Origin of the sequence: Streptomyces sp. NPDC096105 (assembly GCF_044763335.1) — a bacterium.
In the GTDB taxonomy this organism is placed as follows: Bacteria; Actinomycetota; Actinomycetes; order Streptomycetales; family Streptomycetaceae; genus Streptomyces.
In genome coordinates this window covers 1-55,312 of record NZ_JBIWGC010000021.1, presented here as the reverse complement: position 1 = coordinate 55,312, position 55,312 = coordinate 1, and the positions used below count along the sequence as shown (strand labels likewise).

Here is a 55,312-nt window from a genome sequence, read left to right as displayed (position 1 = left end):
CAGTGCGGTCATGGCGCTCCGGGCATCACCGGCCGCGAGGCGCACCAGGGCGTCCTCGGCCTCCGGCGTCACGGAGACCGCGCCGCCGAGACCGCGCTCGTCCTTCACCGCCCGGCGCAGCAGCTCACGGACGTCGTCCTCGTCCAGGGGATGAAGCTGCAGTACCAGCAGGCGGGAGAGGAGCGGGGACACCACCGAGAACGAGGGGTTCTCCGTGGTGGCCGCGACGAGCAGGACCAACCCGTCCTCGACGGCTCCGAGCAGCGCGTCCTGCTGGGTCCTGGAGAAGCGGTGCACCTCGTCGATGAACAGGACGGTCCGCCGGCCCTGTCCGTCGCGGCGACGGCGCGCCTGGTTCATCACGTCGCGCAGTTCCTTGACGCCGCTGGTCAGCGCCGAGAGGGCGACGAACCGGCGGGCGGCGACGGTGGCCATCAGGCGCGCCAGCGTGGTCTTCCCCGTGCCCGGCGGGCCGTACAGCAGCACCGATGCCGCCTCGCCGCCCTCGGCCAGCCGCCGCAGGGGAGCGCCGGGGCGCAGCAGGTGGGCCTGGCCGACGACCTCGGCGAGCGACCGCGGCCGCATCCGCACGGCGAGCGGGGCGCCGACCCGTGCGACCCCGGTCGACGCCTCCGGTGGGCCCGGCGGGGTGTGGTCCGCTTCCGGTAACGCGAAGAGACCGTCGTCGTCGGCCGTCATCCCGCCACCCGCCCCCGGTGGGACGCCGGACGGCCCCCCGCGCGCCGGGAGTCGACGGACGGTGCTCTGCTGGACATGGCGGTCCTTCCTCCGTGGATGGGTCATTCGGACGTCCCGGCGGCTACGCGAACAGCGTGCCCCGGGCGACGACGACGGCGGCCCCGGCCACTTGGACCGATTCGATCCGCTCCGGCGTCCCCGTCGCGCGAGCGCGCATCGTGGAAGAACGCCCCATCTCGACCCCCTGACGGATCTCGATCCACTCCCCGAAGGGGACAAGTCCGTACCGGGCCAAGTGTACTGCGATCGCCCCCGCGGCCGAGCCGGTGGCGGCGTCCTCCACCACCCCATAGGCGGGCGAGAACATGCGCAGTCGCCACTGTGTTCCGGAGCCCGCGAAGCAGTTGGCCGCCATGTCGGGCAGCCTGGCGAGGACGCGCTGGTCCGGCTCCAGCGCGGAGAGTGCCGGCACGCCGTCCAGACCGACGAACACGTGCCGGGGCCCGTTGTCGTACACCTCGACGGGCAAGGTGCTGCCGGTGCCCACCAGGTCGAGGGCGGTGAGGAGTTCGTCAGTGCGGTCGTAGGGTGCCCAGACCGGGAGCGGCTGCCACATCTCAGCCCCGACGGCGCGGCCGTCGTCGTCCCGCTCCAGTTCGAACGTGACGGTACCCCTGGCGGTCTCCATCCGGAGCTCTTCCGCCTCGTGCGACTCGCCGAGCACCACGGCCGTGCCGAGGGTCGGATGCCCGGCGAAGGGCAGCTCGTTGACGGGGGTGAAGATGCGGACCCGTACGTCGCCGTCGTTCTCCGGGGGGAGGACGAAGACGGTCTCCGACAGGTGCAGTTCCCGCGCGATCTGCTGCATGCGCTCGGGGGAGAGGCCGGAGGCGTCCGGGAAGACCGCGGTGGGGTTGCCTTCCAGCGGCACGTCGGTGAAGACGTCGGCCACCACGTACTCATACATGCCCATGAGTTCCCGTCCGGTTCAGTGTGTGTCGAAGAGGACCTGGTACTGGGCGACCGCTTTCTCGGTGGCCGCGCGTTCGTCGGGGGTCGGGTTGAACGGGTCCGCGGCCGGGGGCAGGGCACCGAACCTGAGCAGCGCGGCCATGAGGAGCATGCGCGCCTTGGTGGCCGTCAGGTTGTTGCCCGAGACGAACGCCGGGTCGGTGCGGTACGCCATGCCCCCGGTGGTGCCGCGGCCGGTGCGGACCACCGGCAGACCGGCGAAGACGGCAACGCTCAGCGCCGCGTTCTTCGTCGGGTCAGCCATCCCGAACGGTGACATGCCCTCGCACACGAAGCCGGAGAGCGGGAAGCGGGCGAGGTTGGCGTCGATCCGCGCGAGGATCTCGACCTCCTCCTCGGCGACGGGCGGGTTGTCGGTTCCGGTGCCCGTCGCCGCGTACCGGCTGTACTTGGTGATCGAGACGTGCGGCATGGCGGAGGGCACGAGCCCGTCGGCGTCCTTGATCCGGACCTCCACCGGGGTGACGCCGGCGTCCAGGCTCCCGGCGACGCCGGCCACCGTCTCGGGAAGCACCGTGAGGCGCAGCTCCGAGCAATGGGTGTGCCTGCGGGCGGGGAGGTAGGTGAGCTGCGGAGGACCGTAGCCCCCGAGGTCGGCGACGACTCCCCCGTGGCCTCCGGTGACCTCGTAACCGCCGGGCCGGGCGTCGACCTTGGTCACGTCCCTGGCCGAGTAGACGAGTTCGTCGACGATCACGCAGGCACCGACGCGGTTGCGGCCCCGTTCGTCCAGGGCGACGCCCGACGTGATGAACTTGACGCCGTCCACCACGTTGCGGTCGCCGTCCGCGCTCAGCGACTGGTGGCGGCGCTGCGCGGCGTGTCCGACGAGCGGCACCTCGGTGTCGATCAGGAGACCGAGCCAGTACAGGGTCTCGTCGACGGTCGGGCTTCCCTCCAGCCATTGCACGCCGGCGAACTCCCCGGTGGCGAGTACGGCCTGGACCTGATTGGTGGCCCGGGCCAGGTGCGCGAGGCCGGGCTCGCTCTGGAGGTGGTACGGGTAGTAGACGAAGAAGTCCTGCCCTAGACGCTCGGACGCGGCACCCGTGGTGTACCCGCCGGAGGGAGCCGCGCGGAAGAACTCGAAGTCGGCGACGGAGCCCAGTTCGACGGGGACACCGTGGTCGGCAAGGCCGAACCGCTCGATCTCCTCGTAGAGGCGCCGGGCGTCCGGGTAGAAGGTCTGGCGGGCCTCGGCCGGGGCCGCGCACGGCGCCGCCGAGGTCTCCTCCCAGGCCGAACCGTCCGCCTGTCTCGCCATGTAGGGCAGGGGGTAGAGGCCGTCGGCGGGGTCGAGTTCGACGACGTACACCGGCTTGGCGTCTGCGGACGGCCGTGCGGTGTGGAACGTGCCGTCCTCGTCGAGCCAGCCGTCGGGCGGGGCGTACAGGCCGGCGGCGTCCTGTTCGAGCGGGTGCGCGCTGAACGCCTCGACGTACAACGTCGCCGGGGCGGCGAGTCGCTGGGGCCGCAGGACGTCGGACCGGCCGGGCCGAAGCGGCAGGCCGTGGCGTGCGCGCGCCTTGTTCGACGTGACCAGGTCCGGGGTGTTCAGGATCGTCGCGGTCGGCCCGGCGAAGACCGCGATCCGGGGACGCGGTGCGCCGGCCGGGAGCATGTCGCCCATCACATCGGCCTCAGGTGTTCGACGGTGATGCCGTAGTCCTCGACGAGCCGCCGGGCGACCAGCGACCGGTGACACGCCTCGGGGTCGCGCTCGACGCAGAAGAGCGCCGCGGTCCCGCTGTCCGACAGGGCCGCCACGATCAGGTCGAGGTCGGCCGGGTCGAGGATCTCGGCGGTGTAGCGGCGGATGTACTCGGCGGCGAGCTCCCGGCGTGAGCGCTTGCCGACCCCTTGGCGGCTGTCCTCGGCGTACTGGAGCTGCCGCAGCTCGGTCGTCGGAGCGAGTTCCCGGCGGTGCTGGTAGGCGATCCCGGCCTCGGCGAGGGCCGCCTGGAGCCGCAGGGAGTTGGCCCAGGCGTAGTCGGGGCCGCGGACCCCACGCCGCTGTCGCACGTCGAGCAGCAGACGCACGTCGGCCTGCCGTAGTCGTTCGATGTAGGAATCGCCGTCGAAGCCGTAGACGCCGATCGTTGCCAACTTGAGCACGGGACTTCTCCTGTTCGCGCTGCCGCTCGTACTCCGCTCGAAGCTGCCGGCCCCACCGGGCCGCACCCGGTGCCGCTATGGGGTGCGCGGCGCGACGATCAGGGCGGTCGTCTCCATCGGCAGTTCCGCGGTGCTCTCGACGGACAGGCCTGCCCGCTCCAGCAGCCGCGTGATCCGGCCGAGGGTGCGGTGCTCGCCGCCCGTGGTCACCAGCAGGTGCAGGTCCCACAGCGCGGGAAGCACGGTGGGGTTCTCGTCCTCGACGAAGCGGTCGAGGATCAGCAGCCGGGACGAGGGGCCCGCCATCGCTCGGCGGCAGTGCTCGAAGACACCGACGACGTCCTCGTCGCCGTGGCCGGCCAGCACGCGGCACAGGATGTAGACGTCCCCGCCCTCCGGGACGCCCTCGAACATGTCACCGCCGACCACCTCGGCGCGGTCCGGGCCGACCGTGGCGGACAGGTGCTCGCGGGCCTTGGGCGTCATGTGGTCGCGGTCGAAGAGCGTGCCCGTGGCGTCCGGCGTGGCGGCGAGGATCGTGGCGAGCAGGTTCCCGCCGCCGCCGCCCACGTCCACGACCTTCTTGCCGGTGAAGTCGAAGACCCCGGGCACCTGGTGGAAGAACATGCTCGCGGCGTTCATGGTGAGCTGGAACCGCCGGGCGGTGGCCGCGTGATCGCCCAGGTAGTCGTAGAGCGGCTGGCCGTGGGCGACTTCGAAGCCGGAGCTCTCCGTGCTGATGGCGTGGTGGGCATGGCCCCAGGCGGAATAGAACTCCTCGCCGTACAGCAGGCACATGTCACGCAGCGACTGGGGGCCGTCGAGGAGCGCCGCGCTCACCCGGGTGCCGCGGTAACCCGTGGAGTCGCTGCCCTCGAAGACGCCCAGGGCCACGAGCAGGCGCATCAGACGGTGGACGCCTTGCTCGCTCGCGCCGGTGGCCTTGGCGAGTTCGGCGTCGTTGTCGCGGCCGGCCTCGACCTGGTCGGGCAGCCCGAGCTTGACCGCGGTGTAGAGCGCCTGCGCCCGCCACCCGCCGGTGATGATGTCGACCACGTCTCGGGTGGCCTGCACGTCGACTGTCATCGAGACCTCTCCGTCCCGGTCTGCTGGTCGGCCCACTCGGCCGCGGCTGCTGCACGGCAGGACACGGAGTCCCCGGTCACGACGGCTGCTTGATGTTGCACATCCAGGTGATCCCGAACCTGTCCACGAGCGTGCCGGCCTCGTCACCCCAGATCTGCTTCCTGAGGGGCAGGGTCACCGTGCCGCCCGCGGACAGCTTCTCGAAGTACTTCCGCAGGCGGGCGTCGTCGCCGCCGAGGTAGAGGGCGACGTTGGTGCCCGGGTCGAAGGGGACCCGCTCCGGGACGTCCCACGCCATCACCGTGAAGCCGTCGGCGGTGCTGAGCGTCGCGTGCATGATCTTGTCGGGATCGGGCATTTCGGCCGACCCGAAGTCGCCGTACGTGCCCAGTTCCAGCGTGCCGCCGAGGACCTGCTGGTAGAACTCCATGGCCTGACGGGCGTTGCCGTCGAAGGCGAGGTACGGGTTGAGCTGGGATGCCATGTGTTGCTGCCCTTGCTGTGTGTGCGGACGACGTGGTCGCGGAAACACGTTCCCTAGGTGGGGATTCCGCCGCGGTTGATCTTCGGCACCTCGATGCCCAGCGCGCGCAATTGCTGGAACGGGTTCATGAATTCGCGTTGCCGCTTGATCCTGCCGTCCTCGAGTTCGAACGCGTGGATGAAGTGGTTCCTGTAGTGGCCGGGCGGGTAGTCCGGGTAAAGGATCTGCCCCTCGCCGTCGCATTCGACCCAGAACCTGTTGGGGTCCTGCGTGTCGAAGATCTCGACGTTCTTCCACTCCCAGTCCGGGAACATACGCAGCGACCACTCGCCGTGGGCCTTGAGCTTCGCGTGTCCCCGGGAGACAACCGGTTCACCGGTGTCGCTGGTGTACAGGCCGGCGCTGCCGTCCTCCGTGAAGAGCAGGTAACGCGTCAGCCGGTTCTCGCCCTTGCGGGCCATGTAGTCCGCGACGACGGCCCGGTGCCGGGCGCGCAGGTCGAGGCCGGTGTCGCTCCCCTCCGGCCGGGCGTTTTCCGTTCCCATCTCGTCTCCCTCGCATCGTGATTCGGGTGCGGGCCGCCGCGGTGCGCGGTCGGCCGTCTGCGGCCGTCCCGGCGCGCAGGCGGCGGGTGGTGCGGGACCGTCCGGACCGGTGTCAGAGCCGCAGCTCGGGCCGGTAGACGTCCAGCCAGGTACTCAGGTCGAGCACGCGCTCCATGCCGTTGCGGACGTCGATCGGCATGGTGGCCGGGTCCTGCCGCGTCATGTTCTCCAGCCAGCCGCGGTCGACCAGGCCGAAGACCGGGTCGTCGGTGGTGAGGAGCTCCTTGGACTGCTGCAGCAGCGCACCGGCGTAGTGCGGGTCCAGCGTGGCCGGGTAGGGGGCCTTCACCCGCTCCAGCACCGACTTCGGCAGCAGGTCCGCAGTCGCGGCGCGCAACAGGCTCTTCTCCCGGCCGTCGAAGGTCTTCATCGACCACGGGGTGTTGTAGACGTACTCGACGAGGCGGTGGTCGCAGAAGGGAACCCGGACCTCCAGGCCGACGGCCATGCTGATGCGGTCCTTGCGCTCCAGGAGCATCCGCACGAAGCGCGTCAGATGCAGATAGCACAGCTCCCGCATGCGCATCTCGTGGTCGCTCTCGCCCTCGGCCCGCTCCACTTCGCCGAGCGCGTCGACGTACCGGTCCCTGATGTAGGCGGGCAGGTCGAGGGCGGCGGTGATGTCGGCGTTGAACCGGTCCGACACCTGGGCCCGGGCGCCGCTGACGAACACGGCCATCCAGGGGAAGGTCTGCGCGGCCTGGACCTCCGGCAGGTGGAACCACCGGTACCCGCCGAAGACCTCGTCGGCGGACTCGCCGGACAGGGCGACCGTCGACTGCTGCCGGATCGCCTTGAAGAGCAGGTACAGCGAGGCGTCCATGTCGCCGAGGCTGAGCGGGCTGTCCCGGGCGGTGATGACGGCCCGGCGCACGTCCGGGTCGGCGATCGAGGCATGGTCGAGCACGATGGACTCGTGCTGCGAGCCGACGTGCGCGGCCACCTCCCGGGCGTACGGGGCGTCCGTGGTGCCCCGCAGTTCGTCGGCGACGAAGTCGTCCTCCCGGCCGACGAAGTCCACCGCGAAGCTGCGGACCTTCTCGCCGGCCTCGCCGTGCTCGCCGGGCCGGCCCAGCTTGGCGGCGGCCAGCGCGGTGATGACGCTGGAGTCGAGGCCACCGGAGAGAAGGGTGCAGCGGGGGACGTCGGAGACCAGCTGACGGCTGACGATGTCCTCGAGCAGCTCCCGCACGGTGGCGACGGTGGTCTCCCGGTCGTCCGTGTGAGGCCGGGTGGACAGCGTCCAGTAGCGGTGCTCGCGCAGGCCCGAGCGGTCGACGGTGACCAGGCCGCCGGGGACCACCTCGTTCATCCCGCACCACACGGCGCTGCCCGGCGTCTGGGTGAAGCTGACCAGTTCCCGCAGCCCGGCGAGGTCGACGGCGCGGTCCGCGAGCGGGTTGGCGAGGATGGCCTTCGGCTCGGATCCGAACACCACGCCGTCGTCGGTGGCGTAGTAGTAGAGGGGCTTGACGCCCATCCGGTCGCGGATCATGACCAGTTTCTCGGCCCGCGAGTCCCAGACCGCGAAGGCGAACATGCCGTTGAGCCGTTCGGCGACCGCCTCACCCCACTCGACGTAGCCGTGCAGCACGACCTCGGTGTCACTGCGGGTTTCGAAGCGGTGGCCCCGGCGCAGCAGTTCGCTCCTGAGCTCGGTGAAGTTGTAGACCTCCCCGCTGTAGGTGATCGCCACCGGCCCGTCGTCGGTGGGCAGCACCATCGGCTGGGTCCCGCCTTCGATGTCGATGACCGCCAGCCTGCGGTGGCCGAGGACCGCGTGCCGGTCGAGCCAGGCGCCACCGGCGTCCGGGCCCCGGCAGGCCATGGTCTCCGTCATCGCGTCCAGTTGTGCGCGCTGCTGCGTCAGATCCCGGTCGAACGAGACCCAGCCCGTGATTCCACACATCGTCCTGTCCTTCTTCCTGTCGCGTTCTCGGTCCTCGAGCGAGGTCAGGGCTGGAGCCGGCTCGTGAGCCAGCCGGAGCCTTCGCGCTCGTAACGCAGCCTCTGGTGCAGCCGGTCCTCGGGTTCGGACTGCCAGAACTCGACCGATGCCGGCTCCAGCAGGTAGCCGACCCAGCGGTCCGGGCGGGGCAGCGCCGAACCGTCCCGGCCCAGCTCCCGGGCCTGCTCGCGCAGTGCCTCCTCGTCGAGCAGCGGTGCGCTCTGGTGCGCCGCCACCGACATCGGGTGCGTGCTGACGGGCCGGGCGTTCCAGAGGGCGTCGGACTCCTCGGCGGGCAGGGGGCGGGTCGGGCCGCTCACGCTCACCTGACGCCCGGCCTCGCGCCAGTAGAAGAGCCCCGACGCGTAGGGCGTGCCGGCCAGTTCCCGGCCCTTGCGGCTGTCGGAGTGGCTGGCGAACACGAGGCCCGTCTCCCGTATGTGGAGGACCTGGACGATCCGGTTGGAGACCTGGCCGCGGGGGCCGACGGTGGCCAGTGCCAGCGCGCCCGGCTGGAGGACGGTGTCCGCGACCGCGTTGTCGAACCAGGTCCGCAGCAGTGCCATCGGGTCCGCGGGCGGGGCGGTGAACTCGTCGGCGGTCATGGGGAGGTGCGGTGCGCTCACGACGACTTCCCGGTCCCTTCGAAGGCCAGGCCGCGTCCGGCGGGCCCGCCGGAGTGGATTCCTTCGACGAGGGCCTCGACGTCGGACAGCATCCGGACGGCCGGCGGGTATCCGATGAGCTCGGTGGCCCGGTTCGGGGGCATCGGCGCCTTCAGGTCGGCCTCCGAGTCCCACAGCATCACGGCGCCCCACCGGTTGGTCTCCCGGTCGGAGATCCAGAACTTCAACCGCATTCCGTGGACCTCCGTCCACGGCTCGACGCCCTCGTCGCGCAGGTACTCGCGCAAGGAGTCGATGGTCTGGCCGGACCCGGTGAGGTCCCACCAGGAGATGGTGGCTTTCATGCGTTCAGTACCTCCGCGGTGTCCATCAGCGGTGCGAGCAGCTCGGCCAGGACCCGCTCGCTGTCCTGGGTGAGCACGGATTCGAGGTGGAACTGCACCGAGCTGAAGTGCGGGCCGCGCAGGGCGTGTACCTCGTCCGTACCGAGGTCGCGGCAGACCGTCACCTCGCCGATGCCCGGACACTCCAGCCGGCCGGCCAGGGCACGGGCCGAGAAGGAGTTGTAGAAACCCACCCGTTCGCGCGAGCCGAACAGGTCGATCTCGCGCTGAGCGCCCTGGTTCGGAATGTCCCGGCGTCGCAGTTCGAGCCCGAGGCGCCGGCTGAGCAGCTGATGGCTCAGGCACACGGCCAGAAAGGGGACGCGGCGGGCCAGCAACTCCTCGATGGCGGAGGTGAGCCGGGCCATCCTGGGGTGGTCGGTCTCCCGCGGGTCGCCTGGTCCGGGGCCCATGACGACGAGGTCGTGCTCGTCGAAGCGGTGGGCCGCGTCGAAGCGGCTGAGTTCCACGGTCAGCCCGATGGAGCGCAGTTGGTGGGCGAGCATCTCGCTGAAGGTGTCCTCGGCGTCGACGATCAGCGCCCGGCGGCCGTCCAGTACCGGGTGGGGCCGTGTGCGCTGCTCCGCCTCGCTGAGCCAGAAGTTCGCGATCTTCTCGTTGCGCCTCACCAGGGCCTCCTGGATCAGCGGGTGCGCGTCGAGCCGCTCCTGTGCACCGAGGGCCGCGAGGACACCCGCCGCCTTGGTGCGGGTCTCGGCGACCTCGGCATCCGGGTCGGAGTGCCGGACGAGGGTGGCGCCCACGCCGACCCGTACGTGACCGGTGTCGTCGGCCCGCGAGGCCAGGATGTCGGCGGTGCGGATGAGGATGGCCGAGTCCAGGGTGGGCGCGCCGGCGGCGTCGCGGCCGATCAGTGCGGCGACCCCTCCGTAATATCCGCGGCCGCCGGGCTCGTAGCGGGCGATCACCCGGCAGGCGTTCTCGAGCGGACTGCCGGTCACGGTGGGGGCGAACATCGTCTCCCGTAGGATGTCGCGGGGGTCGAGGTCGCTGCGGCCCTCGATGGTGTACTCGGTGTGCGCGAGCCGGGACATCTCCCTCAGGTAGGGCCCCTTCACGCGGCCGCCGCCCCGGCAGACCCGGGCCATCATCTTGAGTTCCTCGTCGAGGACCATGTACAGCTCGTCGGTCTCCTTGCCGTCGGTGAGGAACTCCATCACCTCCGACAGGACCGGCCCGGTGGCCGGGTAGCGGTAGGTGCCGCTGATCGGGGTCATCGCGGCGACGCCGTCGCGCAGGCTGACGTGGCGTTCCGGGGTGGCACCGACGAAGGTACGGGTGCCGGTGTGCACGATGAACGTCCAGTAGGCGCCGCTCTCCCGGGCGAGCAGCCTGCGGAAGAGGGTGAGGGCGCTGCGCGTCGAGTAGCCGGCGATGCTGGTGACGAAGGAGCGTCTGATGACGAAGTTCGAGCCCTCCCCGGTGCCGATCTCGTTGTCGAGGACGGCACGGACGGTGTCCGCGTAGGCTTCGTCGTCGGTGTCGAAGCGTCCGTCGGCCAGGGTGATCGGCTCGTCCGGAAGCACCCTGAGCACCTCGGAGGCGCTGGTCGTTCCCTGGTGGGTGACCTCCATCGTGAGCAGCGGGGAGCCGTCGTCGACGGTGGCGAAGCCGCGTTCGGTGATCTGCCGGTGGGGCACCAGGACCAGCGTCTCGTGCCAGGCCTTCCCGGGCCGCCCGGCATTCCCGGCCGACGGGATGCCGGCGAGCCGGGCCGGGGTGTGGACCCGGCCCAGCAGGATCTCCACGCAGTCCGGGCTCACGGTCTCGGGGCGGTGCAGCAGGGCGAAGGCGCCCGGTTCGGGACCCAGTACGTGCTCGAGCAGGTGCGGGGCGTTCATCGGAGGACCTCCTCGGTGGTGGTGACCACCGAGCAGCGAGCGGCCGCGTAGTCGAGGGCCAGCCGGTGGTGGTCGGCGGAGAAATCACCGAGGGCGTCGGCGACCAGGAAGGGCTGAATGTCGTTGGTGAACGCCTCGAGGGCGGTCGCCAGCACGCCGACGTGGGCGTACACCCCGCAGACGATCAGCTGGTCGCAGCCCAGGGCGCGCAGCCGGGCCAGCAGGTCCGAGCGGAAGAAGGCGCTGTAGCGCCACTTGGTGAGCACCTGGTCCGCCGGCCCGGGCGTGAGCTCCGTGACGATCTGACGGTCGGCGGGGTCCACGCGCATGCCCGGACCCCAGAAGTCCTTGAGGAGTCCGCGTTCCTCGTCCGTCATGCCGCCGGGCTGCGCGGTGTAGAAGACGGGGACGTCGAGTGCGGCGCACCGCTCCCGCAGTCGTGCACAGTGGCGGACGAGCGGGTCTCGTACGGCCGGGGGGAACGGGGCGAGGAAGTACCGCTGCATGTCGTGGACGAGCAGGGCCGCGCGGGCCGGGTCGGGTGTCCACCGGGCCGTGCCGGGGGGCAGATCGGCCGCCGTGGGCAGTGGGTAGGCGGATATCGGTGCTATGCCCGGCACGGTTCTCCCTGGGATCGGTCCGTCATCGTCTGCGGCTGCCAGGCCGACACCACCGCCACGGCCTGGCGGGGGTTGAGCCGCGGGTCGCACAACGTCGTGTACGTGGCACCGACGCGGTCGGTGGCGTCCGGGACGTCGGCGCACTCGGTCACCGCATCGGGGGTGGTCTCCAGGTGGATCCCGCCCGGTGTTCCGCCGCCCGCGCGGACGGCCGCCTGGAAGGCGGTGACCTCGCGGACGACGGTGTCCACGACTCGGGTCTTGCGTCCCTCGGCGGTGGTCACGGTGTTGGCGTGCATCGGGTCGACCAGCCAGATCACGGGATGCCCCGCGGCGCGTACCGCCCTGACCAGCGGCGGCAGCAGATCCGCCGCCACGTCGGCGCCCATGCGGGCGATCAGGGTGAGCCGGCCCGGTGTCCTGCGGCTGTCGAGCCGCTCGCACAGGCCGAGCAGTTCCGTGGTGGTCATGCGGGGACCCACCTTGCAGGCCACGGGGTTCACCACGTCGGCCAGCAGGGCGACGTGGGCTCCGTCGAGCCGGCGGGTCCGTTCCCCGATCCACGGCCAGTGGGTGGAAGTGAGCGCGATCCGGCCGTCCCGGTCGGCTCGCAGCATCGGGATCTCGTAGTCGAGGAGCAGGGCCTCGTGACTGGTCCAGACGGCCGGGTCGACGCGATCCTGCGGCGTCGGGCAGAGGTGGGCGATGATCTGGCGTGCGGCATGGTAGCCGGCCAGCAGGCGCCGGGGGTCGGGGCGCCGGGCTTCTGGGTCCGGCTCGGGGCCGTTCACCATGTGCCCCCGGTAGACCGGGATCTCGACGCCGCCGGCCCACTCGGTAGGGGCCGACCGCGGCTTGGCGTACTGGCCCCCGATCCTGCCGACCTTGAGGACCGGCTGGTGGGTGATCGCGTTCATGACCCCGGCGAGTACGTCGAGGAGACCGGTCTTCCGCCGGACGTCACCCGCGGTGCATTCGGCGGTGTCCTCCGCGCAGTCGCCCGCCTGCACCACCTGGGCCTGCCCGGCGGCGACTCGGGCGAGCCGGCTTCGGAGTCTGCTGAGCGATGCGGTCTCCACCAGTGGAGGGAGGCCCGCCAGCTTGTCCCGGGTCCGCTCGACCTCCGCCGGGTCCTCCCATGGGGGTTGCTGCTGTGCGATGAGGGATGGTGAACAGTGGAGCGATGTGGTGTTCAATTCTGCTCCCCACTCTCCGACATGCCGGCACACCGTTTCGGCGCGGTGATGCGGCGACGCCCGGCCACCCATGACCAAAGACGCCCGGTCCCTGGGTGGCCGAACTCCCCGGAATTCCTCGATTTCGGCATGCCGGGGCGACGGAGTGACCCCCGGCGGAATTCGAGAGGGCGGCGCGCTACGCATGCGTGGGCACGCCGCCTTCACCGGTGAGTCGGCTTCCGGTGAATACGGAGAGGACTGTCGAGTGAGTCGGGTCAGTGGTGTGAGGTCGCCGGCGCAGCCGGGTCACCGTGGGGCGGGTACGGGTTGTCCTGTACGTACAACCAGGTGCCGTCCAGCTGCTCCTGGACGGTGTCGCAGAAATTGCCGGTGAAACTCTCTCGGGTTCCGTCCGCTGCGTCCTGCTCCAGGCTGTAGTCGCCCATGATGGCCGCCGTGCGCTGGCGCACCTTGTTGTCCAACCCACGCCATCCGCCCGCCACGACGGTCTGGCGGGGGTTCACGGTGAGTACCGGATTCGATTCGAACCAGTCGATGTAGAAGGCGCGGATCGCCGCGCGGCCCCGGATGACCGACCCGTCCCAGTCGACGATCGCCGCCTCGGGCTCGTGCAGCGCGATGATGCCGTCGATGTCCTTGGCCACGATGCGCTCGCCGAGGAGCTGCAGCAGCTGCTCGGGGGACGTGGCCACGGCTCGTGCCCCCGCCTTGGTCCTGGCCGCGGCGTTGGCGGAAGTCCCGGCGCCGGACGGAGCCTCGGCGGCCGACGGGCTCCCGGCGGTGGTGGACGCGGCGGCCACCGGCTCGGTCTGGATGATTCTGGGGCCGGCGATACTTCCGGCCGTCAGGACAATGGCCGCGGCCGCGATCGGAAGCGTGTGCTTGACCTTGCTCAATTCATCTCCCCCTACCGGAGACGGCAACAGGTCGGTACGACGCCGCTACGGCGCCGGGCCTTCCGGCCGGCCACCATGTGCCATCTCTCCCCCTGGATGACAGTCATACAACAGCCCGAAACTGGTTTCTGTCAATGCCTCAAAGAACGCGATCGGCACCACCGTGTCCCCCCTTCCCCCAGCAAGGAAAACGGAATTGCAATGTCACTGCAATGACCTGCACCCATGCGCGGACAACGGAATTCCGGCCGACAGCGGCCGCCGCATCGAAGGCTCCCCTGCGAGTGACCGGAACATTCCACTCCAGGAAGCGCCCACGGCCATATAAGATCGCGTTGACGCGGCGCCGGAACCCCCTGGACGACCGCCCACCGACGGACTCCGCCGCGAGTGACGCTCCCACGGGGCCAGGAAATCACCGAGCGTGGATGGGGCATGCCGCACAGTTCACCACAGAGTAAAGAAAACGGAAAGTGGAATTCCAGAAAAGGCCTTCGACTTGTTCAATGTAAAACACATTGGCCGACCGATGTGTTTCCAGCCGTCACATGACCGAAAACCGCCACACCACGTCGTGAACTCGCGTGCCCTTGCACGGAGCGCTCAGGAGGCCCGTGCGACCCCGGACAGCCGCCGTCGCCCCCATCGCCCCGCTCCCTCCTGTCGCCCTGGGCAGCCGTGTCGAGGTAACGTGGGCGCCCCGGCGCCCACCGCGGTTCCCGGCCGACTGCATCGCCGGCCGCGTCCTGTTCGACGCCGCCGCCCTCCCCCGCTCCCGGCTTCGCTCGAGCGGGGCCCCGTCGCGCCCTCGACGCCGGCCGCGCCGGCGGGGCGGCCTCGCTCGGCGACATCGTCGCCGAGCCACCCGTACGCCCGTGGACAGCCACCGAGGCTGTACCCGGCCGGCCCACTTGCAGCGTCACAAGTTCGAGGGCGGGCCGCGGGGACGTTCCGCTCCAGGCGGGCGCCCAGGGTGGTGGCGAAGTCCTCGACACGGGCCAGCTGGACACGCAGCTTCTCCACCTGCTCGGCTGCGGCCTGCTCGTAGCCCCGGACGCGGCCGAGCAGAGTTTCGCGCTCGTCGTCGAGGGACTCGGCGCTGTCGAGACGGTCGGTGGCGTCCAGGAGATCACGCATATGGTCGAGGGTGAAACCCAATGGCTTCATGCGGCGGATGACCATGAGCCGGGCGACGTCGGTCTCCGTGGAGAGGCGGAACCCACCCTGGGAGCGGGCGGAGGGGATGACCAGGCCGGTTTCCTCGTAGTGCCGGATGGTGCGCAGCGACAGCCCCGTCCGTGCGGCGACTTCGCCGATCCGCATGTGCTTGTCGTCCGCGCCCGTCTCCCGGCCCTTTCCGTCACGGCGGGCCTCGACCCGTGCGACCTCAACCAACCCCTACTCTAACGTTAGGGTAGAGTTCATGACGGCGACGGTGGCCAGCTGCCTCGCCACTGCTGTGCCGGGGCCGATGGCACCCCCGGCGCATCCGATCCGCGGGAGAGAGCGTGCGTGAGCCCATGACGCCGAGCGCCGCCGCCTGCCCGCCGTGGCCCTTCGCCTCTGATGGGAGCCGGCCGCGCTCCGCGCCAGGCCCCAGCTCCCCTCCTCCCCTTGACCTCCGACCCGCCCCGCGGGTCGTCCGCGGGGCGCCGTCCGGCCCCTGCGTGTCCTTCCCGCACGTCCCGGCCTCCCGACGGGGTGTGCCCGAGCACGACAGACACGCATCTCCTTGTCTTCTGCTGCTGTGACTCCCGCCGCGCGGCTGCGCGGCCTGCGCCCTGACTGGCTGAACGATCCGAAGGTCTGGCGCACCGAGGTACTGGCCGGCCTGGTCGTCGCCCTGGCCCTGATTCCCGAGGCGATCTGGTTCTCGATCATCGCCGGTGTCGACCCGGCGATCGGCCTGTTCGCCTCGTTCGCCATGGCCGTGGTCATCTCGATCGTCGGCGGCCGCCGCACGATGGTCTCTGCGGCCACCGGCGCCATCGCGCTGGTGATCGCACCTCTCAACCGTGAGCACGGCTTGGGTCACCTGATCGCCGCCGTGATCCTCGCCGGTGTCGTCCAGGTCGTGCTCGGCGCGCTCGGGGTGGCGAAGCTGATGCGGTTCGTTCCCCGCTCGGTGATGGTGCCGGGTCGGTGTCGGGCCACTCGGTCTCGCGGGCGAGCGAGGCGGATCCCCGAAGGGCCCCTCGTGCGCACGGGGCGTCAAACGGGCGTCACGCCCGAGGGCGACGTGCTGGTCGGTCGTTGCCGGGGAATTCATGACCCCTGCCGGTACAGCCGGCCGCTTGGCCTCCACGGCCCGGTGGCCGGACCGCCCGATGAGCGACGTGGTCAGTTGTCGGGTTTCTTCTTCGAGCGCCGAGGGGCGGCGGCCCGGGTGGGGCGAGCGCCGGCCTCGGCCTGCTGGGCGTACACCGCGTTCGTCACGAGCTCGCGCGCGTATGCGGCGTCCAGCCGGCCAGGGCGGAAGAGGATGCGGTACATGATCGGCGCCACGACACGGTCGATCAGCAGTTCCGTCTCGGGTACCGGCTCCCCCCGCTGCACCGCACGGGCCAGCATGACGTCGATCTGCTCTGCGGCATACGCCGAACACTGACCGGCATTGGTTCCGTCGGGGTCGCCGAGCAGGGCGTCCCGGATGTAGGCGCGTCCGGGCGGCGAGGCCATCTCGTCGAGGAACTGTTCCGCCCACGCGTCGAGATCGGCCCGCAGGCTCCCGAGATCGGCCGGATCCGTTTCCGGGCGCAGTCGTTCGACGGCCACGTCGGACAGGAGTTCCTGCAGGTCGCCCCAACGACGGTAGATCGTGGAGGGGGTCACGCCCGCCCGAGTGGCCACCATCGGGACCGTGAGCGCGTCGCGTCCCACCTCCTCCACGAGTTCACGTACCGCCGCATGGACGGACTCCTGTACGCGTGCGCTGCGCCCGCCGGGGCGGACCATGGGCCTGGGACTCATGCGATCCACCTTAATGCGATTTTGTTGCTTCTAGGCGGTGGCCGGCGTCGGCGACCTGCGGGGCTGCGCATCCGGGCGCCCGGGCACGGCGGACGCCCCTGCAGCGACGCGACCGCATGCCGGCCGGAACGTCCGCCTTGCCTCAGGCAGCGAGGGGAGCAAGCCGTCCCGCGCCGGCCACCGACTCCTCGTAGGCCCGGCCCACACGGAGCACCGTCGCGTCGCGGAAGGGGCGCGCCATCAGCTGCATACCGATCGGCAGTCCGGCGCGGTCGTGACCGACCGGCAGGGTGAGGGCCGGGACGCCGGTGATGTTGGCTGGGGCACAGAGGCGGACGTAGCTGTCCGACACGGACTCGGTCGTGCCGTCGGCCCACTCGACGGCTTCCTGCCCCGCCTCGGCGGCGGTCATCGGCACCGTCGGCGCGGCGAGGACGTCGATTCCGTCGAACATGCGAGCCCAGGCGTCCCGCATCATGGTGCGGGCCCGCTGGGCGCGGAGGTAGTCGCCCGCAGAGGTGAGCTCGCCGGCCTCCAGCAGGATGCGAACGTCCGCCGCGTACAGGTCGGGGGTGGCCCGCAGCGACCGCTCGTGGTAGGCGGTGGCCTCGGGGACCATCAGCCCCCACTGGACGGCCTGGATGTAACGCGCCATCGGGATCTCGACGTCGACGAGCTCCGCCCCCAGCTCCGCCAGCCGCTCGATCGCGCCGCGTACGGACTCCTCGACCTCGGGCGCGACCCGGTCGAAGTAGTGGTTCCGCGGTACGCCGACCTTCAGCCCTCGCAGGTCGCCTCCCGGGAAGCGGTCCAGCATCGGGCCGGACACGCTCGCCGGGTCGCGCGGGTCGTGGCCGGCGGTCGCCGACAGCACCAGCGCGACGTCCTGGACGGTGCGGGTGAGAGGGCCCACGTGGTCCAGGGACCAGGACAGCGAGGTCACACCTGTGCGTGGGACCAGGCCGTAGGTCGGCTTGAGGCCCACCACGCCGTTCAGGGCCGCGGGGACCCGGATGGAACCGCCCGTGTCCGTGCCCATGGCGAACGTCGCCCCGCCGGCGGCGACAGCCACCGCCGAGCCGCCGCTCGACCCGCCCGCGACCCGGCTGTGGTCCCAGGCGTTGTTCGTCTGCGGGGTGGTCAGGCCGTAGGCGAACTCGTGCGTGTGCGTCTTGCCCAGGAGGACGGCCCCGGCGGCGCCGAGCCGTTCGGCCACCCGGCTGTCGCGTTCCGCCACGTGCCCTGCCCGGACGTGCGAGCTCGCCGTGATGGGCATCCCCTCCGCGTCGATCAGATCCTTGAGCGCCATGGGGATCCCGTGCAGCGGCCCGCGCGGTCCGCTTCCGGAGATCTCCCGTTCGGCGCGGACCGCTGCGGCCAGGGCCGCGTCGGCGGTGACGGTGACGTAGGCGCCCAGTCGTCCTTCGACGGCGGCAATACGGGCGAGCACCGATTCGGTGAGTTCGACGGGGGACAGCTCCCGTGCGCGCACCGCACGGGAGGCTTCGGTCAGCGACAGCTCAAACGGTTGCATCGGCGCTCCCCTGTCCGGCTCGGTAGGAGGACGCGGGAGGGGTCTCGCCGAAATCGAGCTCGCGCAACGTGCTGATCACGGAGTGGATGTGGTTGGCCGTCATGGCCACTCCTTCGTGTCGGCCGTCCCCGAGGGGGAGCCCCGCCCGCAGCGCCCCTCGGGCTGCCTCTTGGGGGGTGAGTTCGCTGGTCATGGCTTCCTTCCGGATCTGTGCGGCGCGACGGGCCGGGGCAGGTACAGGACCTCCGGCCACCGCAAAAGCGAATCGTTTGCGTTAGTCGATCGTAGGGTCTACGGTGACTTAAAGCAAACCAATCGCTTTTAGCACGGGAAGGACTCTCATGCAGAGCGTCCCCGCGGACCTCGCGCCTCCCCGCACCTCCCCCTCCGGACGTCTGCCGTTCGCATTGCACGCCTCGATCCTGATCGCGCTGCTCGCCGCATCCAGCGCGCCGACCCCGCTGTACCCCCACTACCAGGCTCAGTGGCAGCTGTCGTCCCTCGACATCACCGTGGTCTTCAGCGCCTACGCCCTGGCGCTCCTGATCGCACTGCTGACGACCGGAACCCTTTCCGACCATGTCGGACGCCGCCCCGTGCTCCTGGGCGCGCTCGCGCTCCAGGTCGCCTCCATGGCACTGTTCGCGACGGCCGGCGGCCTGACCGCCCTGATCGGCGCCCGCGTGCTGCAGGGCATCGCGACCGGCGCGGCGACCAGCGCAGCTGGTGCGGCTCTCCTCGACCTGGAAGACCCCGCCCGGCCGGGCCGCCCCGCTCTGGCCAACAGCATCGCACCGGTGACGGGCATGGCGGCCGGCGTCCTGGCAGCCACCCTCATGGTGCGCTTCGCCCCCGCTCCGGCGATCACGGTGTACGCGGCCCTGATCGCCGTGTTCGCCGCGCAGGCCGTCGCCCTTGTCCGGGCGCCCGAGACCGTCCGCCGCCGTCCCGGAGCACTGCGCTCGACGCGGCCCCGCCTGGCACTGCCGTCGGCGGCCGCCCACGCTCTCCTGCTCAACGGCGCCGGCGTCGTCGCCGTCTGGGCGCTCGGCGGCTTCTACTCGTCCCTGGGACCGGGCTTCACACGGCTCGTCTCCCCCGGCGGACCCGAATACGCCGGCGGCATGGTCTTCTTCACGCTGACGGCCGTCGCCGCCCCGACGGTGTACTTCACGCGCAGGATGCGTGCCGACGTCTGCGCCCTTCTCGGGAGCTGCGCGGTGATTCCGGCGGCCGTCCTGACCCTGGGCGCCCTCCATCTCGCCGGCCCCGTACTCCTCTTCGCCGGGGCGGCGCTGGCCGGGTTCGGCTTCGGAGCCGTCTCCCAGGGTGCGCTGCGCGCGGTCGTCGACTCGGTCCCGGCCCGGGAGAAGGGCGGCACGCTCGCCTCCTATCACGTACTCAGCTACCTGGCGATGAGCCTGCCCGCCATCGGCGCCGGCGCCCTCACCGCCGGTTTCGGGCTGCGTGCGGCAGCACTGGCCCATGCCGGCTGCGTGGCCGTACTGGCGACCGTCGCAGTCGTGACGCTGACCGCGCCGCTGCGCAGTCGGCGCCGGACACCGTCCCCGGACGCCCGCTCCCGCCCGGCAACGAGCAACTGCACATCCGCCTCACCCGACACACCCGCTCCAGACGTCTCCGTCCTCGCGACCCATGAAAGGTAAGGAAAATCTCCGTGCTCACCTCATCGCAAACGACCAAGTCCACTACTCCTCCCGCCTCTTCCTGGACGGTGGGCGACCACACCGTACGACGCATCGACGAAGTGGTCCTGCCCGCCCAGACCGGTCCGTGGCTGCTGCCCGGGGCGACCACCGACCTCGTGGGCCGGACTCCCTGGCTGAGCCCCGAATTCGCCGACGGACAAGGCGTCCTGCGCCTGACGAGTCACAGCTTCGCCGTCGAGGCGGACGGCATGCGGGTGCTGGTGGACACCGGCATCGGAAACGGGAAGCGGCGCGCCAACCCCGCCTGGCACAACCTGGACAGCGACTACGAAGCACGGCTACGGGCGGCGGGCTTCGCGCCGGAGAGCGTCGACGTCGTGGTCCTGACCCACCTCCACGCCGACCACGTGGGGTGGAACACGCGTGCCGAGGGCGACGCCTGGGTGCCCACCTTCCCGAACGCGCGCTATCTCACCTCACGCACCGAGTGGGACTACTGGGCGGGTGTCGACATGGAGGAGGCGCGTCGGCAGATGTTCCGGGACTCGGTCCTCCCCGTCCGGGAAGCAGGTCTGTTCGACCTCATCGATGTCGCGGACGAGGGCACGGACATCGCGCCGGGCATCCGTCTGCTGCCCACCCCCGGCCACACACCGGGACAGGTAGCGGTGGAACTGAGCAGCCGTGGCGAGACCGCATTGGTCACCGGCGACAGCATCCACCACCCGGTCCAGATGGCGCATCCGGAGCTCTGCAGCTGTGTGGACGTCGCTCCCGAACTCGCGGCCAGGACCCGGAACCAGATGCTCGGCTCACTGGCCGGTACGTCGACTCTTCTGCTCGGGAGCCACTTCCCGCCGCCGACCGCCGGACACGTGCTGCGCGAGGACGGCGGGTACCGACTGGTCCCGGCTCCCTCAGGGGTCACGCCCATCGGCGGCTGAAGCGGACCGGAGCACCCGGGACGTCCCGCGCACCGAGTCGCACCGAGTCCGTGCGGGTGACGTCCCGGGCGTCCGCGACCGGGCGGCCCGGGAGCGGCCAGGAGACTCCTCCGGCATACGCTCCGTCGTCACCGACGGGGCCGGACGACGTTATGACCGGTCACCGGCCTGCGCCCTTTGCGTAAGCCGGCTGTCGGCCGTCCCTCGTGGGCGACGGTCACGCCGACGCGTCGCGAACGAGGGCGACCTGCCGGCCCCGCTCGCCCATCGCCGGCCGAGCGACGCGGCCCTGCTCCAGTCTCACGAATCGAGCGTCATTCACGCGTCACCCATGACGAACGCACGTCGCCGACATCATCCGTACGACCCCCGCCACACCCTGCAACCGCGGGTCAGACGTCCTTTGCGGCAGGTTCAAGGATCGCCGCGCACTCCACGGGGTGCGTCACCGAAAAGATGTCGGATAGGCCGGATTCCGAAGAACGGCAGGTCAGAGCCACCTCCTCGGCTCACCACCCTGCTTGCTGACGTCGAGAGCGTCAGACGGGCGCCACGAAGGGCCTCACCCTCTGCCGCGACGTACTCGCCCTCAGTCCCTCGTGGGGAGCGATCAGCGGCACTCCACGCGGCGGACGTGGGTTTGTGCAGCGTGGGGCCCTCTTGTCGAGCAGTGGGACGCGGTGACCCGGTCCCCGTACCCGCCCTTCGCGAGGTGGCCGTTGTGCGCCCATACCATGACCCGGGACGTCGGGTCGTCGTCCATGAGGCGGGCGACGGCGTCGGCCATGGCACGGTCGTGGACGGCGAAAGCGCTCCCCTCACCCGCGGACCGGTCGAGCGAGCGGGTCACGAGGCCGGCGGCGCGGACCAGGGGTCCGGGTCGCCGCGGACCACGTAACCCCGAATCTCCACGGCCGCGCCGGCCGGGCCGCCACCGGCACGACCGTCCGGGCCGACCGCGCGGCTACGACAGCACCACGTTCCGTGTATTGGTAGCCCAGCCTGGGCTCACGGCCGAGATCGCCCGCAAGGGCGTGCCGGCCCCGATCCAGGCCGGCACGCGCTGGGTGATCGAGCGCACCCACTCGCGGATGAACGACTACCGCAAGCTCCGGCGCCGCACCGAGAAGAGCGGCGAGGCCGTGGACTTCTCCCTTCGCCTCGCCGCCGCCCTCGTCACGCTCCGCATGCTCATCCGACGATCGACAAGCCGCTACCGCTCGGATGGCCGGCCCATCACCCGACGCCTCGAGTGACCCATTCGCCGGTCGGTCCAAGACGTGCAGCCGGGAGAGCGGGTTGCCCTGTCCGCACGAGCACGCCTGCGCCCAGGCGTCAGGTAAACGTCAACACCCCATGCGCAATACTTCGTCGCCCCTACCACATGTGACCAACGGAAGTCATCTCTCCGTTTCTCCGGTGTGGCTGGTTATGATCGGTACTTCACGTCGCGCCAAAGCCGAACCGGACTTCCCCCAGTCCTGAACCCAGGACTGCGTCTGGCCCCGGCGGTCGGGCCGTCCCCCCTGGTTTCCCGCTCTCCGAGGACTGATGTCTCCCATAGAACCCGAAGGCACACGAGGGCGGCCGGCGACTCGTCGGCGGCGTACTCCGCGCCTGCGTACGCTGCTCATTTGGCTGGCAATCGTCCCTATTCTGGCGATGGGTGTCCAAGTGGTCATGACCGCACAGCCGCTGGTACACCAGTCGAAGCAACTACGCGCCGATGTGGCAGTCGGTGAGCGGACCGATGTACCCCTGACCAGGCTGATGGTCGAACTGCAGGCTGAGCGGACGATGACCGCCACACGGTGGGCGAGCGGCTCCGTGTCCGAGAAGGAGCTGCGCGAGCAGCGCGCGGCCACGGACCGGGCCGCGGACGAGTTCCGCCGGGCGGCGGACGGAGCCCTGGCGGCGACCGGGCGCGAGGACGATCATTACGTCGCGGAGCTGAAGCAGGGCCTCGCGGATCTGGCTGCGTTCCGCGAGCGCGCGGACACCCGCAGCGGGGACGCGGATCGGACGATCGGCTACTACTCCGGCCTCGTCGACCGCATCATCCGGGTGTACCAGAACGAGTTCAGCCATGCGGAAGACGCCGAGCTCATCCAGGAGAGCGGCCTGGTCGTCACGGTGTTCACGGTGTCCGAGATGGTGGCGCGCGAGACCACCATCCTCGCCATGGCCGGGCCGTCCAGGCGCCTGAGCCCTTCCGGGTTCGCCGAATTCGTCAACTCCGTCGGATCCCAGCGGTACCAGTACGACGAGTGGGTCGCGCCGTATCTGACGGCCGAGGACAAAGCGGCCTACGACCAGGTCTTCGCCTCGGACGGCTGGAAGACGAAGATCCGTATCGAGGACGCGGTCATCTCCGACCACCAGAACACCGCGTCCGGCATCGAGCTGCCCAAGGAAGCTGACGCCTGGCAGGCCGCGTATGACGAGTTCGCGCCGCGCCTTGCCGCGCTCAACGCGAAACAGGGGCGAGCACTGCTCGTGCACGCCGACGCCAAGGCCACGCAGTTGGAGAACGAGGTCATCTGGCTGATCGTCGGAAACGGCGCAGCCGTCCTTGCCGTCGCGGCCGTCATCGTGCTCACCACGCGCTCCGTGCTCCGCCGCCTGCGCGGTCTGCACCAACGTACGGTGGCCATTGCCGAGGACACGCTGCCGGATGTCGTTGCCCGGCTCCAGCGCGGGCAGCCCGTCGACGACGACGCGCTGCCCGCGGTGAGCGGAGACCGGGACGAGGTCGGACGTATCAGCGACGCGTTCGCCCGGGTCGTCTCCGTATCCGTCGACGGGCATGCGCGGCTCGCGGCCGAGCGTCAGGGTTTCGGTATGTTCGCCGCGGGCATCGCCTCGCGCACCGGAAACCTGGTCAGCCGCCAGCTGGCCCTCACCGACGAACTGCAGGACGCCTTCGGGCACGACGAGGAGCTTCTCGCCCGGTTGATGCGATCCGACCAGTTGACGGTGGGTATGCGGCGGCAGATCGAGAACCTGCTCATCCTGGCAGGTGGGGAGATCCCCGATCCGCACACCGAGCCCATGCGCGTCGCCGACCTGCTGCGCGAAGCCGCCGCGGAGGTCGAGGACTTCCGGCGGATCGAGCGCCAGGCCCTGGACGAGATCAGCGTGGCACCGCGGGTGATCAGCGAGATCAGCCACCTCCTGGCAGAACTCCTGGACAACGCCACCCGGTTCTCCCCGCCGCAGTCGAAGGTGGCCATCCGTGCCGAACTGGTGACGGACGGACTGTTGGTCGAGATCGAGGACCGCGGGCCTCGGGTGACCGCCGCAACCTACGAGGAGATGAACGGGCGTCTGCACTCGGCCCCGCCGTATTCCGTCCTGGCGGAGAACGCGCACCGGCTCGGACTCTTCGTGGTCGGCCACATCGCCGAACAGCTCGGGGCCACAGTGACGCTGCGCCGCTCGGTGTACGGGGGGACGTCGGCCGTGGTGATCCTTCCCGAGGAACTCCTTGTGCCGACCGAACCGGTCCGGGCGGGAAAGGAAGCGCCGCGCGCGGCGGCGACGCCCGCCCCGGCACCGGGCCCGTTCGACGAACGCAAGCCCGAACTGGTCCTGCACGCGAGGACCGGGTCGGCCGGCCGTAGGACGCCGGAGCGCTCGCCCGAGCGGCCGGTGAAGAGCAGGACGCCGGTCCTTTCCGCGACACGGGACGGTGACGCGAAGCCGGCCCTCCCCGAGCGGGTCCCGCAGGCTCACATCGCCGAGCAGCTCCGCGCGCCACACGCACCGGAGACTGCCGTCGCTCAGGACGCGGCGACACCCGAAGAAGTGGCCGACGCCTGGGCGGACTACGAACGCGGGACTCAGACAGTGGAAGAAGAACTCCGACAGGATCAGCCATGACGACAACGAACGACATGATCTACAGCGTCCTGGACAACAACCTGAGCAGGATCGCCGGCATCCAGGGAGCCGTGCTCCTGTCCAACGACGGGATCAAGCTCAGCTCGTACCAGCTGGAACGGGACCAGGCGGAGCGCATAGCCGCCGCGTCCTCCGGCATCGCCTCCACGATGAAGGCGATATCCAGGGAGGTCGACGGCGGCCGGGTGATCCGCCAGCTGGTCGAGATGGACGACAGCTATCTCTGCATCGTCGGGTGCGGGGAGGGCAGCACGCTCATCGTGGTGACCTCCCGCAAGGCGCGGCTGGGGGAGCTGGGCGGTGAAGCCGTGCGCACCGCCCAGGCGCTCGGTGAGTGGCTGAGCACGCCTGAACGCGGCCAGGCGCAGCAGTCGTAATGGCGGACGAGCCCGGGCCGCGAGAGGGGGGCCACCGCCGGACGCGGCTGTACGCGCTGACCGATGGACGTACGACGGCTGCACACACCGTCCTCACCATGGACACCACGATCACGGCGGTGGCCGTCGCGGACGGCCACGACGGCCTGCCCAGCGAGTGGCAGGCCATCCTCGCGATGTGCTCGCCTCCGGGCGGCCTGGCGGTCGCCGAGATCGCGGCGCGCATGCACATCCGCCTCACTCCCATGACGCTTCTTCTCGGCGAACTCGCCGATCGGGGGCTGATCGAGCACCGGCCACCCCTGGAAGGGAACGAGACCACCAATGTCCACCTGCTCATGAGAATCAGGGACAACCTTGCCCGGATATGACACCCCTGCCCAGGAAGCGGCCCCCGTCAAGATCCTCATCGCTGGGGGATTCGGCGTCGGCAAGACGACCCTGGTCGAGACGGTCTCCGAGATCGAGCCGTTGCGCACCGAGGAGCGGCTGACGAGCGCGGGCGTCGGCGTCGACGACCTCGACGGCATCGAGTCCAAGGCGGCTACCACCGTCGCGATGGACTTCGGCCGCATCACCCTCACCGACGCACAGGTCGTGCTCTACCTGTTCGGCACACCTGGCCAGGAGCGCTTCTGGTTCATGTGGGACGACCTGCTGAACGGGGCACTCGGGGCGATCGTCCTTGTCGACACACGACGCCTCGACCGCAGTTTCCCGGCCGTCGACTTCTTCGAGAACCGAGGGCTTCCGTTCATGGTCGCCGCGAACTGTTTCCACGGCGAACAGCCCTACACCGCCGAGGAGATCAGGGCGGCGCTGCATCTGCGTGACCCGAACACACCCATCCACCTGCTCGATGCCCGCTCCCGTGACGACGCACGCGGTGCGCTGCTCTCGCTTCTGGACATGCTCATCGCCAAAGCCGAGGTCGCGGCGACCGGCTGACTTCGGCCTGACACGTGGCGGCGTGGAGGTTCACGGCCGCGACCGTGGACCCGGTCCGCGCCACCGCCGCGTCGGCCGTCGAGGAATGCCGGCCGGTACCAGCCACCGTCCTCGTACTCGAACCAGCCGTCGGGCCGTGACCCCAAACATGGGTCACGGCAAATTCCCCGGCCACAGGACGGTTCCGCTTGGCTTCGATGGTGCCACCGCAGGATCAGCGCTAACTGGTGGGAGGAGAAGGCCGGAGACAAGGTCCACGAACTCGGCCACGCATCACCCACGAGCAGATCAGCCTGCTGTAACCCACACCGACAACCGCCAGGCCCGCTGGGTGGCTACGCGGCCTTCGCCCTATGCCGCCAAACAGCATGCTCCAGTGCGCCCTTGTCATGCCCGATAAGTACGGCGCCTTCCTCATACACTGCGCGTACCTGGTCGTACGGGAGATCCGGAACACCGGCTTCCACGGCGAAGGCGCGCAGATGTACGTCAACGGCGACGTGCGAACGGCCAACGAGATTGCCGATGCAGCCGATGCTCTTCGGCCCCACTCCCTTCACCCTGCGCAGAGCGGCGCGATTGGCCTGATGATCGAGCCAGGTGTGAAGGTCCTCGCGGGTATCGACCTCATGGGCAGCGAGGAGGTCGGTGATGGCATGGGCCATGGTGACCTTCTGTGCGTGGTTGAACTTCATCGCCACGGCAAGGTCTCCCGTCACGAGCCGGCGCTGGAAGCCGCGGACTGTTCTTGCATCAGGCCAGCTCAATTACAGATGGAGGAGCCGCAGCCGGAGAGTCCCCTCGTACTTGCACCGGGGCTGAAAGCTGACGTCGCAGATGACAGCACCCATGTGGGTCCATCCGCCAGGCCGGGGAAACGGACCGTTGCCAAGTAGGTGTTGAACGTGGTCGGCGATCCGCTGGACAGGGCTGGATGCGTGCATGGGTCAATGATGGCGCTGTGGTCTGACAATTTGGTTGGGAAGTAGAACTCTCGAGTGGATGGAGCGGGGGTGCCGTTCCATCGGGCCCCCTCCATGACGGGCAGGCTGCCCATTTCGGCTACCGGGTCTCCGTCGAGACCGGGGCTGGACGGAAGACGCACTGAACCGTGTTGAACTCGATCGCCTCGGCGACGAAGGGGAACTTGTCGCCAACTGCAACGGTCGCAGGGACCTGCTTGCCGGTCAGGTACAGGTTACCGGTGTTGACGTCTTCGTACTCAAAGTTCGGACCGTCCGACGTCTGCGGTCCCTTGTCGCCCGGGCCGAGAAGGAAGTCGTAGCGCGTCTGGCCGTCCCCGTAGGACGCCATGTGCCTGATTCCGTCGAAGGCGACTGCCCGCCCCTCGTGCTTGGTTGCGAAGTTCATGTTCGCTTCGTCACACGGGTCCGCCTTCAACAACGCTGCGAACTCGAGATTGTTCTGCGCCGTGATCACCTCAGCGGCAGTCGGCTCGCCTGCGGGCGGCGCAACGGAAGGCTCGTCGCTGCTGGCCGTCGAACTGGCTGACGCGCCCTTCTCCCATCGGCACTGGCGTTGCGCTCGGCGACGGAGACGAGGATGCAGATGGAGGGCAGGGCCGTACAGTCCCAGCCCGTCAGCCTGTGTCATCGACATACAGACCGTGAAAGCTTCCGCCGGCCTCCCCATCCGGAGCCAGGAAAGCGACGCGGGCAAGACGGTCGTGGGGCCTTCGTGGCCCCGTCCCCGCTCTCCCGCCCTAGACGATCCTTCGGCTCACCCTTAGGTCCCCTCGACCACCAGCTTCGTCAACTGCGCCGGCAGACCGCCCTCGCCAGTCGTACGGTCCCGTCACCCGAACGTTAAATGACGGGGAACCAGGCCGACAGGCGCTTGGCAATGACCGGTACATCGACCTTGTCCTGCGCGACGTCCTCGACGAACGGGCCGGCAACGGAGACGGGGGGCGGGGCGGTACTGGCGCTGACGCCGTTGAACCGCAGGAAGACACGCATGCCGAGCCAGGCGGTGCGCTTGTTGCCATCGATCAGCGCGTGATTGCGGGCGACGGAGTGCAGCAGTGCCGCAGCCTTCTCGTGCAGCGTGGGATACAACTCGGCTCCGAACACGTTCGTCCGGGGCCTCTCGATCGCCGACACCAGAAGACCCATGTCACGCACGCTGTGCTCGGTACCGTTGACCGCGCGGGCGATGGCCAGGATCTCGTCGATCTGGATGTAGCGCACGTCCGTCACTTCAGGTAGTCCAGGATCTCCGCATCGCTGTCCATCAGCTCGGCCAAGACGTCATCGACCTTCAGCTCGGCCCGGTTCTGGGCGTCACGGATGGCCTCGATGGCAAGCTCCTGCTTGCTGCGACCCTCCCGACGAGCCCGCTCGGTGAGCTTCGCGTCAAGGTCGTCGGGGAGCCGGAGTGTCATCGCCATACACGCATGATACCAGGCCGGTATCAAAGCGGTGCGGTCGGCCCCGGCCGGCCGCTCGCACCGCCACTGCGGAAGTGCAGCAGAAGCTCAGCTTCGAGCGTCAAAAGTCTCCGAACGACCCTCTGAAGGCGTTGCCCATGCAAGCACCGCGCTCACAAATCCGCAGGTCAGCGAACTGACAAAGGTCGATCCGTCCGCTCGGACTGCTGCACGGGGGAAACAGGTCGAGCAACCGACCCGGACAACAAAAACGCAGGTCAGGACGCCTTGCCCGCAGGTTCGAGGATGGCCACACACTCCACATGCGACGTCATCGGGAACAGGTCGAACACCCGCAGCGTCCGCACCTTGTACCCCCCGTCCCGGAAGTACGCGAGGTCGCGGGCCAGGGCGGCCGGGTCGCAGGCCACGTAGGCGATGCGGCGGGCGCCCAGGGACGACAGGTGCTCGACCGTCCTGCGGCCGGCGCCCGCGCGGGGCGGGTCGAGGACGACGAGGTCGACCTCGGTGATGCCGGTGCGGGGCAGGACCGACTCGACCTTGCCCTGTTCGATCCGCACGCGCGGGAAGTCCGCGAGGTTGTGCCGGGCGTCCTCCACCGCGCGCTTGCCGGACTCGATGCCGAGCACCGCGCCCTGGTCGCCGACCCGGTCGGCCAGCGCGCCCGCGAACAGGCCGACGCCGCAGTACAGGTCGAGCGCCATGTCGCCCTTGCGGGGCAGCAGGCCCTGCATGACCGCGGTGACGAGGGTGTCGGCGGCCTTCGGGTGGACCTGCCAGAAACCGCCGTTGCCGACGCGGTGGGTGCGGCCGTCCGCGCGTTCGCGGACGAACGGGCGGCCGTGCACCCGGTGCACCTGCCCGTTGCGCTCGTCGATGCGCAACACCGAGACGGGGCGGTCCAGTTCGACCAGCGGGAGGCGGGCGCCGGGCTTCGGCGTCAGCACGACCTGGCGGTCCTGGGAGCCGGTCGCGGCGATCGCCTCGACCGAGTCCATGCCGGTCCAGTCCCGCTTCTCGATGCCCAGTTCGCTGACGCCCTCCGCGGCGATCAGGCAGCGGTCGATCGGCTCGACCTCGTGCGAGCGGTGCCGGCGCAGTCCCGCGCGGCCGTCCGCGGTCACCGCGTACTGCACGCGCGTGCGCCACGACGGGACCTGGCCCGCGGGGACCTTGTCACCCTCGGCGGGCACCACCGTGCCGTCCCAGCCGGCCTCCTCGGGCGTCAGCCCGGCCAGCCGCTGGAGCTGCTCGGCGACGACCTCGCCCTTGAGCCGCCGCTGGGCGCCCGGCTTGGCGTGCTGCCAGTCGCAGCCGCCGCAGCGGCCGGGGCCGGCGAACGGGCAGGGGGCGTCGATGCGGTCCTTGGAGGCGTCGAGCACCTCCACCGCGTCGGCGCGCAGGAACCGCGCGCCCTCCTCGCCCTCGGTGACACGGGCGACGACGCGCTCGCCGGGCAGGGCGTGCCGGACGAAGAGGACCTGCCCCCCGGAGGTGCGGGCGATGCAGTGGCCGCCGTGGGCGACGGGGCCGATCTCGACCTCGTACTCCTCCCCCACCAGTGATTTCCTCGGTTCTGCCTGCATGGCGGGGTGACTCCACAACATCGGGTACGGGCGGGCGGGCCGTGCGGCCCGGGACAACAGCCCACCAGTCTACGTGCGCGGCGAGGTGTCCTTCGCCCGCTCCGCGGGTCCCCTGCGCGCCGAGCCGGGCGCGGCCCAGTCCTGCCGCCTGCGGGCCCGCTGCTTGGCGGCCTCGGAGGACCGGAGCTGGTACGGCACCGAGGTGACCATGACGCCCGGCGTGAACAGCAGCCGGGCCTTCAGCCGCAGCGCGCTCTGGTTGTGCAGCAGCTGCTCGTACCAGTGGCCGACCACGTACTCCGGGATGATCACGGACACCACGTCCCGCGGCGACTGCGCGCGCAGGCTCTTGACGTACTCGATCACCGGACGGGTGACCTCCCGGTACGGGGAGTCGAGCACCTTCAGGGGGACGTCGATGCCGCGCCGCTCCCACTCCTCGCGCAGCGCCCTGGTCTCCTCGGCGTCCACGTTGACGCTGAGCGCCTCCAGGGTGTCGGAGCGCAGCAGCTTGGCGTAGGCCAGGGCGCGCAGGGTGGGGCGGTGCACCTTGGAGATCAGGACGACGGAGTGGACGCGGGACGGCCGTACGGTGTCCTCGCTCGGGGTGTCCGGCGCGGCGATCTCCTCGGCGACCCGGTCGTAGTGGCGGCGGATCGCCGTCATGGTCGCGTAGAAGATGCCCATGCCGAGCAGGGCGACCCAGGCGCCGTGGGTGAACTTGGTGAGCAGCACGACGACCAGCACCAGGCCGGTGAAGAAGGCGCCGAAGGCGTTGATCGCCCGGGAGCGGACCATGCGGCGGCGTGCGGCCGGGTCCCGCTCGGTGGCCAGCAGCCGGTTCCAGTGCCGGACCATGCCGGTCTGGCTGAGGGTGAAGGACATGAACACGCCGACGATGTACAGCTGGATCAGCCGGGTCGAGTCGGCGCCGTAGATCCACACCAGCAGCACGGCGGCGCCCGCGAGCAGCACGATGCCGTTGGAGAAGGCGAGGCGGTCGCCCCGGGTGTGCAGCTGGCGGGGCAGGTAGCGGTCCTGGGCGAGGATCGAGCCGAGCAGCGGGAAGCCGTTGTAGGCGGTGTTCGCGGCGAGGAACAGCACCAGCGCGGTGGCGGCGGCGAGCAGGACGAACAGCGCGCTGCCGTGTCCGAACACGGCCTCGGCGACCTGGGAGATCACCGGGTCCTGGACGTAGTCGGGGCCGAGCGGGACGCCGTTGTGCAGGAGGTCCTTGGCCGGGTTCTCGGCCATCCGTACGTCGGTGGCGGCGGCCAGCGCGATGATGCCGCAGAACATGGTGACGGCGAGCAGGCCCATCAGGGCGAGGGTGGTCGCCGCGTTGCGCGACTTGGGCTTGCGGAAGCCCGGTACGCCGTTGGAGATCGCCTCGACGCCGGTGAGCGCGGCGCAGCCGGAGGAGAAGGCGCGCAGCAGGAGGAAGACGAGGGCGAAGCCGGCCAGGCCGGGGTGCTCGGGTTTGATCTCGAAGTCGGCGGTCGGCGCGCGCATGTCGTCGCCGAGCACCACCCCGCGGAAGGCGCCCCACGCGATCATGAGGAAGACGCCGGTGACGAAGACGTAGGTGGGGATCGCGAAGAGGGTGCCCGACTCCCGGACCCCGCGCAGGTTCATCAGCGTCAGCAGCACGATCACGCCGACCGCGCAGGCCACCTTGTGCTCGACGACGAAGGGGACGGCCGAGCCGAGGTTCTCGATGCCGGAGGAGATCGACACGGCGACGGTGAGGACGTAGTCGACGAGCAGGGCGCTCCCGACGGTGAGGCCCGCCCGCGGGCCGAGATTGGTGGTGGCCACCTCGTAGTCGCCGCCGCCGCTGGGGTAGGCGTGCACGTTCTGCCGGTAGGAGGCGACCACGGTGAACATGAGCACGACGACCGCGACCGCGATCCAGGGGCTGAAGTGGTACGCCGACAGACCCGCGATGGAGAGGACCAGCAGCACCTCGCCGGGCGCGTACGCCACGGAGGAGAGCGGGTCGGAGGCGAAGACGGGGAGTGCGACGCGCTTCGGCAGGAGCGTCTCCCCCAGCCGGTCGCTGCGCAGTGCGCGCCCGATGAGGATGCGTTTGGGCACGTCGGTCAGTTTGGACACAAGTGTGGATCGTAGGCCGTCGTACGACGCGCGACACACCCGCCACCCCACTTCCATACGGCATCCATACGGCCGCTGCCCTCCGGGTGAAAAGGCGGGGCGTCGGGGCGGCGATGGGGCGGACAGGGGGAGTCCCATGCCTGTATGACCACATGTCCGGCCGTTGTCGCCACGCCTCGTGGAGGGTCCCATGCACACGACCGCAGAACTGATCGGCGCGGCGGCCGGCCTCGTCGTCCTCGGCGTCCTGGCGGTCGCCAGCGTGCGCAGCATCACGCGCCGGTAGGGGCCGGCCGCCTTGGGCTCGCCCGTCGCTCGGGCTTCCGTCGCCGACCGCACGCCGCCGTGCACCCCGTACCGCGGGTGCCGGCCGGCCTCCGCGTACCGTCGGTCACCGCGGGCAGGACGCCCCCGAGGGGCGTCGGGGTCCCCGGCCCCCGGCATGATGGTGGCCGGCGGCCCGCACACAGGCCGCGACGTGTTGCCTGGCGAGCCGAAAGAGAGACATGAGCACGAAGGTCATGAAGGTCGCACGGCCTGCAGGAAGCGCGGTGTAACGCGATGCATATTGTCATCATGGGCTGCGGAAGGGTCGGTTCCGCCCTGGCCCAGACCCTGGAGGAACAGGGGCACACGATCGCCGTGATCGACCAGGACCCCACCGCGTTCCGCCGGCTGGGCTCCTCGTTCGGCGGCCGCCGGGTCACCGGCGTCGGCTTCGACCAGGACACCCTGCGCGAGGCCGGCATCGAGGACGCCGGCGCCTTCGCCGCCGTGTCCAGCGGCGACAACTCCAACATCATCGCTGCCCGGGTGGCCCGCGAGATGTTCGGCATCGAGAACGTCGCCGCCCGTATCTACGACCCCCGCCGCGCGGAGGTCTACCAGCGCCTGGGCATCCCCACCGTCGCCACCGTCCGCTGGACGGCCGACCAGATGCTGCGCCGGCTGCTCCCCTCGGGCGCCGAGCCGCTCTGGCGCGACCCCACAGGCGGGGTCCAGCTCGCCGAGGTGCACACCTCCACGGCGTGGGTGGGGCACCGCGTCTCCCGGCTCCAGGACGAGACGGGTGTGCGGGTCGCGTTCCTCACCCGGCTCGGGGAGGCCATCCTGCCCAGCTCGCAGACGGTGTTGCAGGAGGGTGACCTGGTGCACGTGATGATGCGCACGGACGAGATCGACCGGGTCGAGGCGGCCTTCGCCAAGGGACCCGACGAGGAGGGCGGTCGCTGATGAGGGTCGCCATTGCCGGAGCCGGCGCGGTCGGCCGCTCGATCGCGGGCGAGCTGCTGGAGAACGGCCACGAGGTCCTGCTGATCGACAAGGCGCCGACCGCCATCTCGGTGGAGCGCGTCCCGCAGGCGGAGTGGCTGCTCGCCGACGCCTGCGAGATCACCTCCCTGGACGAGGCGGCGCTCCAGCGCTGCAACGTCGTCATCGCCGCGACCGGCGACGACAAGGTCAACCTGGTCGTCTCGCTGCTCGCCAAGACCGAGTACGGCGTGCCCCGCGTCGTCGCCCGCGTGAACAACCCCAAGAACGAGTGGCTGTTCAACGAGTCCTGGGGCGTGGACGTCGCCGTCTCCACCCCGCGTCTGATGTCGGCGCTGGTGGAGGAGGCGGTCAGCGTCGGCGACCTGGTCCGGCTGCTGCGCTTCAGCCACGGCGACGCCAACCTGGTGGAGCTGACCCTGCCGGAGGAGTCCGCGCTGGCCGGCACCCAGGTCGGGGACGTGGAATGGCCGCAGGACACCTCGCTGGTCACCATCATCCGCGGCACGCGGGTGCTGACCCCGACCCGCGAGGACTCCCTGGAGGCCGGCGACGAGCTGCTCTTCGTGGCCGCGCAGGCCCGCGAGGAGCAGCTGGAGGACCTGCTCTCGGTCCGCAAGGAGTCGTAGCGGTACGCGCGCACACGTGAGGGGCGCCCGGAGAACTCCGGGCGCCCCTCACACGTGCAGGAAGCTCAGGACCGGCGGCGGTGCCGGCCGGCCGGCGTCCCTTCGCTCTCCCCCGCGGCGGCCCGCCGCTCCTCCTCCGCGCGCTCCTCCGCCTCCATCTCGGCGAAGACGTCGATCGGCGGCGGGGCCTTCGCCAGGAACACCCAGGTCAGGTAGACGGCGAGCAGGAACGGCGGGATCTTCAGCGCCACCAGCACCCAGCCGAGCTGGGTGGTGTCCGCCCACCAGTACAGCGGGAAGAGGATCGCGCACTTGGCGAGCAGGATCAGGCCCCAGGCCCAGCTGGCCTTGGTGTACGCCTTCTTGCGGCCGGGGTTGCGGGTGCGCCAGGAGAGGTTCTCCTTGAACACCGGGCCCAGCATCAGTCCGATCAGCGGCACGCCCGCCATGGCCGTGACGATGTACGCCAGGGCCAGGCCCAGCGTGTACAGCATGCCCGGCAGGTAGAAGTCCTTGGCGTTGCCGGTCATCATCGCGAAGACCACGCCGAAGCCCACGCCGAAGACGCCGCTGAACGCGTGCTTCACGGTGTCCCTGCGGGCCAGCCGGACCACGACCATGACCAGTGCCACGCCGAGCGCCGCGAGCGCCGACATGTGCAGGTCCTTGTTGACCGTGTAGATGCTGACGAAGAGCAGCCCCGGCAGCACCGTCTCGACCATGCCCCGGACACCGCCGAACGCCTCGAACAGGGCGGCTTCCGTCACCGCCCGGGCGTCGTCCGCGGACGCGTCCGCGGAGGTCTCTTCGGTTGTCGGCTTGTCGAGCGACGTCACCGGCTACTCCCGTCCGAGGGGTCTCAGTTCGTATTTCGGATTGAACAGCACCCGGCGGCCGTGGCTCATGGCGATCCGGCCCGATGCGATCAGCTTGCGCCCCGGCTCTATCCCCACGATGGAGCGCCTGCCGAGCCACACCACGTCCAGCGCGGCGGAGCCGTCGAACAGTTCGGCCTCCAGGGCCGGAACTCCCGCGCGCGGCCGCAGCGTGACCGTGCGCAAGGTACCAGTAACCGTGACGATCTCGCGGTCCTGGCAGTCGCCTATCCGCGTGCACCCGGCCGTCGCTGCGTCCTCGCGCAGCTCCTCCGACTCCAGGTCCTCCTGCGAGGACGAGAGCCGGTCGAGCATGCGGCGGAACCGGCCTGCCGGCTTCTCGGACCGAGGAACAGCACTCATATCTGAAGCGTACCGGGGTGCGCCGACGGTCATGTACCCCCTGCTCCCCCGGCCCGGACGGCCCGCCCTCACTTCTCGAAGCGGTATCCCATGCCCGGCTCGGTGATGAGGTGTCTCGGCCGCGACGGGTCCGCCTCCAGCTTCCGGCGCAGCTGCGCCATGTACACGCGCAGGTAGTTGGTCTCCGTCCCGTACGACGGCCCCCACACCTCCCGCAGCAGCTGCTTCTGGCCCACCAGCCGGCCCCCGGCCCGCACCAGCGCCTCCAGCAGATGCCACTCGGTGGGCGTGAGCCGTACGTCCCCGCCGTCGCGGTGGACCTTCTTCGCGGCCAGGTCGACGGTGAACGTCTCCGTCTCCACGACGACCTCTCCCCCGTCGGCCGGTTCCGCGCGGCGTACGGCGGCACGCAGCCGGGCGAGCAGTTCGTCCATGCCGAAGGGCTTGGTGACGTAGTCGTCGGCCCCGGCGTCCAGCGCCTGGACCTTCTCGGCCGAGGCGTGCCGCGCGGACAGCACCAGGATCGGCACCCGGCTCCACTCACGCAGCCGCCGGATGACGTCGACGCCGTCCGTGTCGGGCAGGCCGAGGTCGAGGACGACGACGTCCGGGTGGCGCGCGGCGGCCGCGCGCAGGGCGCCGGCCCCGTCCTCGGCGGAGTCGACCTCGTACGCCCGGGCCCTGAGGTTGATCACCAGGGCCCGCACGATGGCCGGGTCGTCGTCGACCACCAGCACCCGGGTCATGAGGCTCGCCTTTCGTTCTCCGCGGCCACGGGACCGCGTGCGCGGTCGCCCGGCCGGTCCGCCGGCCGGGTTTCCGCCGCGTGCAGGGTGAGGGTCATGGTGAGGCCGCCGCCGGGGGTGTCGTCGGCGTCGAGGGTGCCGCCCATGGCCTCGGTGAAGCCGCGGGCGACCGCCAGGCCGAGCCCCACGCCGGTGCCGCGCGGGGCGTCGCCGTGCCGCTGGAACGGCTCGAAGATGCGGCCCTTGGCCTCGTCGGGGACGCCGGGGCCGCGGTCGACGACCCGCACCTCGACCCGGTCGGCGAGGGCGCTGGCGGCGACCAGCACCTTCTCCCCCGGCGGACTGTACTTCACCGCGTTCTCGATCACGTTGGCCATCGCCCGTTCCAGCAGTCCGGGGTCGGCGTCGACCATGGGCAGGGTCTCGGGGACGTCCAGGGCGACGCTGTCCTCGGGCACGCCGCCGAGGGCGCGCGGCACCACCTCGTCCAGGTCGGTGCCGCGCATCAGCGGTGTGACCGTGCCGGTGTGCAGGCGGGACATGTCGAGCAGGTTGCCCACGAGGTGGTCCAGACGGTCCGCGCCGTCCTCGATGCCCTCGAGCAGCTCGGCGCGGTCCTCGTCGGACCATTCGACGTCCTCGGAGCGCAGCGAGGAGACGGCCGCCTTGATCCCGGCCAGCGGGGTGCGCAGGTCGTGGCTGACGGCGGCGAGCAGCGCGGTGCGGATGCGGTTGCCCTCGGCGAGGGCGAGGGCGCGGTCGGCCTGTTCGCGCAGCCGGCGGCGGTCCAGGACGACGGCGGCCTGCGCGGCGAAGGCGGCCAGCACCCTGCGGTCCTCGGCGGGCGGTACCCGGCCGGTCAACGCCAGCGCCATGTGGTCCCCGACGGGCACCTCGACGTCGGCGTCCTCGGGCCGCCCGACCGGGCGGCCCCGGCCCGCCCGGCCCGCGCAGGTCCACGGCTCGACGTCCCCGGCGCGTTCCAGCAGCGCGGCGGACTCCATGCCGAAGGTCTCCCGGACCCGCTCCAGCAGGTCCTCCAGGCCGGTCTCGCCGCGCAGCACGTTGCCCGCGAGGAAGGAGAGGATCTCCGACTCGGCCCGCAGCCGGGCCGCCTGCTGGGTGCGCCGGGCCGCGAGGTCGACCACGGACGCCACCGACGTGCCGATCGCGACGAAGACGACGATGGCGACGATGTTCCGCGGGTCGGAGACGCTCCAGGTGTACAGGGGCGGGGTGTAGAGGTAGTTGAGCAGCAGGGAGCCCACGGCCGCCGAGGCGAGGGCCGGCCACAGCCCGCCGAGGAGCGCCGCGGCCACCGTCACCGCCAGGAACATCAGCATGTCGAGGGCGAGCCCCGGGTCGACGGCGCTGAGCAGCACCGCCAGGGCGGCGGGCCCGGCCGTGCCGGCCGCCCACCCCCAGGCGAGCCGCAGCCGGCCCAGCGGCGCACCCCGGGTGACGGGCAGCCCGCGGCCCCTGGCGGCCTCCTCGTGGGTGACGATGTGCACGTCCAGGTCGGGCCCGCAGTCGCGGGCGACGGTCGCGCCGACGCCGGGACCGAACACATACTGGCAGGTGCGGCGGCGGGAGGAGCCCAGCACGATCTGGGTGGCGTTGGCGCCGCGCGCGAAGTCGAGCAGGGCGGCGGGTATGTTGTCGCCGACGACGTGGTGGAAGCTGCCGCCGAGGTCCTCCACGAGGGCGCGCTGGGCGGCCAGTTCGCCGGGCGAGGCGGAGGTGAGGCCGTCGCTGCGGGATATGTACACGGCGAGCAGCTGCCCGCCCGCGCCCTTCTCCGCGAGCCGTGCGGCCCGGCGGATCAGGGTGCGGCCCTCGGGCCCGCCGGTCAGCCCGACCACGATCCGCTCGCGCGAGCCCCAGATCGCCGAGACGGCGTGCTCGCTGCGGTAGCGCTGGAGGTGGGCGTCGACCCGGTCGGCGACCCACAGCAGGGCGAGTTCGCGCAGGGCGGCGAGGTTGCCGGGGCGGAAGTAACTGGAGAGGGCCGCGTCGACCTGGTCGGGCTGGTGGATGTTGCCGTGCGCCATGCGGCGGCGCAGCGCCTCGGGCGTCATGTCGACCAGTTCGACCTGGTCGGCGCGGCGTACGACCTCGTCCGGCACGGTCGCCCGCTCCCGTACGCCGGTGATGGACTCCACGGTGTCGCCCAGCGACTCCAGGTGCTGGATGCCGACCGTGGACAGCACGTCGATGCCGGCGGCCAGCAGCTCCTCCACGTCCTGCCAGCGTTTGGCGTTGCGCGAGCCGGGCGCGTTGGTGTGGGCGAGCTCGTCGACCAGGGCGACCCGGGGGCGGCGGGCGAGGACGGCGTCGAGGTCCATCTCGGCCACGGTCACGCCGTCGTGCTCCAGCCGTCTGTGCGGGACGCGCTCCAGCCCGGTCAGCAGGGCCTCGGTGCGGGGCCTGCCGTGCGTCTCCACGAAGGCGACGACGCAGTCGGTGCCCCGTTCGACGCGGCGGTGCGCCTCGGCGAGCATCGCGTAGGTCTTCCCCACGCCCGGCGCCGCGCCGAGGTGAATGCGTAGCTTGCCGCGTCCCATGGCCCCATTGTCTTCCGGTCGTTCTCCCGGCGGAGTCGACCTTAGGCCGCCGTGCGCGGCGGCCGGGCGGCCGGAGGGGGTGCGAGGCGCGTCCTTGACGCAACCCTGACGCACGGCCGGGACGGCCGCCCGGTCAGCGCTCCCCCGTGGACCGGGCGCCGGTGTCGCTCCGCGCCGCCCGGCCCCTCGTGCCCGTCCGGCGTTCGGGGAGCGGGGTCCGGGGCGGCGCCCCGTGAAGCGCGTCGGCCCGCGGGGCCGGTCGCGGACGACCGGCCCCGCGGGCCGGGAAGACGACGCTCAGCGCACTTCGGTGATCTCGGGACCCCGCTGCAGCCGGCTCATGCCGCCCGCGAACCGGGACCCCTCCTCCTGCTGCACGTTCTCCGGCACCATCTGCGCGTCGTTCGGCAGCTTCAGGACGATCGGGTCGCGCGGGGCCATCGGGCCGTCCCCGCGCACCACCACCGTGTCCCGGAAGATCTGCTCCAGCAGTCCCGCCGCCTCCGGCTGCACCGCGCCCTGCCCGGAGATCACTCCGCGCAGGAACCAGCGGGGGCCGTCCACGCCGACGAACCGCACGACCTGGAAGCCGCCGGTGCCGTCCGGCAGCTGCACCGGCACCTGGGCGCGCAGCTCCCAGCCGAGCGGGCCCTCGACCTCGTCGATGATGCCGCCCTGCTGGGTGATGCCGGCCGCGATCTCCTCGCGGACCTCGCCCCAGATGCCCTCGCGCTTGGGCGCGGCGAAGGCCTGCAACTGGATGGCGCTGTCCCGCAGCACGACGGTGGCCGCGACGATCGCGTCGCCCGCGACCTCCACGCGCAGTTCCATGCCGTCCACACCGGGCACGAACAGACCGCCCAGGTCGACCCGGCCCTCGCCGGGCTCGCGGACCTCGGAGCTGTCCCAGGGCCCGTCGGGCCGGGGCGCGGGCTCGAGCCTCACGCGCCCGGTCTCCTCGTCCGCCTCCGCGTCGACACCGTCGACGACCTGCTCGGCCTCGCCGGCCGCACCGTCGGCGGCATCCCTCTTCTTGCGACGTCCGAACACGTCACTGTCCTTCCCGGTCGGATACGACCGAAGCGTATCGATTCCCACCCGCTGTACCGCCCTCGGCGGCCTGAACGCTTGTGCCGCTCTCGCCTTCCACCGCGGCATGGCCGCCGGTGGATCCGAAGCCCCCCTCGGCCCGGGCCGATCCGGGCAGCTCCGCGACCGACACGAAACGCACCCTCTCGACCTGCTGCACGACCAGTTGGGCAATCCGGTCGAACCGCTCGAACCGCACGGACTCGCGCGGGTCGAGATTCACCACGATCACCTTGATCTCCCCACGGTACCCGGCATCAATCGTCCCCGGGGCATTCACCAGGGCGACGCCGCAGCGGGCGGCAAGACCGGATCGCGGGTGCACGAAGGCCGCGTACCCCTCCGGGAGGGCGACAGACACCCCGGTGGGCAGGACGGCCCGCTCGCCCGGGGCCAGTTCACAGGCCTCGGTGGTGCGCAGATCGGCCCCCGCGTCGCCGGGGTGCTCGTACGCCGGAAGCGGTACGTCGGGGTCGACGCGCCGGATCAGCACCTCGAGTGCGCCGCGGCCGGGCCCGCTCACGGGTTCACCTCGAAGGCACGGGTCCGGCGGACCTGGTCGGGGTCCTCCATCGCGGCCCGGATCTCCTCCTGGCGGCCGTGGTCGATGAAGTGGTCCACCTTGACCTCGATGAACAGGGCGTCCGCGCGGACGGCGACCGGGCCGTCGGGGCCGCCGATGCGTCCGGTGGCGGTGCAGTAGATCTTCCGTCCCGCCACGGCGGTCACCTGCGCCTGGAGGTGCAGCACGGTGCCGACGGGCACGGGCCGGACGAAGTCGGTCTCCAGCCGGCCGGTGACCGCGATGGTGCGGAGCAGCCAGGTCAGCGAGCCGAGCGTCTCGTCGAGGGCGGTGGCCAGCACCCCGCCGTGGGCGAGTCCGGGGGCGCCCTGGTGTGCGGGCCGCACGGTGAACTCGGCGGTGATCGACACGCCTTCGCCGGCGCGCGCCTGGAGGTGCAGCCCGTGGGGCTGTTCGTCGCCACAGCCGAAGCACTGTCCGTAGTGCGCGCCCAGGAGCTCGCCCGGTGCGGGGGCGTCGGGGTGACGTACGGGCGGCAGGGCGCCGGCGGGGGGCTGAAGAGCTGCGGAATGACCACTCACAGCCGCAGACCTTACCCGCCCGCCGGGGGCGGCCGAGCACGCGTCCGCCCTGGCGCGGGGCCCCTGCGGGAAGCGTGCCAAGCTTGGTTCATGCAGCTCTCCGCCGCCCCGTACGAAGAACGCCTCACCGCTCCGCGCTCCTGGTGGCTCCTGTCCTCCCTGGCCGGGGTCTCCTTCGCGCTGATCATGCTGCCGTTCGGCACCCTGCCGATGCTGGCCGGGCTGGCCGGCGGCACCGCCGCGGCGGCGGTCGTGGTGAGCGCGTACGGCTCGGTGCGGATCCGGGTCGTGAACGGCCATCTGATCGCGGGCGAGGCGAAGATCCCGGTGTCGGCGCTCGGCGAGGCGGAGGTGCTGGACGCGGAGGAGGCGCGCGCCTGGCGGAGCCACAAGGCGGACCCGCGCGCGTTCATGCTGCTGCGCGCGTACGTCCCGGGTGCGCTGCGCGTGGACGTCACGGACCCGGAGGACCCCACTCCCTACGTCTTCCTGTCCACCCGTGAGCCCGAGCGGCTGGCGCAGGCGCTCCGGGCGGCGAAGGACGCGGCGGACGCTTCTTAGCGGACGCTTCTCAGGGCTCGCCTCCCCTACCGGGGGCCGTCGTCCTTCCGGGGGCGGTCGCCGCCCTGTCCCAGGGCGTGCTCGGGCAGGACGTCGTGGGGGCGTTCCAGCGCGGGGAGGGCGGGCAGCTCGTCCCAGGGCACCTGGATCTTGCGCAGGTCGTCGCGGACGCGGGCGGCGAGCTTCCTGGTGTCGCGCCGGTTCATCACGGCGCCCACGGCCGCACCCACGAGGAACGGCATCAGGTTCGGCAGATTGCGCACCGTGCGCTTCATGATCCGCTGGCGCAGTTCGCGCTTCATGCGGCTGTTCAGCGCGGCGCTCACGGTGGACGGCCTGGTCGCCTCGACGCCGCGTTCCTGGGACCAGGAGTCGAGGTAGACGGTGCTGCGACGGCCGAGGCCGCCGGCCGGCCGTACGCCGTAGACCTCGTGCAGTTCGGCGATGAGCTTCAGCTCGATCGCGGCGACGCCGGTGATCTCCGCGGCGAGCTCCGCCGGCATCGCGGGCGGTACGGGCATCATGGCCGCCGCTCCGACGCCGGCCCCGACCGTCGCGGTGGCCTTCGCGGCGCCCGCCACGAGCTTGTCGGCGAGCTCCTCGGGTCCGAGCCCGGGGAATTGCTCCCGCAGGGTCGCGAGGTCCCGTACGGGCACACGCGGGGCGATGTCGATGATCCGGTCGGCGAGGTGCGCCAGCCCCGCGCGGGCGCGGACGCCGCCCTTGCGGACGCCTTCCCGGGCCTTCTCCCGGACGACGGCGGTACGCCTGCGCGCCATGGGCGCGGTGACCTCCACGGACGCCGGGAGGTCACCCCGGCCGGACCGCGCTTCGAGCGAGGCCGCCCCGGAACCGGTCCAGCCTCGCTCGGAGTCACGCGTGTCGTGCTGCGGGCCCCCGGAGGGCCCTTGGTCCGCCTTCTTCGAGTTCTTCGAGAAGAAGCGGCGCTTCCGCGGTGGGGTCGAGCCAGTCACGGCCGACCCCGCCTCAGTCGCAGTCGCGGCAGATCGGCTGGCCGTTCTTCTCGCGGGCCAGCTGGCTGCGGTGGTGCACCAGGAAGCAGCTCATGCAGGTGAACTCGTCCTGCTGCTTGGGCAGGACCCGGACGGCCAGCTCCTCGTTCGAGAGGTCCGCACCGGGCAGTTCGAGGCCCTCGGCGGCCTCGAACTCGTCGACATCCACGGCCGAGGCCGACTTGTCGTTCCGCCGGGCCTTCAGCTCTTCGAGGCTGTCCGAGTCGACGTCGTCGTCGGTCTTGCGTGGAGTGTCGTAGTCGGTAGCCATGTCGCTCTCCCCCTCTGGGTGTATGCGGTGTCTCCAGCGCACGTAACGCGTGAGAGGCCGGACTTGTGCCCGACCTGAGGCGGAGATTTTGCCTCACATCAAGGTCTGTTACTCAATCGACACCCAACCGGACTCCTCACGAGTGATCGGCTTGGATGGCGATGGGGACCGTACACGGTCCCGATACCGCACTTCAAAGGCGCCTCACCGTGTACTTCCCGTGAAGGGGAGCCCTGAAAACCAGGACTTTTCCGACCTTCGGGCGGAGTTCATGATCACGGAGAGTAGAGGGCCGCGTCGACGCGCCTGTGATCGATCACACACGAATTCGATAAGGAGGCCACTCGAAAATTCCGCGCAGAGCGAACACGCGCCGGAGCCGGGGCATGATGTCAGATCGGCAGGGTGACGCGCATCACGAGCCCACCGCCCTCCCGCGGCTGTGCGTAGATGTGCCCGCCGTGCGCCCGGGCGACCGACCGCACGATGGACAGGCCGAGGCCCACGCCCTTGTCGCTGCCCGTCCGCTCGGTGCGCAGCCTGCGGAACGGCTCGAAGAGGTTCTCGATCTCGTACGCGGGCACCACCGGTCCCGTGTTGGACACCACGAGGACCGCCTGGCCGTGCTGGACGTCCGTGGTGACCTCCACCCAGCCGTCCTCCGGGACGTTGTACCGCACGGCGTTCTGCACCAGGTTCAGGGCGATCCGCTCCAGCAGCACGCCGTTGCCCCGGACCACGGCGGAACGGCGGTCGCCGCGGATCGTCACGTGCCGGGACTCCGCCTCGGAGGCGACCTGGTCGATGGCCTGCCCGGCCACCTCGGCGAGGTCGACGGGGCCCCGCTCCACGATCTGGTTGTCGCTGCGGGCGAGCAGCAGCAGGCCCTCCACGAGCTGCTCGCTGCGCTCGTTGGTGGCCAGCAGGGTCTTGCCGAGCTGCTGGAGCTCCACCGGCGCCTGCGGGTCGGAGAGGTGCACCTCGAGCAGCGTGCGGTTGATCGCCAGCGGGGTGCGCAGCTCGTGGGAGGCGTTCCCCACGAAGCGCTGCTGGGCGGTGAACGCGCGCTGGAGCCGCTCCAGCATGTCGTCGAAGGTGTCGGCCAGCTCCTTCAGCTCGTCGTCCGGGCCGTCCAGCTCGATCCGGCGGGACAGGTCCGAGCCCGCCACCGCGCGGGCGGTGCGGGTGATCCGGCCCAGCGGCGACAGCACGCGCCCGGCCATGGCGTAGCCGAAGGCGAAGGCGGTGACGGCGAGGCCGAGCAGCGCCAGCAGGGAGCGGCTGAGCAGGTTGTCCAGGGCGACCTGGCGCTGGTCGTCGATGCACTGGCTGATCGCGGCGTTGAACTCGGTCAGCGAGAGGTTGCCGTCGGCGACGCCCGGACAGTCGTTGCTGGAGACCTTCAGGCCGTCGAAGTCGACGATCTTGAACAGCGGCTGACTGCCGTTGCGCAGGGCCTGCGCGGCGAGCAGGTAGATGATCGACAGCAGCAGGATGCCGGCGATCAGGAACATGCCGCCGTACAGCAGCGTGAGCCGTATGCGGATGGTGGGACGCAGCCACGGTATGGGGGTGGGCGACCGGGGGTCCCAGGTGGGCTTGGGCGGCGCGGTGGGGGGCGCGGGTGTGGCGGCCATGGTCGGTGATCAGATCCGGTATCCGGAGCCGGGCACGGTCACGATGACCGGCGGCTCGCCCAGCTTGCGGCGCAGGGTCATGACGGTCACGCGGACCACGTTGGTGAACGGGTCGGTGTTCTCGTCCCAGGCCTTCTCCAGCAGCTGCTCCGCGGAGACCACGGCGCCCTCGCTGCGCATGAGGACCTCCAGCACGGCGAACTCCTTCGGCGCGAGCTGCACCTCCCTGCCGTCGCGGAAGACCTCGCGGCGGTTGGGGTCGAGCTTGATCCCGGCCCGCTCCAGGACGGGCGGCAGGGGCACGCTGGTCCGCCGGCCGAGCGCCCGCACGCGGGCGATGAGCTCGCTGAAGGCGAACGGCTTGGGCAGGTAGTCGTCGGCGCCGATCTCGAGTCCCTCGACGCGGTCGCTGACGTCGCCGGACGCCGTGAGCATCAGCACGCGCGTGGGCATGCCGAGCTCGACGATCCTGCGGCAGACGTCGTCGCCGTGCACGAGGGGGAGGTCGCGGTCGAGGACGACCACGTCGTAGTCGTTGACGCCGATGCGCTCCAGGGCAGCCGCACCGTCGTACACGACGTCGACGGCCATGGCCTCCCGGCGCAGTCCGGTGGCCACCGCATCGGCGAGCAGCTGCTCGTCCTCGACGACGAGTACGCGCACGTCGCTTGTCCTTCCTCATGACCCGCCCGGCGGCCGTGTGGGCGCGCACGCGGGCAGGGGTACGGGTGGGTGCTGTTGCCTCCATCCTGCACTTTTCGGCCGTAAGTCGGCTGTAAGGCGGCCGGGGAGGGGGTGGCCGGCGGCCCCGGGGCCGGGGAACACGCGGGCGAACGGGGCGGGAATACGAGAATTTCTCGCGGGGTCAGGTTTCCCCGGGAGGGAGCCTGGGGAGGACGGGTTTACATCCCGCGATCACACTCTGCTCGTACCGCACCACCATGCGGTGCACACGGTCCGCTTCCGCAGAGCGGGCGTGGATGTCCCGGTACCGTCGCCGCCCGGCCGAGCGGCGCCGGGCATCCGCCACGGACGTGATCGTCCCTCCCGACGGCACACCCCGTGCCACCGACCCACCGACCCAGGACGAGGGGGCGCAGCATGGACGCATTCACCGCAGGACTTCTGCAGCGCATAAAGGCGACCGAGTCCGACCTGTCGCGGGCCCGCGACGAGGGCGACGACTTCCTCGTCGAAGTGGAGCAGGGCGAGCTCGACGACCTGCGCCGCCTCGCCGCCGAGCACGGCGTGGAAGTCGGCGCGAACAGCGTCTGACCGGCGCACACGGAAACGCCCGGCGGACCCGGTGGATCACTCCACCGGGTCCGCCGCCGTTCACGCCGGCACGCCCGCCCCGGCCCGCGGTGAGCCGCACGGCTGTTCGGCGGCGGTCGGGCTGCCGGAGGCCGGGCCCGGCACCGATCGCCGAGGCGCACGGCGAGCCGCTCGCGGACACCCGCCTGTGCGCTCCCGGCACCGTGCGCGACGGCGTGGACGGACGGTGCTCACCGCCCGCTGCCGCCCGGCAGGACGGGCCGTCATCCGGCCCGGCCGGCGGCCACAGGCCGCCGTGCGCGCGGCCGCGCTCGGCCCTGGCTGCCGCCCCCGTCAGCCGGCGGCGGCAGCCGACCGCACCCTCAGTCGTGCCACGCCCCGAACTCCTCCAGCAGGTGGAGAAGAGGTCCGAGGACACCAGGGGAGGCCGCCACCGCGAGGTCACCCGACGGAGGGCTGTCGGGGTGGCGCCCGGCCGTGAGGGCGCCAGCCTCTCGGGCTATCAGGGCGCCCGCGGCCAGGTCCCACGGGTGCAGGCCCCGCTCGTAGTAGCCGTCGAGGCGCCCGGCCGCCACGTCGCACAGGTCGATCGCCGCCGAGCCGCCGCGTCGGATGTCCCGGACCAGCGGGATCAGCCGGCGGGCGACCTCGGCCTGGTGGTCGCGGACGTCGGCGACGTAGTTGAAACCGGTGGAGACCAGCGCCTGGTCCAGCGGCGGCGACGGCCGGCAGGCCAGGCGCCGCTCGCCCTCCCAGGCGCCCGTGGCCCACGCCCCGCCGCCCAGCACCGCGTGGTACGCCTCGCCGCGCATCGGGGCGAACACCGCGCCGGCCACGGTCACCCCGTCCTGCTCGGCCGCGACGGAGACGGCCCAGGTGGGCAGGCCGTACAGGTAGTTCACCGTGCCGTCGAGGGGATCGACGACCCAGCGGACGCCGCTGCTGCCGGCGGTGGAGGCTCCCTCCTCGCCGAGGACGCCGTCCTCCGGACGGCGCTCGGCGATCAGTCCGGTGATCAGCTTCTCCGCCGCGATGTCCATCTCGGTGACGACGTCGACCGCGCTGGACTTGGTGGCGGCGACCGCGAGGTCGGCCGGGCGGCCGTCGCGCAGCAGCTCACCCGCGCGCCGGGCGGCCTCCCGGGCCAGTTCCAGCAGTTCCGCGTGCAGGGGGTCGGTCACGGGGCTCCTCAGGCGTAGGGGCTGTCGGCGCCCGCGGCGGCGGGACGCGGGGCGCGCGCCGGGCAGCAGCCCACCGGGCACAGGTCGTGGCTGGGGCCGAGCGCGCCCAGGGCGCAGCGGGTGACGTCCCGCCCGCTCTCGGCGGCCGCGCGCTCCAGCACCAGCTCGCGGACGGCGGCGGCGAACCGCGGGTCGTCGCCGACGGTCGCCGAGCGGCGCACCGGCAGGCCCAGCTCGTCCGCCTTGGCCGTGGCCTCGGTGTCGAGGTCGTACAGGACCTCCATGTGGTCGGAGACGAAGCCGATGGGGGCCATCACCACGGCCGGGACGCCGGCGGCGTGCCGCTCCTCGAGGTGGTCGCAGATGTCGGGCTCCAGCCACGGGATGTGCGGGGCGCCGGAGCGGGACTGGTAGACGAGCTGCCAGGGGTGGTCCACACCGGTGCGTTCGCGGACGGCGTCGGCGATCAGCCGGGCCACGTCCAGGTGCTGCGCGACGTAGGCGCCGCCGTCGCCGTGGGCCTCGACGGGGCCGGAGGTGTCCGCGGCGGTCTCGGGGATGGAGTGGGTGCAGAAGGCGATGTGCGCCCCGTCCCGGACCTCCTCGGGGAGGTCGGCGAGGGACCGGACGACGCCGTCGACCATGGGCTCGACGAAGCCGGGGTGGTTGAAGTAGTGCCGCAGCTTGTCGATCTTCGGCAGCTCCAGCCCTTCCTTCTCCAGCGTGGCGAGCGCGTCCGCGAGGTTCTCGCGGTACTGGCGGCAGCCGGAGTAGGAGGCGTAGGCGCTGGTGGCGAGGACCAGGATGCGGCGGCGGCCGTCGCGGACCATGTCGCGGAGGGTGTCGGTGAGGTAGGGCGCCCAGTTGCGGTTGCCCCAGTAGACCGGCAGGTCCAGGCCGTGCTCGGCGAAGTCCTTGCGCAGCGCGTCCAGCAGGGCGCGGTTCTGGTCGTTGATGGGACTGACCCCGCCGAACAGGAAGTAGTGCTGTCCGACTTCCTTGAGGCGCTCCTTGGGGATGCCCCGCCCGCGCGTCACGTTCTCCAGGAACGGGACGACGTCGTCCGGGCCTTCCGGGCCGCCGAAGGAGAGCAGGAGCAGGGCGTCGTAGGGACTGGCATCGAACACGTCAGACATGTCTCGATCCTCCCACCCGGGGCCGACGGCCGGGACAGGGGCCGGGTGCGGCGGGAAGGTGTCGCGGATCACCGGCGCGAGCGGGTGACGCCGCCGGTAATCTGTATCGACTGCGATAGCACCTTACTGATCTTCCGGAGACCCCGTGCCCAGCCCCTACCGCGCCCTGTTCGCCGCCCCCGGCAGCAAGGCCTTCTCCGCCGCGGGGTTCCTCGGCCGGATGCCGCTGTCGATGATGGGCATCGGCGTGGTCACGATGATCTCCCAGGTGACCGGCCGGTACGGACTGGCGGGGGCCCTCTCGGCCACGATCGCGCTGTCCGCCGCGCTGGCGGGCCCTCAGGTGTCACGGCTGGTGGACCAGTACGGGCAGCGCCGGGTGCTGCGTCCGGCCACGCTGCTGTCGCTGTCCGCGGCGGCGGTGCTGCTGTTCGCCGTCCACTTCGGCTGGCCGGAGTGGGTGCTGTTCGCCGCGTGCGCCGGCATCGGCTGCGTGCCGAGCCTCGGCGCGATGGTCCGGGCGCGCTGGGCGGCGCTGTACCGGGGCACCCCGAGCCTGCACACCGCCTACTCGTTCGAGTCGGTGGTCGACGAGGTGTGCTTCATCGTCGGCCCGATCGTCTCCATCGGCCTGTCCACGGCGTGGTTCCCGGAGGCGGGCCCGCTGCTGGCGGCCTGCTTCCTGGCGGTGGGCGTCTTCTGGCTGACCGCGCAGCGCGCCACCGAGCCGGAGCCGCACCCCCGGGAGCGGAGGGGCGGAGGCACGGCGCTGCGTTCGCGGGGTCTTCAGGTGCTGGTGGCGACCTTCGTGGCGACGGGCACGATCTTCGGCGCGGTGGACGTGGTCACCGTGGCCTTCGCCGAGGAGGAGGGCCGGAAGGCCGCGGCCAGCGTCGTGCTCTCCGTGTACGCCCTGGGCTCCTGCGTGGCCGGCCTGGTGTTCGGCCTGCTGCACTTCGCGGGGGCGCCGGAACGCCGGTGGCTGCTGGGCGTTTGCGCCATGGGCGTGAGTATGATCCCACTCCTACTGGTCGGGAACTTGCCGTTTCTGGCCGTGGCGCTGTTCGTTGCGGGTCTGTCCATCGCTCCCACGATGATCACGACCATGTCCCTCATCGAAGAGCACGTACCACGCGCGCAGCTCACCGAGGGGATGACCTGGGTGAGCACCGGGCTCGCGGTCGGAGTCGCCCTCGGCTCCTCCGCGGGCGGCTGGGTGATCGACGCGGCCGGGGCGCGCGCCGGGTACGGGGTCCCGGCGGCCGCCGGGGCCGTCGCGGTCGCGGTCGGTTTCCTCGGGTACCGCCGGCTCCGGCCGGCGCCGGGTCGGGGAGGCTCCGTTGGGCAGCACGACGAGCACGAGGAACGGCACGTGGCGTAACTGGGGAGGCACCGTCTCCGTCCGGCCGGCCCGGGAGGTCACACCGGCGTCCGTCGACGAACTGGCCGCCGCCGTGCGCCGGGCCGCCGAGGACGGGCTGCCGGTGAAGGCGGTCGGAACCGGCCACTCCTTCACCTCCATAGCCGCCACCGACGGTCTGCTGGTACGCCCTCGGCTGCTGACGGGGATCCGGAGGATCGACCGCGAGGCGGGCACCGTCACGGTCGAGGCGGGCACTCCGCTGAAGCGGCTCAACGCGGCGCTCGCGCGTGAGGGTCTGTCCCTGACCAACATGGGCGACATCATGGAACAGACGGTCTCCGGGGCCGCCGGTACCGGCACCCACGGCACCGGCCGGGAGTCCGCCTCCATCGCCGCCCAGATCGAGGGCCTGGAACTGGTCACGGCCGACGGCTCGGTGCTCACCTGCTCACCGGAGGAGAACCCGGACGTCTTCGCCGCCGCGCGGATCGGTCTCGGCGCCCTCGGCATCGTCACCGCGATCACCTTCGCCGTGGAGCCGCTCTTCCTGCTCACCGCGCGCGAGGAGCCCATGCCGTTCGACCGGGTGTGCGCCGAGTTCGACGCGCTGCACGCCGAGAACGAGCACTTCGAGTTCTACTGGTTCCCGCACACCGGCAACACCAACACCAAGCGGAACAACCGCAGCGCGGGCCCCGAGCGCCCGGTGCCGCCGCTGCGCGGCTGGTTCGAGGACGAGTTCCTCTCCAACGGCGTCTTCCAGGTGGCCAACTGGGTGGGCCGCGCCGCCCCGGTGACGATTCCGGCCATCGCGCAGGTCTCCAGCCGGGCGCTGTCCGCGCGGACGTACACCGACATCCCCTACAAGGTGTTCACCTCCCCGCGCCGGGTGCGCTTCGTGGAGATGGAGTACGCCGTCCCGCGCGAGGCGCTCGTGGACACGCTGCGGGAACTGAAGGCGATGGTGGACCGGTCCCCGCTGCGGGTGAGCTTCCCGGTCGAGGTGCGCACCGCGCCGGCCGACGACATCACGCTGTCCACGGCGTCCGGCCGGGAGAGCGCGTACGTCGCGGTCCACATGTTCAAGGGGACGCCGTACCAGCGGTACTTCACCGCCGCCGAGCGCATCTTCACCGCGCACGAGGGACGACCCCATTGGGGGAAGATCCACACGCGTGACGCCGAGTACCTCTCGCGGGTGTATCCGCGTTTCGGCGAGTTCGTCGCGCTGCGGGACCGGCTGGACCCGGAACGGCTGTTCCGCAACGACCACCTGCGCCGGGTCCTGGGCGCGTAGACATTGCCTCCCTTTCCGGCGATTGCGTGAAGTTCCCCACGAATCCGCCACGTTCAGGGGCGGACGAGTGGGGCAACGACGGCCAAGTCCCGCCCCTTGCGCGAACTCGGACGGCGTGCCAATCCACGCACGTGGCCCAAATGGAGTACTGTTGCGAGCCCTGGGTCCGGACTCCCGTCAGGGTGCCCGGGTCCTCGGAGGACCGCCGGGAGGGGGCTAGGTGCACAGGGTGACGTTTTTGGTCACTTAGCGTTGCGAATAGGTAACCGTGCCATAACGGCGATCCTGGGCCCGCGCCCGACACGCCGGGCAACTCGGCAAGGTTGTGGCAGGCTGCACCCGGGCAGGCCACACTCGACTAGCGGAAGCAGCGACGCACGTGACGTCGGCAGGCACCACCCGGGAGGTCCCCATGCCCGAACTGCGTGTCGTGGCCGTCTCGAATGACGGCACACGGCTGGTGCTGAAGGCTGCGGACAGCACGGAGTACACGCTTCCGATCGACGAACGGCTCCGCGCCGCCGTGCGCGGCGACCGTCCCCGCCTCGGCCAGATCGAGATCGAGGTGGAGAGCCACCTCCGCCCCCGCGACATCCAGGCGCGTATAAGGGCGGGCGCGACCGCGGAAGAGGTCGCGCAGATGGCCGGCATCCCCGTGGACCGCGTCCGGCGCTTCGAGGGCCCCGTCCTCGCCGAGCGTGCCTTCATGGCCGAGCGCGCCCGCAAGACGCCGGTCCGCCGCCCCGGTGAGAACTCCGGCCCGCCGCTGGGCGAGGCCGTCCAGGAGCGGCTGCTGCTGCGCGGCGCGGAGAAGGACACCGTCCAGTGGGACTCCTGGCGCCGCGACGACGGCACCTGGGAGGTCCTGCTGGTCTACCGAGTCGCGGGCGAGCCGCACTCGGCGAGCTGGACGTACGACCCGCCCCGGCGGCTGGTCCAGGCCGTCGACGAGGAGGCCCGCTCGCTGATCGGCGAGTCCGACGACCTCGCCGCGCCCGAGCCGAGCTTCCCGTTCGTGCCGCGCATCGCCCGGCTGCCGCGTGACCGCCCGCTGGACCGGCCCGCCGACCGCGAGCGCCCCAGCCTGCCCGCACAGGCGTCCGAACCGGCCGAGGAGTCCACCGCGGCCACCGCCTCGGGCGAGCGCGACTCGCTGACCAGCCTGCTGGAGGCGGTGCCCAGCTTCCGGGGCGACCTGGTGGTGCCGGAGCGCACCGAACCGGCCGCCGAGGAGCCGGAGTCCGAGCCCGAGGTGGAGGAGCCGCCCGCGCCGGCCGCGTCCGCGGGCTCCGCGTACGCGGACGTGCTGATGCCCCGCTCCGTGGGCGGCCACCGGGACCGTCTCATCGGCTCGACCGACCGTCAGGCCGAGGCGGACGGCGTCCGTCCGGGCCGTCGCGCGGCGGTGCCGAGCTGGGACGAGATCGTCTTCGGCACGCGGCGCAAGAAGCAGGAGTAGGCAGGTCCCGGGGCTCCGCCCCGGACCCCGCTCCTCGAGCGCCGGAGGGGCTGAATTCAGTCCGTCCGGCGCTCGAGGACGAGGCCCGCCAGGGCCGACAGGGCTCCGCTACTGCGGATCCGGCCCCACCGCGACCGGTCGCGCCGGATCCGACGACCACTCCGACCAGGAGCCGACGTACAGCGCCGCCGGGATGCCCGCGACCTCCAGCGCCAGCACCTCGTGCGCGGCCGACACGCCCGAGCCGCAGTACACCCCGACCGGCGCGTCCGGCGTCACGCCCAGCTCGCCGAAACGGGCGCGCAGTTCGGCGGCGGGCCGGAAACGGCCGTCCGCCTCCACGGTGTCGGAGGCCGGTGCGGACAGCGCACCCGGGATGTGGCCGCCGACGGGGTCGATCGGCTCCACCTCGCCCCGGTACCGCTCCCCCGCACGGGCGTCCAGCAGCACCCCCGAACGGGCCAGCGCCGCCGCTCCGTCCGCGTCCAGCACCCCGCTCGCGCCCGGCTCCGGCACGAAGTCGCCCTCGGCCGGCTCCGGCGCCGCCGTCTCCAACGGGCCCTCCCAGACGGGTAGTCCGCCGTCCAGGACCCGCACGTCCGGGTGGCCCGTCCAGCGCAGCAGCCACCATGCGCGGGCCGCCGCCCAGCCGATGCCGCCGTCGTACGCCACCACGGGCGTCCCGGCCGACACGCCGGCGCGCCGCATCGCGGCGCCGAACACCTCGAGGTCCGGCAGCGGATGGCGTCCTCGCGGGCCCGGCGCGGACGCCAGTTCGCGGTCCAGGTCGACGAAGACGGCGCCGGGGATGTGGCCGGACGCGTACGCGGCCCGGCCGTCGAACGGCTCACCCTTCGCGGCGGCCGTGCTGAGCTGCCAGCGGACGTCGAGCAGGACCGGCGGGCGGTCCGACCGCAGCGCGTCGGCGAGTTCGGATGCGGAGATGATGGCGTTCATGGTCACCATCCTCGCGTACGGGGTGGCCGACTCGTCCCGGTACGGCTACTCTGCTCGGCCGGGCACATCCGGTCACCGGGCGTACGGTATCGGGCACATACGGTGTCGGCCGCGCTGCGGGAACGATCCGCCGCGCCGGCGCGGGAGGCCCCGCAGGGGCGAGCGGACACGGCCGACGTACGGGCGGCCGAGAAGAGAGTGACGATGACGGACGCACGGGGGAACGCCCGCCCGGACGGCGACGGGTCCGCCCGGCACGCACCCGGCACACCCTGCTGGGTGAGCCTGATGGTGCGCGGACTGGACGTGACCGAGCAGTTCTACGGGGCGCTGTTCGGCTGGGAGTTCCGGCCCGGCCCGCGCCCGCTGGGTCCGTACGTGCGTGCCGTGCTCGACGGGCACGCGGTGGCCGGGATCGGGGTGCTGCCGCCGGACCGCCGGCTGCCGGTGGCGTGGACGCCGTACTTCGCCTCCGACGACGTGGATCTGACGGCCGAGGTGGTGCGTTCGTGCGGCGGGACCGTCGGCGTGGGGCCGCTGGACGCCGACGACGCGGGGCGGCTGGCGCTCGCCTCGGACCCGTGCGGCGCGGTCTTCGGCATCTGGCAGGCGGCCGACGGGGCCGTCCCGGGCGTCAGGGGCCGGCCCGGCACCCCGGCGTGGAACGAGCTGACGACCTTCGAGACGACGAACGTGGCCAAGTTCTACGAGACGGTGTTCGGGTACGACGAGGAACCGGTCGTCTCGGCCGACCTGGACTACGTGACGCTGCGTCTGGACGGCCGCCCGGTGACCGGCGTCCACGGTCTGGGCAAGGCGCTGCCCCGGGACCGGGGACCGCACTGGACGACGTACTTCACGGTGGCGGACACCGACGACGCGGTGGACCAGGTGCTCCACCTCGGCGGCCAGGTGCTCGGCGAGCCGCGGGACACCGAGCACGGCCGGGTCGCCATGGTGGCGGACCCGGAGGGCGCGCGGTTCGCGCTGATGCGGAAGCCGGGTTGACGCGTCGCGTCCCCAGCGGGACCCGGTGGGCCGGGCGTCGAGGCGGTGACGGGACTGCACCGCGAGGGCGGCCGCCGTGAGGAGGGCGGACAGGAGCGTGAAGCCGAGCAGGACGGCCGTGTGCGCGCCGCCCGTCTGGGTGACCTCCTCGCCGGCCCGCGCGGCCGCGCAGCCGCCGGAGGCGAGGCCGCCGAGTACAGGCAGGGGCCGGCCGCGGCGCCCGCCGCCTCCGTCGCGGTCCCTACCCCGGTGTAGGCGCCGGGGCGTCCGGTCTCGTCGCCGTCGGCCGCGCGGACGGCGTCCGGGACCATGGGGAACGGGAGGAGCTGGAGGCCGGCGAAGCACACACCGAGGACGAGCGTGCACAGGACGGGGACCACGAGTCCGGCCGTCTCCCCCGCGGCGAGGCCGAGCGCCCGGCGGCGAAGAAGCCCTGGCACGGCAGCGGACAGCGCTGCTCGCCCCAGCTCCGGGAAAGCCGGAACCACAGGGGCGTGGTGAGGAGTGCGGGGGCGACGAACGCGGCCATGAGGACGGTGGTGAAGCCGGGGCGGTCCAGTTCGTGCCGGGCGTGGTACGGCAGTCCGGCGAGGACCAGGTGGGTCGTGGCGGAGACGAGGAGGCAGCAGGAGACCAGCACGCGGAAGGGGCGGTCGCGGCGCAGCACGTCGCGCGCCTGGGTGAGGGCGGGGCCGTGCCGCTCCGGAGCCTCCTCCTTCTTGGCGGGCCCCGGGGCCGCTGTTCGGCCGCCCGGCCGAACAGCGGAACGGCGCGCTGGCGGCCGTCCTGCCGTGGCGGCTGCGCCAGCGGATCTCGCAGACGATGCTGCGGCCGGCCACCCGAGGCACGGAGGGCCCGGCGCTGCCGCCGTCCCCCGAGGGCGTGCTCCAGGACCACCCGACGCTGAGCGACACGGTCCCCGCGCTGGTGCGGGCCGGGACGATCGGCGTACGGGCGGGCGTCGAACGCTTCGAGGGGCGCCGGGTGCGCTTCACCGACGGGCGGGAGGACGAGGTGGACCATGTGCTGTGGTGCACCGGGTACCGAGCGACCATGCCGTTCCTCGACCCGGCGCTGGTGCCGGATCCGGCCCGGCTGCCGCTGTACCGGCACGTGTTCCCGCTGGACGACGACGCCCTGTCCTTCGGCCTGACGCAGTCGACGGGGTCGGCGCTGCCGGTGGTGGAGGCGCAGAGCCGACTGCTCGCCGCGCACCTGACCGGGCGGCTGCGCAGGCGCCGCGGGACCGGATGCTGACGTCGGTCACGGCGGAACTGCACGCGGCGCGGGAACGCTGGGGCGACAAGCGGCCGCACATGCGGATCGACGTGGACCAGTACCTGCGCCAGGTGGCGCGGGACCTGGAGGGCGTGCGGAAGGTGACGCCGCTCGCCGGGCGGGGGGTGCCTCTATGTCTTTCGTCAAGGCGCCCCTGTCGGGGTTGGGGTGATTTGGTCTTGCTGGGGTCATGCGGCGAGTTCGACGTTCGCGGGCGTGCGG

The 55,312-nt window shown here is 71.6% G+C and carries 54 protein-coding genes and 3 pseudogenes (1 of these 57 cut by a window edge); 17 read left to right on the top strand and 40 right to left on the bottom strand.

Annotated features, from left to right (window positions below):
• From ACIQ8B_RS26675 to ACIQ8B_RS26605, 15 genes and pseudogenes are all read right to left on the bottom strand, one after another.
• A protein-coding gene (locus ACIQ8B_RS26675) for a replication-associated recombination protein A (protein ID WP_403550221.1) crosses the window boundary here: on the bottom strand, nt 1–699 show its 5' portion. 678 nt of this gene lie to the left of the window's left edge; the window shows 699 of its 1,377 coding nt (coding positions 1–699); the start codon lies at nt 697–699; the stop codon falls past the left edge of the window.
• A 121-nt stretch (nt 700–820) separates the two neighbouring features.
• Complete coding sequence (locus tag ACIQ8B_RS26670; RefSeq protein ID WP_403550219.1) at nt 821–1,672, bottom strand: PhzF family phenazine biosynthesis protein; 852 nt, start codon at nt 1,670–1,672, stop codon at nt 821–823.
• Nucleotides 1,673–1,687: 15 nt separating this feature from the next.
• Complete coding sequence (locus tag ACIQ8B_RS26665; protein WP_403550217.1) at nt 1,688–3,361, bottom strand: asparaginase domain-containing protein; 1,674 nt, start codon at nt 3,359–3,361, stop codon at nt 1,688–1,690.
• Entirely contained in the window at nt 3,361–3,846 is a 486-nt protein-coding gene (locus tag ACIQ8B_RS26660) for a DUF488 family protein (RefSeq protein ID WP_403550215.1), read from the bottom strand. The genes ACIQ8B_RS26665 and ACIQ8B_RS26660 overlap by 1 nt, the downstream gene beginning before the upstream one ends.
• 75 nt (nt 3,847–3,921) lie before the next feature.
• Nucleotides 3,922–4,932, bottom strand: a complete 1,011-nt coding sequence (locus ACIQ8B_RS26655; RefSeq protein WP_403550213.1) for a methyltransferase — start codon at nt 4,930–4,932, stop codon at nt 3,922–3,924.
• Nucleotides 4,933–5,008: 76 nt separating this feature from the next.
• Complete coding sequence (locus ACIQ8B_RS26650) at nt 5,009–5,416, bottom strand: VOC family protein (RefSeq protein ID WP_403550211.1); 408 nt, start codon at nt 5,414–5,416, stop codon at nt 5,009–5,011.
• A gap of 53 nt (nt 5,417–5,469) precedes the next feature.
• A complete protein-coding gene (locus ACIQ8B_RS26645) occupies nt 5,470–5,961 on the bottom strand; it encodes a PhzA/PhzB family protein (protein ID WP_403550209.1) in 492 nt (163 codons plus the stop codon).
• Between the two features lie 112 nt (nt 5,962–6,073).
• Entirely contained in the window at nt 6,074–7,930 is a 1,857-nt protein-coding gene (gene asnB, locus ACIQ8B_RS26640) for an asparagine synthase (glutamine-hydrolyzing) (RefSeq protein ID WP_403550207.1), read from the bottom strand.
• A 44-nt stretch (nt 7,931–7,974) separates the two neighbouring features.
• Nucleotides 7,975–8,595: a phenazine biosynthesis FMN-dependent oxidase PhzG gene (gene phzG, locus ACIQ8B_RS26635; protein WP_403550205.1), complete on the bottom strand. Its 621-nt coding sequence runs from the start codon at nt 8,593–8,595 to the stop codon at nt 7,975–7,977.
• On the bottom strand, nt 8,592–8,939 hold the full coding sequence (locus tag ACIQ8B_RS26630) for a hypothetical protein (protein WP_403550202.1): 348 nt from the start codon (nt 8,937–8,939) through the stop codon (nt 8,592–8,594). Before ACIQ8B_RS26630 ends, phzG begins: the two co-directional genes overlap by 4 nt.
• Complete coding sequence (locus ACIQ8B_RS26625) at nt 8,936–10,840, bottom strand: anthranilate synthase family protein (RefSeq protein WP_403550200.1); 1,905 nt, start codon at nt 10,838–10,840, stop codon at nt 8,936–8,938. Before ACIQ8B_RS26625 ends, ACIQ8B_RS26630 begins: the two co-directional genes overlap by 4 nt.
• On the bottom strand, nt 10,837–11,460 hold the full coding sequence (locus tag ACIQ8B_RS26620) for an isochorismatase family protein (protein ID WP_403550198.1): 624 nt from the start codon (nt 11,458–11,460) through the stop codon (nt 10,837–10,839). Before ACIQ8B_RS26620 ends, ACIQ8B_RS26625 begins: the two co-directional genes overlap by 4 nt.
• Nucleotides 11,448–12,656, bottom strand: coding sequence for a 3-deoxy-7-phosphoheptulonate synthase (locus ACIQ8B_RS26615; protein WP_403550196.1), 1,209 nt, complete (start codon nt 12,654–12,656; stop codon nt 11,448–11,450). Before ACIQ8B_RS26615 ends, ACIQ8B_RS26620 begins: the two co-directional genes overlap by 13 nt.
• 257 nt (nt 12,657–12,913) lie before the next feature.
• Nucleotides 12,914–13,555 (bottom strand): YybH family protein, encoded by a 642-nt coding sequence (locus ACIQ8B_RS26610; RefSeq protein ID WP_403550194.1) that lies wholly within the window; start codon nt 13,553–13,555, stop codon nt 12,914–12,916.
• A 936-nt stretch (nt 13,556–14,491) separates the two neighbouring features.
• Nucleotides 14,492–14,878, bottom strand: a pseudogene (locus ACIQ8B_RS26605) (MerR family transcriptional regulator); the annotation flags it as partial.
• 409 nt (nt 14,879–15,287) lie between these two features.
• On the opposite strand from ACIQ8B_RS26605, the pseudogene ACIQ8B_RS26600 reads away from it, so the two are divergent.
• A pseudogene (locus ACIQ8B_RS26600) lies at nt 15,288–15,689 on the top strand (SulP family inorganic anion transporter); the annotation flags it as partial.
• Between the two features lie 206 nt (nt 15,690–15,895).
• Here ACIQ8B_RS26600 and ACIQ8B_RS26595 read toward each other — a convergent pair.
• From ACIQ8B_RS26595 to ACIQ8B_RS26585, 3 genes are all read right to left on the bottom strand, one after another.
• Nucleotides 15,896–16,510: a TetR/AcrR family transcriptional regulator gene (locus ACIQ8B_RS26595; protein ID WP_290004106.1), complete on the bottom strand. Its 615-nt coding sequence runs from the start codon at nt 16,508–16,510 to the stop codon at nt 15,896–15,898.
• A 157-nt stretch (nt 16,511–16,667) separates the two neighbouring features.
• Nucleotides 16,668–18,059, bottom strand: coding sequence for an amidase (locus ACIQ8B_RS26590; RefSeq protein WP_403550192.1), 1,392 nt, complete (start codon nt 18,057–18,059; stop codon nt 16,668–16,670).
• The gene (locus ACIQ8B_RS26585) at nt 18,046–18,252 is read right to left on the bottom strand and encodes a hypothetical protein (RefSeq protein ID WP_403550190.1); all 207 of its coding nucleotides are present in this window, start codon (nt 18,250–18,252) and stop codon (nt 18,046–18,048) included. Before ACIQ8B_RS26585 ends, ACIQ8B_RS26590 begins: the two co-directional genes overlap by 14 nt.
• A 148-nt stretch (nt 18,253–18,400) precedes the next feature.
• Between ACIQ8B_RS26585 and ACIQ8B_RS26580 the strand changes: the two genes are divergently transcribed.
• Both ACIQ8B_RS26580 and ACIQ8B_RS26575 read left to right on the top strand, forming a co-directional pair.
• Nucleotides 18,401–19,726: an MFS transporter gene (locus ACIQ8B_RS26580; RefSeq protein WP_403550188.1), complete on the top strand. Its 1,326-nt coding sequence runs from the start codon at nt 18,401–18,403 to the stop codon at nt 19,724–19,726.
• 68 nt (nt 19,727–19,794) lie between these two features.
• Nucleotides 19,795–20,673 (top strand): MBL fold metallo-hydrolase, encoded by an 879-nt coding sequence (locus ACIQ8B_RS26575; protein WP_403550186.1) that lies wholly within the window; start codon nt 19,795–19,797, stop codon nt 20,671–20,673.
• 610 nt (nt 20,674–21,283) lie between these two features.
• On the opposite strand, the gene ACIQ8B_RS26570 is transcribed toward ACIQ8B_RS26575, so the two are convergent.
• Complete coding sequence (locus tag ACIQ8B_RS26570; protein WP_403550184.1) at nt 21,284–21,523, bottom strand: erythromycin esterase family protein; 240 nt, start codon at nt 21,521–21,523, stop codon at nt 21,284–21,286.
• A gap of 109 nt (nt 21,524–21,632) precedes the next feature.
• On the opposite strand from ACIQ8B_RS26570, the pseudogene ACIQ8B_RS26565 reads away from it, so the two are divergent.
• The 5 genes and pseudogenes from ACIQ8B_RS26565 to ACIQ8B_RS26545 form a co-directional block, all read left to right on the top strand.
• Nucleotides 21,633–21,929, top strand: a pseudogene (locus ACIQ8B_RS26565) (transposase); the annotation flags it as partial.
• Nucleotides 21,930–22,443: 514 nt separating this feature from the next.
• On the top strand, nt 22,444–24,555 hold the full coding sequence (locus tag ACIQ8B_RS26560) for a nitrate- and nitrite sensing domain-containing protein (RefSeq protein ID WP_403550182.1): 2,112 nt from the start codon (nt 22,444–22,446) through the stop codon (nt 24,553–24,555).
• A complete protein-coding gene (locus ACIQ8B_RS26555; protein WP_403550180.1) occupies nt 24,552–24,953 on the top strand; it encodes a roadblock/LC7 domain-containing protein in 402 nt (133 codons plus the stop codon). Before ACIQ8B_RS26560 ends, ACIQ8B_RS26555 begins: the two co-directional genes overlap by 4 nt.
• Nucleotides 24,953–25,324 (top strand): DUF742 domain-containing protein, encoded by a 372-nt coding sequence (locus ACIQ8B_RS26550; RefSeq protein WP_290004119.1) that lies wholly within the window; start codon nt 24,953–24,955, stop codon nt 25,322–25,324. Before ACIQ8B_RS26555 ends, ACIQ8B_RS26550 begins: the two co-directional genes overlap by 1 nt.
• On the top strand, nt 25,311–25,901 hold the full coding sequence (locus ACIQ8B_RS26545) for an ATP/GTP-binding protein (protein WP_290004120.1): 591 nt from the start codon (nt 25,311–25,313) through the stop codon (nt 25,899–25,901). The genes ACIQ8B_RS26550 and ACIQ8B_RS26545 overlap by 14 nt, the downstream gene beginning before the upstream one ends.
• Nucleotides 25,902–26,236: 335 nt before the next feature.
• Here the strand turns inward: ACIQ8B_RS26545 and ACIQ8B_RS26540 are convergent, their stop codons facing one another.
• From ACIQ8B_RS26540 to ACIQ8B_RS26515, 6 genes are all read right to left on the bottom strand, one after another.
• The gene (locus ACIQ8B_RS26540) at nt 26,237–26,602 is read right to left on the bottom strand and encodes a hypothetical protein (protein WP_403550178.1); all 366 of its coding nucleotides are present in this window, start codon (nt 26,600–26,602) and stop codon (nt 26,237–26,239) included.
• 361 nt (nt 26,603–26,963) lie between these two features.
• The gene (locus ACIQ8B_RS26535; RefSeq protein WP_403550176.1) at nt 26,964–27,515 is read right to left on the bottom strand and encodes a DUF4839 domain-containing protein; all 552 of its coding nucleotides are present in this window, start codon (nt 27,513–27,515) and stop codon (nt 26,964–26,966) included.
• A gap of 212 nt (nt 27,516–27,727) precedes the next feature.
• Nucleotides 27,728–28,120 carry a type II toxin-antitoxin system death-on-curing family toxin gene (locus tag ACIQ8B_RS26530; protein ID WP_403550174.1) on the bottom strand — a complete coding sequence of 131 codons (393 nt, stop codon included), beginning with the start codon at nt 28,118–28,120 and terminating at the stop codon, nt 27,728–27,730.
• A complete protein-coding gene (locus tag ACIQ8B_RS26525) occupies nt 28,117–28,311 on the bottom strand; it encodes a ribbon-helix-helix protein, CopG family (RefSeq protein WP_037672007.1) in 195 nt (64 codons plus the stop codon). Before ACIQ8B_RS26525 ends, ACIQ8B_RS26530 begins: the two co-directional genes overlap by 4 nt.
• Nucleotides 28,312–28,568: 257 nt before the next feature.
• Nucleotides 28,569–29,897, bottom strand: a complete 1,329-nt coding sequence (locus ACIQ8B_RS26520) for a class I SAM-dependent RNA methyltransferase (RefSeq protein WP_403550172.1) — start codon at nt 29,895–29,897, stop codon at nt 28,569–28,571.
• 69 nt (nt 29,898–29,966) lie between these two features.
• A complete protein-coding gene (locus ACIQ8B_RS26515) occupies nt 29,967–32,012 on the bottom strand; it encodes an APC family permease (RefSeq protein ID WP_403550170.1) in 2,046 nt (681 codons plus the stop codon).
• A 561-nt stretch (nt 32,013–32,573) separates the two neighbouring features.
• Between ACIQ8B_RS26515 and ACIQ8B_RS26510 the strand changes: the two genes are divergently transcribed.
• Together ACIQ8B_RS26510 and ACIQ8B_RS26505 are read left to right on the top strand one after the other, a co-directional pair.
• Nucleotides 32,574–33,245 carry a TrkA family potassium uptake protein gene (locus ACIQ8B_RS26510; RefSeq protein ID WP_106412058.1) on the top strand — a complete coding sequence of 224 codons (672 nt, stop codon included), beginning with the start codon at nt 32,574–32,576 and terminating at the stop codon, nt 33,243–33,245.
• Nucleotides 33,245–33,913, top strand: a complete 669-nt coding sequence (locus ACIQ8B_RS26505) for a TrkA family potassium uptake protein (RefSeq protein ID WP_037930094.1) — start codon at nt 33,245–33,247, stop codon at nt 33,911–33,913. The genes ACIQ8B_RS26510 and ACIQ8B_RS26505 overlap by 1 nt, the downstream gene beginning before the upstream one ends.
• A gap of 65 nt (nt 33,914–33,978) precedes the next feature.
• Here the strand turns inward: ACIQ8B_RS26505 and ACIQ8B_RS26500 are convergent, their stop codons facing one another.
• The 7 genes from ACIQ8B_RS26500 to ACIQ8B_RS26470 form a co-directional block, all read right to left on the bottom strand.
• On the bottom strand, nt 33,979–34,749 hold the full coding sequence (locus ACIQ8B_RS26500) for a DUF3159 domain-containing protein (RefSeq protein ID WP_290004134.1): 771 nt from the start codon (nt 34,747–34,749) through the stop codon (nt 33,979–33,981).
• Between the two features lie 3 nt (nt 34,750–34,752).
• On the bottom strand, nt 34,753–35,151 hold the full coding sequence (locus tag ACIQ8B_RS26495) for an OB-fold nucleic acid binding domain-containing protein (protein WP_106416217.1): 399 nt from the start codon (nt 35,149–35,151) through the stop codon (nt 34,753–34,755).
• A gap of 68 nt (nt 35,152–35,219) precedes the next feature.
• Complete coding sequence (locus ACIQ8B_RS26490; protein WP_106412060.1) at nt 35,220–35,897, bottom strand: response regulator; 678 nt, start codon at nt 35,895–35,897, stop codon at nt 35,220–35,222.
• A complete protein-coding gene (locus ACIQ8B_RS26485; protein ID WP_403550166.1) occupies nt 35,894–38,461 on the bottom strand; it encodes an ATP-binding protein in 2,568 nt (855 codons plus the stop codon). Before ACIQ8B_RS26485 ends, ACIQ8B_RS26490 begins: the two co-directional genes overlap by 4 nt.
• Nucleotides 38,462–38,758: 297 nt before the next feature.
• Complete coding sequence (locus tag ACIQ8B_RS26480; RefSeq protein WP_106412062.1) at nt 38,759–39,511, bottom strand: DUF3710 domain-containing protein; 753 nt, start codon at nt 39,509–39,511, stop codon at nt 38,759–38,761.
• Between the two features lies 1 nt (nt 39,512).
• Nucleotides 39,513–40,073 carry a dUTP diphosphatase gene (gene dut / locus ACIQ8B_RS26475; protein ID WP_106412063.1) on the bottom strand — a complete coding sequence of 187 codons (561 nt, stop codon included), beginning with the start codon at nt 40,071–40,073 and terminating at the stop codon, nt 39,513–39,515.
• The gene (locus tag ACIQ8B_RS26470; protein ID WP_403550164.1) at nt 40,070–40,654 is read right to left on the bottom strand and encodes a PaaI family thioesterase; all 585 of its coding nucleotides are present in this window, start codon (nt 40,652–40,654) and stop codon (nt 40,070–40,072) included. Before ACIQ8B_RS26470 ends, dut begins: the two co-directional genes overlap by 4 nt.
• Before the next feature lie 90 nt (nt 40,655–40,744).
• On the opposite strand from ACIQ8B_RS26470, the gene ACIQ8B_RS26465 reads away from it, so the two are divergent.
• Nucleotides 40,745–41,215, top strand: a complete 471-nt coding sequence (locus ACIQ8B_RS26465) for a DUF3093 domain-containing protein (RefSeq protein WP_106412065.1) — start codon at nt 40,745–40,747, stop codon at nt 41,213–41,215.
• A gap of 26 nt (nt 41,216–41,241) precedes the next feature.
• Here the strand turns inward: ACIQ8B_RS26465 and ACIQ8B_RS26460 are convergent, their stop codons facing one another.
• The 4 genes from ACIQ8B_RS26460 to ACIQ8B_RS26445 form a co-directional block, all read right to left on the bottom strand.
• On the bottom strand, nt 41,242–42,189 hold the full coding sequence (locus tag ACIQ8B_RS26460; RefSeq protein WP_403550161.1) for a hypothetical protein: 948 nt from the start codon (nt 42,187–42,189) through the stop codon (nt 41,242–41,244).
• A gap of 13 nt (nt 42,190–42,202) precedes the next feature.
• Nucleotides 42,203–42,499, bottom strand: a complete 297-nt coding sequence (locus ACIQ8B_RS26455) for a DUF4193 domain-containing protein (protein WP_003993510.1) — start codon at nt 42,497–42,499, stop codon at nt 42,203–42,205.
• Between the two features lie 392 nt (nt 42,500–42,891).
• Entirely contained in the window at nt 42,892–44,136 is a 1,245-nt protein-coding gene (locus tag ACIQ8B_RS26450) for a HAMP domain-containing sensor histidine kinase (RefSeq protein ID WP_290004143.1), read from the bottom strand.
• A gap of 9 nt (nt 44,137–44,145) precedes the next feature.
• Entirely contained in the window at nt 44,146–44,799 is a 654-nt protein-coding gene (locus ACIQ8B_RS26445; protein WP_004982445.1) for a response regulator transcription factor, read from the bottom strand.
• Nucleotides 44,800–45,237: 438 nt separating this feature from the next.
• On the opposite strand from ACIQ8B_RS26445, the gene ACIQ8B_RS26440 reads away from it, so the two are divergent.
• Nucleotides 45,238–45,411, top strand: coding sequence for a hypothetical protein (locus ACIQ8B_RS26440; RefSeq protein WP_198602434.1), 174 nt, complete (start codon nt 45,238–45,240; stop codon nt 45,409–45,411).
• Nucleotides 45,412–45,773: 362 nt separating this feature from the next.
• Here the strand turns inward: ACIQ8B_RS26440 and ACIQ8B_RS26435 are convergent, their stop codons facing one another.
• Nucleotides 45,774–46,592 carry an inositol monophosphatase family protein gene (locus tag ACIQ8B_RS26435; protein WP_290004145.1) on the bottom strand — a complete coding sequence of 273 codons (819 nt, stop codon included), beginning with the start codon at nt 46,590–46,592 and terminating at the stop codon, nt 45,774–45,776.
• Nucleotides 46,593–46,600: 8 nt separating this feature from the next.
• The gene (locus ACIQ8B_RS26430) at nt 46,601–47,728 is read right to left on the bottom strand and encodes a ferrochelatase (RefSeq protein WP_106412068.1); all 1,128 of its coding nucleotides are present in this window, start codon (nt 47,726–47,728) and stop codon (nt 46,601–46,603) included.
• Between the two features lie 145 nt (nt 47,729–47,873).
• Between ACIQ8B_RS26430 and ACIQ8B_RS26425 the strand changes: the two genes are divergently transcribed.
• The 3 genes from ACIQ8B_RS26425 to sepH all read left to right on the top strand — a co-directional run bounded on the left by ACIQ8B_RS26425 (nt 47,874) and on the right by sepH (nt 51,847).
• Nucleotides 47,874–49,109, top strand: a complete 1,236-nt coding sequence (locus ACIQ8B_RS26425; RefSeq protein ID WP_403550158.1) for an MFS transporter — start codon at nt 47,874–47,876, stop codon at nt 49,107–49,109.
• Nucleotides 49,069–50,388 carry a D-arabinono-1,4-lactone oxidase gene (locus ACIQ8B_RS26420; RefSeq protein WP_290004150.1) on the top strand — a complete coding sequence of 440 codons (1,320 nt, stop codon included), beginning with the start codon at nt 49,069–49,071 and terminating at the stop codon, nt 50,386–50,388. Before ACIQ8B_RS26425 ends, ACIQ8B_RS26420 begins: the two co-directional genes overlap by 41 nt.
• A gap of 412 nt (nt 50,389–50,800) precedes the next feature.
• Nucleotides 50,801–51,847: a septation protein SepH gene (gene sepH / locus ACIQ8B_RS26415; protein WP_290004152.1), complete on the top strand. Its 1,047-nt coding sequence runs from the start codon at nt 50,801–50,803 to the stop codon at nt 51,845–51,847.
• A 108-nt stretch (nt 51,848–51,955) separates the two neighbouring features.
• Here the strand turns inward: sepH and ACIQ8B_RS26410 are convergent, their stop codons facing one another.
• Nucleotides 51,956–52,804: a sulfurtransferase gene (locus ACIQ8B_RS26410; protein ID WP_403550156.1), complete on the bottom strand. Its 849-nt coding sequence runs from the start codon at nt 52,802–52,804 to the stop codon at nt 51,956–51,958.
• A gap of 204 nt (nt 52,805–53,008) precedes the next feature.
• Between ACIQ8B_RS26410 and ACIQ8B_RS26405 the strand changes: the two genes are divergently transcribed.
• Nucleotides 53,009–53,812 carry a VOC family protein gene (locus ACIQ8B_RS26405; RefSeq protein ID WP_403550154.1) on the top strand — a complete coding sequence of 268 codons (804 nt, stop codon included), beginning with the start codon at nt 53,009–53,011 and terminating at the stop codon, nt 53,810–53,812.
• A 241-nt stretch (nt 53,813–54,053) separates the two neighbouring features.
• Here the strand turns inward: ACIQ8B_RS26405 and ACIQ8B_RS26400 are convergent, their stop codons facing one another.
• On the bottom strand, nt 54,054–54,479 hold the full coding sequence (locus ACIQ8B_RS26400) for an MFS transporter (protein WP_403550152.1): 426 nt from the start codon (nt 54,477–54,479) through the stop codon (nt 54,054–54,056).
• Nucleotides 54,480–54,634: 155 nt separating this feature from the next.
• Here ACIQ8B_RS26400 and ACIQ8B_RS26395 point away from each other — a divergent pair, with 155 nt between their 5' ends.
• On the top strand, nt 54,635–55,069 hold the full coding sequence (locus tag ACIQ8B_RS26395) for a hypothetical protein (protein WP_403550150.1): 435 nt from the start codon (nt 54,635–54,637) through the stop codon (nt 55,067–55,069).
• Nucleotides 55,070–55,312: the final 243 nt, after the last annotated feature.

Excerpts from the sequence above, each read along its gene's own strand:
- ACIQ8B_RS26670 (WP_403550219.1), bottom strand. The coding sequence starts at position 1,672 with ATGGGCATGTATGAGTACGTGGTGGCCGACGTCTTCACCGACGTGCCG.
- ACIQ8B_RS26665 (WP_403550217.1), bottom strand. The coding sequence starts at position 3,361 with ATGGGCGACATGCTCCCGGCCGGCGCACCGCGTCCCCGGATCGCGGTC.
- ACIQ8B_RS26655 (WP_403550213.1), bottom strand. The coding sequence starts at position 4,932 with ATGACAGTCGACGTGCAGGCCACCCGAGACGTGGTCGACATCATCACC.
- ACIQ8B_RS26650 (WP_403550211.1), bottom strand. The coding sequence starts at position 5,416 with ATGGCATCCCAGCTCAACCCGTACCTCGCCTTCGACGGCAACGCCCGT.
- ACIQ8B_RS26645 (WP_403550209.1), bottom strand. The coding sequence starts at position 5,961 with ATGGGAACGGAAAACGCCCGGCCGGAGGGGAGCGACACCGGCCTCGAC.
- asnB (WP_403550207.1), bottom strand. The coding sequence starts at position 7,930 with ATGTGTGGAATCACGGGCTGGGTCTCGTTCGACCGGGATCTGACGCAG.
- ACIQ8B_RS26630 (WP_403550202.1), bottom strand. The coding sequence starts at position 8,939 with ATGAAAGCCACCATCTCCTGGTGGGACCTCACCGGGTCCGGCCAGACC.
- ACIQ8B_RS26625 (WP_403550200.1), bottom strand. The coding sequence starts at position 10,840 with ATGAACGCCCCGCACCTGCTCGAGCACGTACTGGGTCCCGAACCGGGC.
- ACIQ8B_RS26595 (WP_290004106.1), bottom strand. The coding sequence starts at position 16,510 with ATGGTCCGCCCCGGCGGGCGCAGCGCACGCGTACAGGAGTCCGTCCAT.
- ACIQ8B_RS26590 (WP_403550192.1), bottom strand. The coding sequence starts at position 18,059 with ATGCAACCGTTTGAGCTGTCGCTGACCGAAGCCTCCCGTGCGGTGCGC.
- ACIQ8B_RS26585 (WP_403550190.1), bottom strand. The coding sequence starts at position 18,252 with ATGACCAGCGAACTCACCCCCCAAGAGGCAGCCCGAGGGGCGCTGCGG.
- ACIQ8B_RS26580 (WP_403550188.1), top strand. The coding sequence starts at position 18,401 with ATGCAGAGCGTCCCCGCGGACCTCGCGCCTCCCCGCACCTCCCCCTCC.
- ACIQ8B_RS26560 (WP_403550182.1), top strand. The coding sequence starts at position 22,444 with ATGGTCGAACTGCAGGCTGAGCGGACGATGACCGCCACACGGTGGGCG.
- ACIQ8B_RS26555 (WP_403550180.1), top strand. The coding sequence starts at position 24,552 with ATGACGACAACGAACGACATGATCTACAGCGTCCTGGACAACAACCTG.
- ACIQ8B_RS26550 (WP_290004119.1), top strand. The coding sequence starts at position 24,953 with ATGGCGGACGAGCCCGGGCCGCGAGAGGGGGGCCACCGCCGGACGCGG.
- ACIQ8B_RS26535 (WP_403550176.1), bottom strand. The coding sequence starts at position 27,515 with ATGACACAGGCTGACGGGCTGGGACTGTACGGCCCTGCCCTCCATCTG.
- ACIQ8B_RS26525 (WP_037672007.1), bottom strand. The coding sequence starts at position 28,311 with ATGGCGATGACACTCCGGCTCCCCGACGACCTTGACGCGAAGCTCACC.
- ACIQ8B_RS26520 (WP_403550172.1), bottom strand. The coding sequence starts at position 29,897 with ATGCAGGCAGAACCGAGGAAATCACTGGTGGGGGAGGAGTACGAGGTC.
- ACIQ8B_RS26510 (WP_106412058.1), top strand. The coding sequence starts at position 32,574 with ATGCATATTGTCATCATGGGCTGCGGAAGGGTCGGTTCCGCCCTGGCC.
- ACIQ8B_RS26505 (WP_037930094.1), top strand. The coding sequence starts at position 33,245 with ATGAGGGTCGCCATTGCCGGAGCCGGCGCGGTCGGCCGCTCGATCGCG.
- ACIQ8B_RS26495 (WP_106416217.1), bottom strand. The coding sequence starts at position 35,151 with ATGAGTGCTGTTCCTCGGTCCGAGAAGCCGGCAGGCCGGTTCCGCCGC.
- ACIQ8B_RS26490 (WP_106412060.1), bottom strand. The coding sequence starts at position 35,897 with ATGACCCGGGTGCTGGTGGTCGACGACGACCCGGCCATCGTGCGGGCC.
- ACIQ8B_RS26485 (WP_403550166.1), bottom strand. The coding sequence starts at position 38,461 with ATGGGACGCGGCAAGCTACGCATTCACCTCGGCGCGGCGCCGGGCGTG.
- ACIQ8B_RS26465 (WP_106412065.1), top strand. The coding sequence starts at position 40,745 with ATGCAGCTCTCCGCCGCCCCGTACGAAGAACGCCTCACCGCTCCGCGC.
- ACIQ8B_RS26455 (WP_003993510.1), bottom strand. The coding sequence starts at position 42,499 with ATGGCTACCGACTACGACACTCCACGCAAGACCGACGACGACGTCGAC.
- ACIQ8B_RS26450 (WP_290004143.1), bottom strand. The coding sequence starts at position 44,136 with ATGGCCGCCACACCCGCGCCCCCCACCGCGCCGCCCAAGCCCACCTGG.
- ACIQ8B_RS26440 (WP_198602434.1), top strand. The coding sequence starts at position 45,238 with ATGGACGCATTCACCGCAGGACTTCTGCAGCGCATAAAGGCGACCGAG.
- ACIQ8B_RS26430 (WP_106412068.1), bottom strand. The coding sequence starts at position 47,728 with ATGTCTGACGTGTTCGATGCCAGTCCCTACGACGCCCTGCTCCTGCTC.
- sepH (WP_290004152.1), top strand. The coding sequence starts at position 50,801 with ATGCCCGAACTGCGTGTCGTGGCCGTCTCGAATGACGGCACACGGCTG.
- ACIQ8B_RS26410 (WP_403550156.1), bottom strand. The coding sequence starts at position 52,804 with ATGAACGCCATCATCTCCGCATCCGAACTCGCCGACGCGCTGCGGTCG.
- ACIQ8B_RS26405 (WP_403550154.1), top strand. The coding sequence starts at position 53,009 with ATGACGGACGCACGGGGGAACGCCCGCCCGGACGGCGACGGGTCCGCC.
- ACIQ8B_RS26395 (WP_403550150.1), top strand. The coding sequence starts at position 54,635 with ATGCTGCGGCCGGCCACCCGAGGCACGGAGGGCCCGGCGCTGCCGCCG.